General features: G+C 43.6%; 51 protein-coding genes (1 of these 51 running past the window's edge). 20 read left to right on the top strand and 31 right to left on the bottom strand.

The window, feature by feature from the left end:
• The 4 genes from cyoE to AB4513_RS16525 form a co-directional block, all read right to left on the bottom strand.
• Positions 1-701: the 5' portion of a heme o synthase gene (gene cyoE, locus AB4513_RS16540; protein WP_009845656.1), read on the bottom strand. It extends 274 nt beyond the left edge of the window; 701 of the gene's 975 nt are visible here — the first part of the coding sequence; it begins with the start codon at positions 699-701; its stop codon lies beyond the left edge, outside the window.
• The gene (locus AB4513_RS16535) at positions 691-1,746 is read right to left on the bottom strand and encodes a heme A synthase (protein WP_009845657.1); all 1,056 of its coding nucleotides are present in this window, start codon (positions 1,744-1,746) and stop codon (positions 691-693) included. The genes cyoE and AB4513_RS16535 overlap by 11 nt, the downstream gene beginning before the upstream one ends.
• Positions 1,747-1,848: 102 nt before the next feature.
• The gene (locus AB4513_RS16530) at positions 1,849-2,457 is read right to left on the bottom strand and encodes a hypothetical protein (protein WP_009845658.1); all 609 of its coding nucleotides are present in this window, start codon (positions 2,455-2,457) and stop codon (positions 1,849-1,851) included.
• Entirely contained in the window at positions 2,450-3,328 is an 879-nt protein-coding gene (locus AB4513_RS16525; protein ID WP_102257518.1) for an SURF1 family protein, read from the bottom strand. The genes AB4513_RS16530 and AB4513_RS16525 overlap by 8 nt, the downstream gene beginning before the upstream one ends.
• Here AB4513_RS16525 and AB4513_RS16520 point away from each other — a divergent pair.
• Positions 3,267-3,497, top strand: a complete 231-nt coding sequence (locus tag AB4513_RS16520; protein WP_009845660.1) for a DUF2909 family protein — start codon at positions 3,267-3,269, stop codon at positions 3,495-3,497. The two genes, AB4513_RS16525 and AB4513_RS16520, sit on opposite strands and share 62 nt — an antisense overlap.
• Positions 3,498-3,560: 63 nt before the next feature.
• Here AB4513_RS16520 and AB4513_RS16515 read toward each other — a convergent pair whose 3' ends face one another.
• From AB4513_RS16515 to coxB, 4 genes are read right to left on the bottom strand one after another with little or no spacing between them, the layout of a single operon-like run.
• Positions 3,561-4,445 (bottom strand): cytochrome c oxidase subunit 3, encoded by an 885-nt coding sequence (locus tag AB4513_RS16515; RefSeq protein WP_009845661.1) that lies wholly within the window; start codon positions 4,443-4,445, stop codon positions 3,561-3,563.
• Positions 4,446-4,483: 38 nt separating this feature from the next.
• Positions 4,484-5,128 (bottom strand): cytochrome c oxidase assembly protein, encoded by a 645-nt coding sequence (locus tag AB4513_RS16510; protein ID WP_009845662.1) that lies wholly within the window; start codon positions 5,126-5,128, stop codon positions 4,484-4,486.
• Between the two features lie 11 nt (positions 5,129-5,139).
• Complete coding sequence (gene ctaD / locus AB4513_RS16505) at positions 5,140-6,801, bottom strand: cytochrome c oxidase subunit I (RefSeq protein WP_009845663.1); 1,662 nt, start codon at positions 6,799-6,801, stop codon at positions 5,140-5,142.
• Complete coding sequence (gene coxB / locus AB4513_RS16500; RefSeq protein WP_009845664.1) at positions 6,798-8,000, bottom strand: cytochrome c oxidase subunit II; 1,203 nt, start codon at positions 7,998-8,000, stop codon at positions 6,798-6,800. The genes ctaD and coxB overlap by 4 nt, the downstream gene beginning before the upstream one ends.
• Positions 8,001-8,540: 540 nt before the next feature.
• On the opposite strand from coxB, the gene AB4513_RS16495 reads away from it, so the two are divergent.
• Positions 8,541-10,265, top strand: coding sequence for a phospho-sugar mutase (locus AB4513_RS16495; RefSeq protein WP_009845665.1), 1,725 nt, complete (start codon positions 8,541-8,543; stop codon positions 10,263-10,265).
• A 127-nt stretch (positions 10,266-10,392) separates the two neighbouring features.
• Here AB4513_RS16495 and AB4513_RS16490 read toward each other — a convergent pair whose 3' ends face one another.
• From AB4513_RS16490 to yegD, 4 genes are all read right to left on the bottom strand, one after another.
• Entirely contained in the window at positions 10,393-11,025 is a 633-nt protein-coding gene (locus AB4513_RS16490; protein WP_009845666.1) for a LysE family translocator, read from the bottom strand.
• 150 nt (positions 11,026-11,175) lie between these two features.
• Positions 11,176-11,808 (bottom strand): fumarylacetoacetate hydrolase family protein, encoded by a 633-nt coding sequence (locus AB4513_RS16485; protein WP_009845667.1) that lies wholly within the window; start codon positions 11,806-11,808, stop codon positions 11,176-11,178.
• A 390-nt stretch (positions 11,809-12,198) separates the two neighbouring features.
• Positions 12,199-13,254 carry a porin gene (locus AB4513_RS16480; RefSeq protein WP_017097026.1) on the bottom strand — a complete coding sequence of 352 codons (1,056 nt, stop codon included), beginning with the start codon at positions 13,252-13,254 and terminating at the stop codon, positions 12,199-12,201.
• A gap of 510 nt (positions 13,255-13,764) precedes the next feature.
• A complete protein-coding gene (gene yegD / locus AB4513_RS16475) occupies positions 13,765-15,117 on the bottom strand; it encodes a molecular chaperone (RefSeq protein WP_009845669.1) in 1,353 nt (450 codons plus the stop codon).
• Positions 15,118-15,541: 424 nt separating this feature from the next.
• Here yegD and AB4513_RS16470 point away from each other — a divergent pair, with 424 nt between their 5' ends.
• Positions 15,542-15,850: a DUF1289 domain-containing protein gene (locus tag AB4513_RS16470; protein WP_009845670.1), complete on the top strand. Its 309-nt coding sequence runs from the start codon at positions 15,542-15,544 to the stop codon at positions 15,848-15,850.
• Between the two features lie 202 nt (positions 15,851-16,052).
• On the opposite strand, the gene AB4513_RS16465 is transcribed toward AB4513_RS16470, so the two are convergent.
• The 6 genes from AB4513_RS16465 to AB4513_RS16440 form a co-directional block, all read right to left on the bottom strand.
• On the bottom strand, positions 16,053-16,403 hold the full coding sequence (locus AB4513_RS16465) for a HopJ type III effector protein (protein ID WP_009845671.1): 351 nt from the start codon (positions 16,401-16,403) through the stop codon (positions 16,053-16,055).
• A gap of 104 nt (positions 16,404-16,507) precedes the next feature.
• A complete protein-coding gene (gene luxQ, locus AB4513_RS16460; protein WP_009845672.1) occupies positions 16,508-19,081 on the bottom strand; it encodes a quorum-sensing autoinducer 2 sensor kinase/phosphatase LuxQ in 2,574 nt (857 codons plus the stop codon).
• Positions 19,081-20,175 (bottom strand): substrate-binding domain-containing protein, encoded by a 1,095-nt coding sequence (locus tag AB4513_RS16455; RefSeq protein WP_009845673.1) that lies wholly within the window; start codon positions 20,173-20,175, stop codon positions 19,081-19,083. The genes luxQ and AB4513_RS16455 overlap by 1 nt, the downstream gene beginning before the upstream one ends.
• A 306-nt stretch (positions 20,176-20,481) precedes the next feature.
• Positions 20,482-20,796 (bottom strand): GIY-YIG nuclease family protein, encoded by a 315-nt coding sequence (locus AB4513_RS16450; RefSeq protein ID WP_009845674.1) that lies wholly within the window; start codon positions 20,794-20,796, stop codon positions 20,482-20,484.
• Positions 20,797-21,453: a YceH family protein gene (locus AB4513_RS16445; RefSeq protein WP_009845675.1), complete on the bottom strand. Its 657-nt coding sequence runs from the start codon at positions 21,451-21,453 to the stop codon at positions 20,797-20,799. It lies immediately after the preceding gene.
• A 63-nt stretch (positions 21,454-21,516) separates the two neighbouring features.
• Complete coding sequence (locus AB4513_RS16440; RefSeq protein ID WP_009845676.1) at positions 21,517-21,717, bottom strand: hypothetical protein; 201 nt, start codon at positions 21,715-21,717, stop codon at positions 21,517-21,519.
• A gap of 195 nt (positions 21,718-21,912) precedes the next feature.
• Between AB4513_RS16440 and AB4513_RS16435 the strand changes: the two genes are divergently transcribed.
• From AB4513_RS16435 to AB4513_RS16425, 3 genes are all read left to right on the top strand, one after another.
• Entirely contained in the window at positions 21,913-22,227 is a 315-nt protein-coding gene (locus tag AB4513_RS16435) for a DUF496 family protein (protein WP_004730049.1), read from the top strand.
• Positions 22,228-22,663: 436 nt separating this feature from the next.
• Positions 22,664-23,290 (top strand): D-Ala-D-Ala carboxypeptidase family metallohydrolase, encoded by a 627-nt coding sequence (locus AB4513_RS16430; RefSeq protein ID WP_009845677.1) that lies wholly within the window; start codon positions 22,664-22,666, stop codon positions 23,288-23,290.
• 164 nt (positions 23,291-23,454) lie between these two features.
• Positions 23,455-23,691, top strand: a complete 237-nt coding sequence (locus AB4513_RS16425) for a hypothetical protein (protein ID WP_009845678.1) — start codon at positions 23,455-23,457, stop codon at positions 23,689-23,691.
• A 32-nt stretch (positions 23,692-23,723) separates the two neighbouring features.
• On the opposite strand, the gene AB4513_RS16420 is transcribed toward AB4513_RS16425, so the two are convergent.
• Positions 23,724-26,315 carry an ATP-binding protein gene (locus tag AB4513_RS16420; RefSeq protein WP_102257533.1) on the bottom strand — a complete coding sequence of 864 codons (2,592 nt, stop codon included), beginning with the start codon at positions 26,313-26,315 and terminating at the stop codon, positions 23,724-23,726.
• 814 nt (positions 26,316-27,129) lie between these two features.
• Between AB4513_RS16420 and AB4513_RS16415 the strand changes: the two genes are divergently transcribed.
• Complete coding sequence (locus AB4513_RS16415; protein WP_009845680.1) at positions 27,130-28,566, top strand: glyceraldehyde-3-phosphate dehydrogenase; 1,437 nt, start codon at positions 27,130-27,132, stop codon at positions 28,564-28,566.
• Positions 28,567-28,811: 245 nt separating this feature from the next.
• Here AB4513_RS16415 and AB4513_RS16410 read toward each other — a convergent pair whose 3' ends face one another.
• Together AB4513_RS16410 and hcp are read right to left on the bottom strand one after the other, a co-directional pair.
• Positions 28,812-29,891 (bottom strand): hybrid-cluster NAD(P)-dependent oxidoreductase, encoded by a 1,080-nt coding sequence (locus tag AB4513_RS16410; protein ID WP_009845681.1) that lies wholly within the window; start codon positions 29,889-29,891, stop codon positions 28,812-28,814.
• A 103-nt stretch (positions 29,892-29,994) separates the two neighbouring features.
• Positions 29,995-31,656, bottom strand: coding sequence for a hydroxylamine reductase (hcp, locus tag AB4513_RS16405; RefSeq protein WP_009845682.1), 1,662 nt, complete (start codon positions 31,654-31,656; stop codon positions 29,995-29,997).
• A 278-nt stretch (positions 31,657-31,934) separates the two neighbouring features.
• On the opposite strand from hcp, the gene AB4513_RS16400 reads away from it, so the two are divergent.
• The gene (locus AB4513_RS16400) at positions 31,935-32,165 is read left to right on the top strand and encodes a hypothetical protein (RefSeq protein WP_009845683.1); all 231 of its coding nucleotides are present in this window, start codon (positions 31,935-31,937) and stop codon (positions 32,163-32,165) included.
• A 53-nt stretch (positions 32,166-32,218) separates the two neighbouring features.
• Complete coding sequence (locus AB4513_RS16395; protein ID WP_009845684.1) at positions 32,219-33,382, top strand: carboxylesterase; 1,164 nt, start codon at positions 32,219-32,221, stop codon at positions 33,380-33,382.
• Between the two features lie 109 nt (positions 33,383-33,491).
• Here the strand turns inward: AB4513_RS16395 and AB4513_RS16390 are convergent, their stop codons facing one another.
• From AB4513_RS16390 to AB4513_RS16380, 3 genes are all read right to left on the bottom strand, one after another.
• Entirely contained in the window at positions 33,492-34,106 is a 615-nt protein-coding gene (locus AB4513_RS16390) for a LysE family translocator (protein ID WP_009845685.1), read from the bottom strand.
• Between the two features lie 100 nt (positions 34,107-34,206).
• On the bottom strand, positions 34,207-35,154 hold the full coding sequence (locus AB4513_RS16385; RefSeq protein WP_009845686.1) for a LysR family transcriptional regulator: 948 nt from the start codon (positions 35,152-35,154) through the stop codon (positions 34,207-34,209).
• A 93-nt stretch (positions 35,155-35,247) separates the two neighbouring features.
• Complete coding sequence (locus AB4513_RS16380) at positions 35,248-35,709, bottom strand: Lrp/AsnC family transcriptional regulator (protein ID WP_009845687.1); 462 nt, start codon at positions 35,707-35,709, stop codon at positions 35,248-35,250.
• Positions 35,710-35,952: 243 nt separating this feature from the next.
• On the opposite strand from AB4513_RS16380, the gene yjeH reads away from it, so the two are divergent.
• Positions 35,953-37,224, top strand: coding sequence for an L-methionine/branched-chain amino acid transporter (yjeH, locus tag AB4513_RS16375; RefSeq protein WP_009845688.1), 1,272 nt, complete (start codon positions 35,953-35,955; stop codon positions 37,222-37,224).
• A 46-nt stretch (positions 37,225-37,270) separates the two neighbouring features.
• Here yjeH and AB4513_RS16370 read toward each other — a convergent pair whose 3' ends face one another.
• The gene (locus AB4513_RS16370; RefSeq protein ID WP_009845689.1) at positions 37,271-38,728 is read right to left on the bottom strand and encodes a PLP-dependent aminotransferase family protein; all 1,458 of its coding nucleotides are present in this window, start codon (positions 38,726-38,728) and stop codon (positions 37,271-37,273) included.
• Between the two features lie 90 nt (positions 38,729-38,818).
• On the opposite strand from AB4513_RS16370, the gene AB4513_RS16365 reads away from it, so the two are divergent.
• Complete coding sequence (locus tag AB4513_RS16365) at positions 38,819-39,478, top strand: pyridoxamine 5'-phosphate oxidase family protein (RefSeq protein WP_009845690.1); 660 nt, start codon at positions 38,819-38,821, stop codon at positions 39,476-39,478.
• 83 nt (positions 39,479-39,561) lie between these two features.
• Positions 39,562-40,464 carry an urea transporter gene (locus AB4513_RS16360; RefSeq protein WP_009845691.1) on the top strand — a complete coding sequence of 301 codons (903 nt, stop codon included), beginning with the start codon at positions 39,562-39,564 and terminating at the stop codon, positions 40,462-40,464.
• Between the two features lie 6 nt (positions 40,465-40,470).
• On the opposite strand, the gene AB4513_RS16355 is transcribed toward AB4513_RS16360, so the two are convergent.
• Positions 40,471-41,478: an AraC family transcriptional regulator gene (locus AB4513_RS16355; protein WP_009845692.1), complete on the bottom strand. Its 1,008-nt coding sequence runs from the start codon at positions 41,476-41,478 to the stop codon at positions 40,471-40,473.
• A gap of 134 nt (positions 41,479-41,612) precedes the next feature.
• On the opposite strand from AB4513_RS16355, the gene AB4513_RS16350 reads away from it, so the two are divergent.
• The 6 genes from AB4513_RS16350 (at position 41,613) to AB4513_RS16325 (ending at position 48,436) form a co-directional block, all read left to right on the top strand.
• Positions 41,613-41,963 carry a hypothetical protein gene (locus AB4513_RS16350; protein WP_009845693.1) on the top strand — a complete coding sequence of 117 codons (351 nt, stop codon included), beginning with the start codon at positions 41,613-41,615 and terminating at the stop codon, positions 41,961-41,963.
• A complete protein-coding gene (locus tag AB4513_RS16345) occupies positions 41,957-43,180 on the top strand; it encodes an HlyD family secretion protein (protein WP_009845694.1) in 1,224 nt (407 codons plus the stop codon). Before AB4513_RS16350 ends, AB4513_RS16345 begins: the two co-directional genes overlap by 7 nt.
• Before the next feature lie 739 nt (positions 43,181-43,919).
• Positions 43,920-45,158, top strand: a complete 1,239-nt coding sequence (codB, locus tag AB4513_RS16340; protein WP_032499239.1) for a cytosine permease — start codon at positions 43,920-43,922, stop codon at positions 45,156-45,158.
• A gap of 9 nt (positions 45,159-45,167) precedes the next feature.
• Positions 45,168-46,445: a cytosine deaminase gene (locus AB4513_RS16335; protein WP_009845696.1), complete on the top strand. Its 1,278-nt coding sequence runs from the start codon at positions 45,168-45,170 to the stop codon at positions 46,443-46,445.
• Between the two features lie 361 nt (positions 46,446-46,806).
• On the top strand, positions 46,807-47,019 hold the full coding sequence (locus tag AB4513_RS16330) for a cold-shock protein (RefSeq protein WP_004730009.1): 213 nt from the start codon (positions 46,807-46,809) through the stop codon (positions 47,017-47,019).
• A 400-nt stretch (positions 47,020-47,419) separates the two neighbouring features.
• The gene (locus tag AB4513_RS16325) at positions 47,420-48,436 is read left to right on the top strand and encodes a GGDEF domain-containing protein (RefSeq protein ID WP_009845697.1); all 1,017 of its coding nucleotides are present in this window, start codon (positions 47,420-47,422) and stop codon (positions 48,434-48,436) included.
• Positions 48,437-48,672: 236 nt separating this feature from the next.
• Here the strand turns inward: AB4513_RS16325 and AB4513_RS16320 are convergent, their stop codons facing one another.
• Positions 48,673-49,275 (bottom strand): malate synthase, encoded by a 603-nt coding sequence (locus AB4513_RS16320; RefSeq protein ID WP_009845698.1) that lies wholly within the window; start codon positions 49,273-49,275, stop codon positions 48,673-48,675.
• A 170-nt stretch (positions 49,276-49,445) separates the two neighbouring features.
• Between AB4513_RS16320 and AB4513_RS16315 the strand changes: the two genes are divergently transcribed.
• On the top strand, positions 49,446-50,978 hold the full coding sequence (locus tag AB4513_RS16315) for a DUF3612 domain-containing protein (RefSeq protein ID WP_083784035.1): 1,533 nt from the start codon (positions 49,446-49,448) through the stop codon (positions 50,976-50,978).
• A gap of 905 nt (positions 50,979-51,883) precedes the next feature.
• Here the strand turns inward: AB4513_RS16315 and AB4513_RS16310 are convergent.
• A complete protein-coding gene (locus AB4513_RS16310) occupies positions 51,884-53,455 on the bottom strand; it encodes a DEAD/DEAH box helicase (RefSeq protein WP_009845700.1) in 1,572 nt (523 codons plus the stop codon).
• 164 nt (positions 53,456-53,619) lie between these two features.
• Positions 53,620-54,975 (bottom strand): diguanylate cyclase, encoded by a 1,356-nt coding sequence (locus AB4513_RS16305; protein WP_009845701.1) that lies wholly within the window; start codon positions 54,973-54,975, stop codon positions 53,620-53,622.
• A 273-nt stretch (positions 54,976-55,248) separates the two neighbouring features.
• Here AB4513_RS16305 and AB4513_RS16300 point away from each other — a divergent pair, with 273 nt between their 5' ends.
• Complete coding sequence (locus AB4513_RS16300) at positions 55,249-56,457, top strand: DUF3541 domain-containing protein (RefSeq protein ID WP_102257519.1); 1,209 nt, start codon at positions 55,249-55,251, stop codon at positions 56,455-56,457.
• Positions 56,458-56,554: 97 nt separating this feature from the next.
• On the opposite strand, the gene AB4513_RS16295 is transcribed toward AB4513_RS16300, so the two are convergent.
• Both AB4513_RS16295 and AB4513_RS16290 read right to left on the bottom strand, forming a co-directional pair.
• Positions 56,555-57,166 carry a class I SAM-dependent methyltransferase gene (locus AB4513_RS16295; RefSeq protein WP_009845703.1) on the bottom strand — a complete coding sequence of 204 codons (612 nt, stop codon included), beginning with the start codon at positions 57,164-57,166 and terminating at the stop codon, positions 56,555-56,557.
• Between the two features lie 45 nt (positions 57,167-57,211).
• Positions 57,212-57,481 carry a hypothetical protein gene (locus AB4513_RS16290; RefSeq protein WP_009845704.1) on the bottom strand — a complete coding sequence of 90 codons (270 nt, stop codon included), beginning with the start codon at positions 57,479-57,481 and terminating at the stop codon, positions 57,212-57,214.
• Positions 57,482-57,671 lie beyond the last annotated feature (190 nt).

The raw sequence follows: 57,671 nt of genomic DNA, 5'->3' as shown, positions 1-57,671 counted from the left end.
ATGGGAATATTCACTTTGGCATACTCATCACGACGATGAATTGCCAACGCCCAGAAGTGCGGAGGTGTCCAAATAAAGATGATCATCACCAACAACCAAGCATTTGAATGAAGCTCGTTGGTGACTGCCGTCCAGCCCAGTAGAGGTGGCATTGCGCCTGCGATCCCTGCGATCACAATGTTTTGTGGCGTCGCTCGTTTTAAGTACATGGTATAAATCACTGCGTAACCCAACAAGCTTGCAAAGGTTAACCAAGCGGTGAGTTGATTGACCCACACCATTAACGTGGCAAACCCAAGTAAGCCGATACCCGCGGCAAAGCTGAACACACGCACACTACTCAGTTCACCGGATGGTAAAGGACGTCGATTTGTTCGAGTCATCTGGCCGTCGATCTTTTTATCGATCAAATGGTTAAACGCAGCGGCTGAACCTGCCATCAGCCCTATCCCAATCATCCCGAACACAGTTTGCTGTAAAGGTAATCCATTAGGCACAGCCAAACACATTCCAACCAATGCCGTCAGCAACATCAAAGCCACCACTTTAGGCTTGGTCAGCGTTAAATAAATTTTCCAAGTGGCTTTGTTTTTTATAGCAATTTCGTTACTTAAAGCTATGTCATTGTTGACTGCTATCTTATGAGTTAAGGCTGCGTCTTGAGCCACCACTTCATACTGTGTTGACGTTCTACTGACCATGATTACCTCCTTGTAATACACTGTTTTTCACCAAGCTCTCACTCGGTTTGTGTTGCCACACGACAAAATTGGTTACAACCATGCTGATGAGCAACATCGCTGCGACTAGGTTATGCAAAACCGCAACTGAGATTGGCAGATGAAACCATACATTACTGATCCCAAGGCTAATTTGAGTAAACAGGACTATTGCGACAATCACGCTCAGCTTTTGGTGAGGCGCTTGGCCAAATTTCCATAGCTGGTACACGATCATCAGCACCGTTAACGTCGCCACAATAGCCCCGAACCTGTGCATGACATGGATGGTAAGCCTTGCGGGATACTCCAACACGCCAAACTCATAGTTATCATGGCCGTGTTGAGCAAAATCGAAGGCATTCTTGAAATCTAAATAGCTTGTCCAGTTCCCTTCACAGATAGGTAATTGGGTACACACCAGAGCGGCATAATTAGACGATGTCCAGCCACCAAGCAGTATCTGCCCAACCACAATGAGTAATCCGAATAGTGCCGAGACTTTAAGTGGTGAAGAATAGGTAGCCTCACCAAAACGGCTTTGGAATTGAGACAAACGACAGTAGAGCAGACACAGCAGTGACAACAACGTGAAGCCCCCCATCAAATGCGCCATAACCACAACGGGCATCAACTTGAGAGTCACCGTCCACATTCCAAGCAAAGCCTGAAATATCACGGTTGCAGAGATAAGTAACGGAAGACCAGCAGCTGTTATATTCTTTTTAATACACCAAGCAACAACGACAAAGATAAGCAGCCCTAATGTTCCTGCAAAGTAGCGGTGGATCATCTCTATCCAAGCTTTGTCTGCTTCGAGAGCTCGTTCTGGAAATTGTAGATTGGCTTGATTAACGGCTTGGGTATTCGAGGGAACGGTAATCTTTCCATAGCACCCAGGCCAGTCAGGACAGCCAAGGCCAGCATCAGACAAACGGGTATAAGCGCCGAGCACAATCACGGTAAGGGTTAACAAGATAGTTAATCTCATCATGTGCATGAGTAAATCAGGGGCTTTATTCTGCATCGTTTATCTCCCTATACTTATTCCCTTTTCGCTAACAACACTCAGCATTAACGCAATCTGCTAAAGCTCATCAACTCAAGCTTATCAACTTAAGCTGATTAACTACCCAACTCGTGACAGCTTGAGTAGCTTTCTTAAATCATGAATCATGCCTTTAGATTGGCTGACTAGCTGCGAAGGATCAGAAACACTTTTGTATTCCATAACCAATTGCCCGAGTGGGTCAATTATGACAATGGAAGCTGGTGCAAACTCAGTACTTAATTGATCACCACCTGCTAACAAAGATAAATCAGGCTTGTTGAGCGAACCCGACAACGAGTTACCTTCTGAGACGAAAACAACGGCGGTCACTCGCTCTTTGTTTTTCCCTAGCGCCAAGTAACTTTGATTCAAATAATGGAGTTGTTGTTCGCATAAGCTTTCACACTCTGTGGGAGCGATATAACCCACAACCCAACCCTCTCCAGCCATGGGTACCGTTACGCCGAAATCCGCTAGTGTAATTCTTGGTTCTACCAATTCGCCTGAGTTAGTGACACCTGACGTATACCAATTTTGATCCAACACAGTTTTGGCGATAATGGCTGGCAAAGCGAAAATTAAAACGAGTCCGATTAATACCAAGCGTCCTTTAGTACGACGGCTTCTGAGCTCAGCCATGTTTGCCTCGGTACTTTCCCTGTTCACTTGTGCTTGAGACTTATCCATCGTTGTTCTCCGTGATAGGTGTCGCTTTTAGGTACCGATAGCCAATTAACAACATCAAAAACAAAAGTACCGCAGCCATAACAAACCATTGAAATGAGTAACCAAAGTGCTTCTCAGATTTCATCGCCGTTGGACGCCATAACATTTCATAGGGCCATGCATCTAAACTCTGAGGTTGGAAGACAAAGGGCAGCACTTCTTGCCCGGTGTACTGTGATAGCGCTGTTATGTTTAAGTTTTGAATTCTATTCGGTGTCGTATTTTCTAATCCCAACTCATGACTTAGAGGGTTCAACGAACGTGTGTACAAACGCCCTGACATATTGGTTGGTAGTGTGATGCTTCCTAATTGGGGTAGCTCTCTTCTGTCACGGCTCGCTGCAACGAACCCAAGATCGATCAACAGTTGTTTTCTTCCATCTTGTGTTGGAACTTCGCCCAACATGTAGATCACATACCCTACCGTTCCTTGGTTAATCTGGTTGTCTAACAAAACCACTAATCCACTGGGTGCTTCCAGCTCAAGGTCAACTCTCAAACCATTTAAAGACGGCTGTTCAGATGCACCTTGCATTTGTGTACGCGAGCCCTTCCATTCAGAGATAACCGTGTCCAATGACCTAGACGATTGCTGCGCTCTTTCTGATAGCTGCTGTTCATAGCGCAATTTCTCGTTACCTCGATCTAACTGCCACAAACCCAACTTGATTAAAGCGCCGACTGAAACCACAGTTAAAACAACCGCTATCCAAAAACCTTTACTGCGGAACTTGTGTTCATCATCAATCAATCGGTTTGGAGTTATCACTATGGCGTCATCTACCTTTGTGTTGTTGTTTAAAATTGTGTTAGTCGCTTTGCTGTTCTTCATCGCTTTCAATTTGATGAAAGGCCTAATTCAAATCGCCTCTGGTAAACACAATGGCAAAAGACTGAGTCACTTCTTAGGTCGCCGTGTGATGCTGTCTGCCATCGTCGTGCTATTGTTGTTACTTGCCCTAGCCTCAGGCACCATCACTCCAAATCCAAGACCTTACTAAGGCATTCAAGTTTTCAAACTTATTTATTCTTCAATACACGACTTAAAGCAGCCCCGTATATCATCAAAGTACATAGACAAACACGAACAGGCCTAACCAAACCACATCAACAAAGTGCCAATACCAACTGCCCGCTTGGAACGCAAAGTGGTCTTTCGGAGTGAAGTGGTCTTTCGCAACCCTTGCCAGCAACACGATCAAAAAGATAGTTCCTAAACAGACATGCAAACCATGGAACCCAGTCAACAAGAAGAAGGTATTGCCGTAGATACCAGACTGAAGTGTCAGCCCCATCTCTTGATAAGCGTGAAGATACTCTTCAACTTGAAAGAACAGGAAGAAGCCAGCCAGAACAATGGTTATCTCCAACCAGACGATCAAAGCCATACGCTTATTTTGTTCAAGACTGATATGTGCCATGTGCAGCGTCACAGAGGAAAGCAGCAGGATAATGGTGTTCTTAAGCGGGATACCTTGCCAAGGCATGGCTTGTGTCGTTACGCCATCAGGGGTAGTCGTTAGCGGCCATATTGATTGGAACATCGGCCACAATACTTCATGGGTCATTTCATTATTGCCCGCACCACCAATCCAAGGAACAGAAATCATGCGTGCATAGAAAAGCGCGCCAAAAAAAGCGCCGAAGAACATGATTTCGGAGAAAATAAACCAACTCATTCCTTGTCTAAAAGAACGAGAAATCTGCTCAGAATAGAGACCACTCAATGATTCTGTGATCACATTGCTAAACCAACCTGCGAGCATGTAAAGCAGCACTGCAAACCCGACTAACAACACCGCTTTGCCAAATACTCCACCTGCGGCGTCGGTGCCCATGTTTTGCACCGTCAAGCCAGCGCCAACTGCGACCAAAAACAGTGCTACAGCACCCACCAATGGCCAGTGGCTTTGGTGTGGAACGAAATAAACTTCCTTTTTAGAACTCATCGCTCAACTCCTTTTGTTGATTCTGGTTCTGTAAACCCCTAGTTACTTGCGAGTGTGCTCAATGTTGATGTACTCACTTCAGGCTTACTTGCCTCTCCACTCACCTGACTCGTGATGTTAAACAGCGTATATGAGAGCGTGAGTGTATGTATCGATTCTGGAATATCTGGCTCAATGTAAAATATCAAACCCATTTCTGCGCTCTTGTGCCCGTCCAATGGCTGCTGATTAAAGCAAAAGCATTCCATCTTATTGAAGTAAGTTGCTCCCATACCTGGAGAAACCGATGGTACGGCTTGGCCAACCAATGAGGCTCCAGAAAGGTTTTTGGCAATGTAGTTAGTTTGAACCACCTCACCAGGATGAACCTCTAATACTCGAACCTCAGGCGAAAACTGCCACGGCATATCTGGCTTAATGTGCGACATGAATTCAACACGAACAGTACGAGAGTAATCAGGCTGCATTCCCTGAGGTTGAACGGCAGAGACCGTGTTGGTTTTGCCGTTGATCCCCAAGGCTTCACACATTACGTCATACAGAGGAACCAAAGCGAAACCGAAGCCAAACATCGCGACCACGCTCAACACCAAGTAGCCCGTCAGCTTTTTAGTCGAGCGCTTATTAGACAGGCGCTTTGGTTGTTTTTTATCTTGATTGGGATCGCTTTGCTTATCACTCATAGCTAATCCCTCTAGTCTACTTTAGGTGGATGAGTAAAGGTGTGGTGAGGCGCTGGGCTTGGTACTGTCCATTCTAGCCCTTCAGCCCTATCCCAAGGCTTGCTTGGTGCAGGCTCTCCGCCTCTTACGCACTTAATAGCCAGCCATAAGAAAATCAACTGAGACAACCCAAAGGCAAAACCACCAATCGATACCACTTGGTTAACGTCAGCAAATTGAATGGCGTAATCTGGAATACGACGCGGCATGCCCGCTAGCCCTAAAAAGTGCATAGGGAAGAACAGTACATTAACTGAGATTACCGACGTCCAGAAGTGCCACAGACTGAGCTTGTGGTCGTACATATGCCCTGTCCATTTCGGCAGCCAGTAATAAGCTGCGGCCATAATTGAGAACACGGCGCCTGTCACCAGAACATAATGGAAATGAGCCACAACAAAATAGGTATCGTGGTATTGGAAATCCGCAGGCACGATAGCAAGCATCAATCCAGATAACCCACCAATCGTAAACAAAACAATAAAGGCAATCGCAAACAGCATTGGGGTTTCAAAAGTCAAAGCACCCCGCCACATGGTCGCCACCCAGTTGAAGACTTTCACCCCGGTCGGCACCGCAATCAGCATAGTGCAATACATGAAGAACAATTCGGCAAATACTGGCATACCCGTGGTGAACATGTGGTGCGCCCAAACCAAGAATGACAACAATGCGATACTACAAGTCGCGTACACCATAGAGTGGTAGCCAAACAGACGCTTGCCACTGAATGCTGGAATGATGGCTGAGACAATACCAAAAGACGGCAAGATCATGATGTACACTTCAGGGTGCCCAAAGAACCAGAATATGTGCTGGAACATCACCGGGTCCCCACCACCAGCGGCATCAAAGAAGCTAGTACCAAAGTATTTGTCGGTCAGCACCATGGTAACCGCACCCGCGAGCACGGGCATCACGGCTATTAATAAGAAAGCGGTAATTAACCATGTCCATACGAACATCGGTAGCTTGAACCAAGTCATACCCGGCGCGCGCATGTTCACTATGGTTACGATCACGTTAATCGCCCCCATGATCGAACTGATCCCCATAATATGAACTGAGAATACGAATAGCGCGGTGCTGTCTGGGCCATAAGTTGTTGAGAGCGGAGCATAAAATGTCCAACCAAAACTCGGCCCGCCTCCCTCAGTAAACAAAGATCCGATCAAGATTAAAAATGCAAAAGGCAGAATCCAGAAACTGAGGTTGTTCATTCTCGGCAACGCCATATCTGGAGCTCCGATCATCATCGGAATCATCCAGTTAGCCAAGCCCGTAAAAGCGGGCATTACTGCGCCAAACACCATGATCAAGCCATGGACAGTGGTCATCTGATTGAAGAAATCGGGCTCAACGAGTTGTAACCCTGGTTGGAACAGCTCCGCACGGATCACCATTGCCATGGCACCACCCGTTAAGAACATCGCAAAACTGAACCAAAGATATAATGTGCCAATGTCTTTATGATTGGTTGAATACAGCCAACGAGCCCAGCCTTTAGGTGCCGCATGTGAGTCGTGATCATCAACAGGCAAATCATTATTACCCAATGTGCCTTCTACAGAATGGCTCAGTGCTTGATCTTCTGCTGGAGCCGATTTCACCGGCTTATTGATTGGTGAACTCATAACTGATCCTTAGCATCATTTTGTGCATCATCCGTTGAGCTTTCAGAACTGCCTTCTTGCTTCGCCTTATAAGCGTTGATATCTGAAGCCTGAACAATATCGCCGGTGTTATTACCCCAAGCATTTCGTTGATAAGTCACTACCGCTGCGATCTCTTTCTCGGTTAACTGATTATCGAATGCTTGCATCGCCGTTCCGCCACGACCATAAACAATGGTGTCGATATGAACATCCACATCACCAAGGGCAATAGGACTTCCTTTGATAGCAGGGAATGCTCCGGGAATGCCTTCACCGTTTGCTTGGTGACAAACCGCACATCGAGTTTTGTAAACCTCTTCACCGATGGTATTCAACTCTTCCAAAGAAAGTGACGCATCTAATGCATCTTTCGCGGCTTGTTGTTCGGCTATCGCCAACTCTTTCTGTTCTGCTAGCCATGCGTCAAACTCGTCTTCTTCCATGGCATGCACCACTATCGGCATGAAACCATGAGCGCGGCCACACAACTCTGCACACTGCCCGCGGTAGACGCCGGGCTCATCTATCTTTGTCCAAGCCTCATTAATAAAACCTGGAATGGTATCTTTCTTAACGGCGAATGCTGGCACCCACCATGAGTGAATCACATCATCGGAAGTCATCAAAAAGCGGACTTTACGATTGATAGGCAGTACAAGTGGCTTATCAACTTCTAGCAGGTAATGCGCGCCTTTCACTTCGATGCCTTCAATCTCTTTGTCACTGGTTGCTAGGAGGCTGAAAAACTCAACGTCTTCACCAAAATAGCTGTAGTGCCATTTCCATTGTGACCCTGTGATTTTTACGGTCAGATCTGATTGGGAGGTGTCTTCCATCGCTATTAAGGTTTTAGTGGCGGGTATCGCCATAGCGATAAGGATAATAATAGGAATGATGGTCCAAAGAATTTCTACTTTCGTGCTTTCGTGAAAATGGGCAGCAACCGCACCCTTCGACTTTCTGTGCCTCAGAATCGAATAGAACATCACTCCAAAAACAACAAAGGCAATCGCACAGCAGATATAGAAGATCAGCATATGAAGCTCGTATACCTTACCGCTGATCTCAGTGACACCTTGAGTCATGTTGTATTCACTGCTTGCATGCACCAAAGGCGACACCAAAACCACAACAAAACTTTTCAAAAGCCACGCTAGCCTAACCAGTAATCTTTTCAAAAGATCTCTCCTTATCCTTCCTAATTGGATACTTGCGACCTAAATGTCGTTGCGAGCTGTGTTTCGTTACGAGCTATATTCGTTGCGAGCTACGTTTCATTACGAACTACATGTCATTACGAGCTATGTGTCATTCCGAGCCAGACAACATTCATTGTTATTCCAGCTGAACATGAAAAGCTGAATCTCAATCTACAACTCACATGGAGCTAGCCTGTAAACGGGCTGCTGACATCATCTGAACTTAAGAACCGATACGGATCATAAGCGTTGTAAGTTTCCACTAAAGATTCAAAAACGACGAACTTGTTAAGTTTTGTTATATTTATGTAAAAGGCTAGTTAGTGATATCCAATTGTTCAAGGTAAGTTTACTTATTAAACAGTCAATTATTTGAAGTGGCTTTACCCATATGCCTTTCCCTTGCTGTTGGAATTTATTTTAAATCGAGTTTTACGATTGCTTTCATAGAAATGATAATCAGTATCATTTAAATTAAATCAACAGAAAGACACCCCGATATTAAAAGGTTTAGTGATTATGCAAGATGCAATGAACTGGTTAGCGAGAGACCCAGACCCAAGAACTCGTGAAGAGCTTCAATACCTTATCGATGAGGGAATGCACGACGAACTTGAAGACCGCTTTATTCAACGATTAGAATTCGGAACGGCGGGACTGCGCGGCAAAGTCGGATGCGGCCCAAATAGAATGAACCGCTTGGTCATACAAGAAACAGCCACAGGCCTTGGCCACTATTTAATTGAACATGTCGAAAATGCCTCTATGCGTGGTGTAGTGGTTGGCTACGACGGTCGTTTAGATTCAAAGCAATTCGCGATTGATACAGCTTCTGTACTCACCGCTTTAGGTATTAAGGTTTACCTAACTTCGAATGTTGCAGCGACACCTATCGTTGCCTTTGGTATTGAGCACTTCAACGCGGCGGCGGCGGTTGTCGTGACGGCGAGCCACAACCCGCCGGAGTACAATGGCTTCAAAGTGTACTGGGAGAATGGCGCTCAAATCATTCCCCCTCATGATGCAGGCATTGCTGCTGAAATAGATATCGCATCGACCAAGCCCATCCCATTGATGAGCCTTAGTGACGCTGAAACACAAGGTAAGTTGGTATGGTTAACTGAAGGTTACTATCAGACCTATCGTGCTGCTATCAACCAGAGTCCACACGTGAGTAAAGAGATCGAATCGGCGAACACCACCATCACCTATACCGCTATGCATGGTGTCGGCGCACAAATGGCGGAAGATCTACTTCATGATTCTGGTTTCCATAAGGTGTTCAGTGTTGCCGAACAGAGAGAACCAGATGGTCACTTCCCAACCGTAAACTTCCCCAATCCGGAAGAAAAAGGCGCGATGGATCTTGTGGTTAACTTAGCAAAAAGTGTCGATGCCGACATCGCTTGCGCTAATGACCCAGATGCAGACCGATTTGCCGTTGCCGTTCGAACCGATGATAAAGTTAGAACTGAAGATGACTCGTACAAAATGCTCACGGGTGACCAAGTGGGTGTGTTATTCGCGCACTACTTGCTATCAAAGCCACACACTAAAAACCAGTTAGTTGGTAACAGTATCGTATCTTCAACTCTACTTGAGAAAGTGGCTCAATCCCATGGTGCGACTTACTTCCAAACGCTGACTGGCTTTAAATGGTTAGCGAATATTGGCATGCAATTAGAAGATGAGAAAAACGAGTTCTTGTTCGCCTATGAAGAAGCGTTAGGCTACACAATTGGTACTCAGGTACGAGACAAAGATGGGCTGTCTGCTATCGTCGTGTTTGCTCAACTGGTTGAGGAGTTAAAATCTCAAGGGCGAACCGTTTGGGATCTTCTCGCTCAAATTTCATTTGAACATGGGGTTCATACCAACGCGCAACGAAGTATTGCCCTAGACCCAGATTCACCATCGATTGGTTCTAAACTCCGAGCGGCACAACCTAAAGCAATAAACGGTGTCGCTATCTCTGTGATTGAAGATCTGCAGTCTTCTTTGCGCTTTATTGTCGGTGGGGCTACCGAAGCGATTAACCTGCCAGTAAGTGACGTACTCATCTATCATCTCGAGGATGGTTCACGCATTATCGTCCGCCCTTCAGGAACAGAACCAAAAGTTAAGGTTTATTATGAGACGGTAACAAAGTTCGAAGGGACAGAAACCTATGACGATACTCGCAAGCGCGGTGAAGAGTACATGGATAGGCTCATCGAACAACACCAGAAAGAGTTGAACTCTTAGATCATCATTCTTTCAAAACATCAGTTCCATGAAGTGCAATATGTAACTGATAGACATAAAAAATGGACGCTCGAAGCGTCCATTTTTGTATCGGCGGCTAACCCCGATAAACTGTTTGAGTTGCAGTCTACGAGGTAAAGAAGGAAGACAACATCCACACCGCTAACACGATGAAAACTCCGCCCATCACTTTTTGCTGATAGGTACGAAACTTTGCATTTTCTACCAAAGATTTACCAATAGTGCCCACTAACGCCACAAGTAAAAAGTTGAACGTCAAACCTAGCACATTCAGCAATAAACCCAGAACGAGCATCTGCTCGCCCGAAGTCGCTTCAATACTCGTCGATACAAACTGCGGTAAGAACATCACGAAAAAAACCAACGCTTTAGGATTAAGCAGGTTACTAATAAGTGCTCGTTGGTAGTACGCTTTTGCAGCACGGTTATCGCTTAACTCAGGCGCATTGCCCTGTTCTGTTCGAAGACAATCCCACCCCATCTTTAATAAGTATGCACCGCCTAATAGATGAAGAGCTTTTAAAGCCACTGGACTCATCGCAATCAATGCTGAAACGCCCATTGCTGCCAATACTGTCAGGATAATTCCAGAAGTCGCATTACCTAAGCTCGCAAACACACCGACTTTACGGCCATAGCTCATGCTTGAGCTTGCGATGAGTAACATATCAGGGCCTGGTAAAAGGAGAAGAGCTACAACGGCCGTCAGGTAAACAGGTAGGATGGTTAAATCGATCATGGGTTTCAGTATTGATAAAAATGGAGGCGAATTTTATATCAATTACTAACACCCTTCCAGATGCAATCAGTTGCTAGGTGTTAAATCAATCGAATTAAACACCATTAATAAACAGTAAAACCAATTTATTAACTAAATACAAAAGACTAATTAACGTGCTACCCACTCGATCTCAATCACAGTGGTTTCACCACACTTTAGACGACCAAGGAAAATATCACCTTGATGTACCTCTCCAACACCTTTCGGAGTGCCCGTCATCACAACATCACCGTCAAGCAAAGTCGTATAAGAAGATAACTCTTCGAGGATGGTCTGTGGGGAATAAAGCATCTGTTCAACATGCCCTTTTTGAACGCGGACACAGTTAATAAATAACTCTATGTTTAAGTCAGATAGGTCCAAGTTATCTATGGGAACAAAGCGACTAAAAACAGCAGAACCATCAAAAGCTTTAGCACGCTCCCAAGGCAGACCTTTCGCCTTCAAACTACTTTGTAACTCGCGTTTGGTAAGGTCTAAACCTAGCCCCACGGCAGAGTATTCACCGTTTTCAACAATGAAGCAGATTTCAGCTTCATAATGTAACGTTTCTTGATGGAAAGATGATAGAGAAGACGTAACGCTAGTGCTCGGCTTATTAAACACCACCATAGAGTCAGGGATAACATTATTAAGCTCTTCGATGTGATCAACATAATTGCGCCCAATACACAGTACTTTGCTGGGTGTTGCTGTTCGTTTCGAATTCATCAATTGCTCCTGATCTACAACGCTGCTCATAGTTTGTCCCTAAACTGTTTTTTAGAGCGCAGAGTTTACCGCATCATTAAAAGAGAATCTTCGACAAGATGGTTACCAATATCTAAATTCTGATCTTTAGCTCAATTAAATGATTTAAATACTTTTATTCGAAGATCGCGACGTATAAGAACTAATGACAAGAGCCTTAGCTACGTAGATCATCGCTGCGTAGACCATAGCTACGTAGATGAAATAAATGGCTGGGTAACATGAAGGAAAAGCTAAAACAGATGCGTATAGAACGAAAGCAGCCCTCTCAAACCAAAAGGCTTGAGAGGGCTTAGCATGGTGTCTAGGACAGTATCCGAAAAGGTAAATTTAAGGAGTAAACACTATGCATAATAGTGGTCAAACTCAATGAGTCGCGACTTATAGGTAGAAACGAGCACCAATAGTCCACTTGTCGTCAGTTTTTCTGTTGTCAGCATCGTTTAGATCAAACTGATAGCCAGTGTAGCCAACAACATTACTCGTAAAGTTGTATTCAGCTTGTAGAGCTAGCTCTTCACGGTCAGTTTGTGTTGCCGCGCCTTTCGTCGCTTCGCCTTCAACAACTTCGTAGTTAACGCTTAAGTTTAAGCTGTTCGCTAAAGCGTAAGCCGCTAGCAATTCATATGCATCACTTTCTTCAAGGCCTACGTTCATGTTTTCGTTTGAAGCGTAGATACCTGCTAGGTATAAACCTGAGCCGTAAGAACCGTATGCAGCAGAAACTAGGTGAGATTCAGCCGTCTTAGAAACACCACCCTCTTTGAAGTCACCAGTGTTGAAGGCATAACCCAATTTAACACCAGCGATTGAGTAACCAAGAGTCGCTTGAATACGGTCATCGTAAGACACCGTTGAACGAGTAGTAACAACAACACCACCAAGAACGTTTTCAGTGTCAGTCGTTACGTCATTGCTGCCCTGCCAACCTAGACCAAAGCTAAGCTCACCCGCTTCACCAAAATCAAATCCGTTGCGGTAACTTGCCATTTTGTCTGCACGACCAGTACCTAGAGCACCGTGGTTGTCGTATAAGAAATCGTTCGCGAAAGCGATCGGCATATCAGTAGCTGAAGCTACATCGTAGTATGGCGCCCACTGCGTACCTGCAACAGCACGACCTAGCTCATCATGAGTTAAACCTACGTAACCAAGACGAGTAGTAAACGATTCGTCACCACCGTTTAGGTAATTAAGCGCCCATTCGCCTTTAGCGTCAGCTGTGAAGCCATTGCCTAATTCTTGCGTAGCATTAAAGTTGATGCGTGGTGAGTTTGTACCAACATCCGTATCGCCTTTCTCTGAACCATTCAGGTTTACAGAAACGTGACCACCAACAGAGAAGGCTGTACCGTCTTCGTTATAAAGCTCTACCGCAACTGCCTGTGTACCAAATACTGCACCAGAAATTGCTAGCGCTAAAAGTTTCTTATTCATTGTCATATCCATTTGTAACTGGGAGAGTGATTCCATAACAACCTCGTACTTACGAAGAGGTTGTTACCTGCATTTAACAAGTGGGAAAACACTAATATACGACTGCCAAAAAAGTTGCATTAAAATATATAAAATAAAAAAAATCGCGCTATAAAAACAAAAAACATCATTAAAAACAAAGTATTAAAAACAAACCTCAAGCTAATTTTTGGTATTCTTTGATATAAAAACCTTTGATTTTTTGATTTTCCAATCATAAAAACAGCATTAGACACTTAAGCTACAAACGACTTTCCAGACCATTCTGCGACATACCATTAACCTAGAAACATCCTGTAACATAATGAGCCGTACTGAAATATTTAGCCTTGTGAAACAATTCCCAATTTGAACTAGGATAAGTTGCTTTATTAATTATTGGCTATTGCTTTATTGAAAGTTCACTAGAGAAAATACAAAAAAAGGGCAACCAATCCGTGACTGGTTGCCCTAATACAAGTTAGTACATTCTTATTTGAAGCAAACCTCAGCCCAACGTGCTAGGCCTGAAGTTACGGAACCAAAATAGTTACCACTCACAATTGGCACATTCGGTACGGCTTGTTGTACTGCTTCTCGAAGAATAGGAGAACGGGCAGAACCACCCGTCATGTAGATGACATCTGGCTTTTTCTGACCTTGTTGAATCGCTTCTTTAACCAATTCAATCATCTTAGATTTTGGCGTTTCAATCGCTTCAATCATCTGCTCAACGGAGATATCCACTTCAATCAGCTCTGATGCAACATTGATTGCTGTTCGATATTGGGAGGATTCTGCCAATGCAATCTTGGCTTCTTCCGCCCGACGCACAATGCTGTAACCTAAAGTATCGTGATAGACCTTCATTAAACGGTCTAACTTTTGAGGCTCTGAAGCTTCTTTACGAAGTAACTTTAACGCGGCTAGGTTTTCCCTTGAATAGAAGTTTTTTTGAGCTTCTACATTGTTTATCGCAATTGGATTCCAGAATTGAGTCAACGGCATATCGATACCCGAAATACCCTTACTACCCATACCGAAAGGTGACATCAATTGTTTGAAGGCAAGGTAAATATCAAGATCATTACCCCCTACCCTTTGTCCACTGTGTGCTAACAAGCTTTGGGTGCGGTTCGCTTTACCAGACCAACTTGGCCCCATTTCTAACAATGAGCAATCGGTGGTACCACCACCAATATCGACAACCAATACCGTTTGGTTCTCAGTCAGAGTACTTTCGTAATCAAGGCCTGCAGCGACCGGTTCAAACTGAAAAGCGATATCAAGGAAACCTGCACGTTTGGCTGCACGTGAGAGTATATCTTCGGCTTGTCGGTTTGCTTCTTCACCACCACGACCGTGGAAGTTAATTGGTCGCCCAATAACAGCTTGTTTGATCGGCTCTTGAGTCGTGATTTCAGCTTGATGCTTGATATTCGCCATCATGGCGCACACTAAATCTTCGAAGAAACTCACCTGAACATCATGCAATCCACTGGCACCAAGGAAAGACTTAGGGGACTTAACGTAATAAACGTCACGAGGGTCTTCCAAATAAAGGTCCAATGCAGCCTGACCAAATGCCATGTCTTCTGGCACTAGGTCGATACTCTCTTCTCGGTTCAGAGCGATAGCACGTCGCAACACCTGCTCACCAATCGCATCACTCGGTTTGATATTCAAATGGCGAAATAGGTGCTCAGAAACGCTCTCACGAGTAGGTGCAAATACCGTTGAGGGAATATAATGGTTGCTACCTTCTAATGGTAACAGGCTTGGTTCTCCATCAACCATCGCCGCGACAGAACAGTTCGCTGTTCCATAATCAAACCCAATAAACATAATATCCCCCACTCAACAAAAGGGGCGAGATGCTACATGAAAAGCCTTTAAATTACGAGGTCATTTGTCGATTTTACTTAGGGTCTGTTGACCTTTCGTGGTTAAATTTTTGTTCGAGATAGAATCGTTTTAGGCGCGGCAAGATGTATGTAGCCTAGTCATTCTAAGTAAATACATCTTAACAAAGTATAAAACGATTCTAACCGAACCCTTCGGGCAGCCTTTGTGGTTCATTTCTACTGTGTTATCGGCTTCTCATGTAGGCTAGCTACACTTCAAAGCCTCTGCCTTGTAGAAATTTCCCACAAAGTGCTGCAAAAATCAGCTCGAAAGATCAACAGACCCTTGTGTTTTTGGTTTGATGACTCTTAAAAAGGAAACAAATATGCTACATTTCAGCCCAAATGAATCATGGGTTAGATAGATGAAAACACCTTGCCGAGCGGCTTGTAAAAATAATGGCGGAATGTGCAGTGGCTGCTTTCGAACAATGGATGAAATTATAGGTTGGAAAGGCTTATCTGAAGACGAACGAACGTCAGTCATGGATAACCTTAGTGGCGAGAGTTCGACTCACCAATGTCCGCAGTGTCATGAGCCAGCTCAATGCGATATTAGTGCGGGTAAAGAGACGTGTTGGTGTTTTGAGTTAGAGAAGCGTGATACTAGCAACATTCCAAAAACTGGTGCGTGCATGTGCCGTAAATGCCTGTCTGCCTTGCCTATTCAGTAGCTTACGAACCTAGTCAATAGTTTTCATACATAATCAAAAGCTTGCAAACATAATCAATAGCTTACAAAGCTACTCAGCAGCTTACGAGCCTGTTCATCATATACAAAAAAGCGAGAGGTTGTTCTCTCGCTTCAAGATACGACATTAAGTTTCGACCTACTACTTACTACTTACTACTTACTAATAGTTATCTAGTTAGTGGTTACTTCGATTTTGCAATCAGCGCAGGCTGAGAAAACTGTACTCCGCTCCAGCCATGAGTCATGAAGTTACGAATATTTTGATGGTCAGTGTTCTCGGGAAAACCTAATACGTCATTACGATAAAATTGACCAAAACAAGCAAGTATTTGCTCTGCAGATAGACCTTGCTCTAAACCAAAAGCAAAAATCTTACACGAACCATTATTCTGCCCAGCGGCATTCACTACATCGCCATTACGAAATTCACTCTCAGCAAAATCATAATGAGCTTCTATCACTTTTATTGTGTCTTCAAATTGCACGCTTTCTGGGGTATCAGCCAGAGTATTCAATAAGGTTTGCAGTTCCATTTAATATTTCTCCATCAAGTACATATCTGAAGCAGTGTATCTTGTTTTTCAGCAAGAGTAAGCCGTTGTTTCCTTGAATCAGTGACTCACTTTCTAGCTTCGACTTAATGCTGAGTATCATCCCAGTACAGTTGTTTGAAATGAACAAAAGCTTTGTGCAACGACGCTTCTTTTATCGGTTTTACGATCACATAATTTGCTCCAGCAGCCATGAACCTTTCTCTTGTTGACTCTTGAGCATCGGCAGTACACGCATAAATCGGAGCTGTTACGCCAATTTGCTCTCTTAGTTGCTGAGTGGTTTCAATTCCACCCAGATTAGGGAGTTGATTATCCATTAAGATAAGATCGTAAACCGTGCTTTTTGCTAGCTCTATCGCTTCCAAGCCACCTTTTGCCCAAGTAACCACCATCCCATACTTTTTGCAAAATGCCTGTGCGATAAAGGCGTTGGTGTGATTATCTTCCACTAGCAGCACTTTCAACGAACGATTAAACAACGCCTCAGGCTCCATGTCGGCTTGTTTCTTAACGTCGGCTAACAGAGGCTTGGAGTGTAACTCCACTGGGATTTCTACAATGAACTCAGACCCCTGATCTTTAACGCTTCGGACTTGAATGTCTCCCTCCAGCATATCGACAAGATTCTTTACAATCGTAAGCCCAAGTCCTGAACCGCCATACTCCCGAGTCGTCGTTTCTTCTGCTTGAACAAAAGGTTCAAAAATAGCATCGATCTTACTCTCATCAATACCGATGCCACTGTCTTTTACTCGAACAATCAAGCTAGCGTAATCAGTATTCAAGATACTTTCGATTTCAAAACTGACGGAAATACTGCCTTGATGAGTGAACTTAAGGGCGTTGCTCAGTAAATTAAACATGATCTGGTTCAAGCGAACCTGGTCGGTGTGTATTTTGATGTCATCAACCAAGTGATTCACAATGGTGAACTCGACGGATTTATCCTCACAAAGTGGGCGATAGATGCTATCTAAGGTGTTAACTAACTCTCCTAAGAGGAAATCTTTCTTCTGAATATTAAATTGTCCCTGCTCTATCTTAGAGAAGTCCAAAATATCGTTTAGTACCGCCAGTAGATGTTCTGCACTATGGCAAAGTACATCAACCTGATCACGGTTATCTTCATCGTGTATTGAACGTTTAAGCAACTGAGAGACACCGAGGATACCATTCAATGGCGTACGAATTTCGTGACTCATTTTAGCGAGGAAGTCTGCACGCACACTGGCAAGATGCTCTGCCTCTTCACGCGCTCGATCTGCCTGTCTTTCTGCTTCTATAAGTTTAGTAATATCTTGACCTTGCACCACCACACCGGTAATGCCGTGTTCAACTCGGATTGCAGACATGTTCCAGCGAAAAACCTTCTCGCCGATTGGCACGTTAATGCCCGTTAGTTTAGAGCCTTGAACCACCATCTGGATATTCGGCAACATACGGAGCTCAAACTCTCGAGCCATTGCACCATAGTTATCATCTTCATCAAATAGCGCCATACGAGCCGCTGGGTTCATCTGAATTAAGTCACCTTTTTCGGACCAAACCAAAATTGGAGAATGCGCAAAATTAAACAGATCTTGAAATTTTTGGTGTTGCTCAGATAAGCGCTCAAAAGTATCTTCCAACGTGCAGCCAATGTGGTGAAATTCGAAAATATTTGAACCATCAAACTTGCTGAACTCTTCATTACCACTTGCAGAACGAGTGAATTCCATTAACTTATCAAGTTCTGCCGCGACTCTTCTTTGAATCCAAGATCGCGCAAGGAAAGACATGATGATGATCACCACAATCATAACAATGATGGTACGTTCATAATTATCTTCGAGTGCAATGAGGTTAGTGTTTTTCTGGATCGCGCGAATGGTTAGGGGGGTTTCAACAGCATTGATCTTAATGGTTGCAATAGTGACGAAATGACGAGGTAGCTGCTCGTACATTTCATAGCTGAGGACGTCTTTTATCGTATAGCTTTCATCGCCACTGAATGTCGATGTCACCGGAGTACCATGCGCTTCAATAACGATATTTTCGCAATTGCTGCCTTGCTGGATAGATTCAGCCAATGAAAAATTGTTGTCGAGCACAATAGCGACATAAAGCTGCCCTAGAACTTCACCGGTTTTGTTATCAACAATAGGGGTTCGACGAGCCAACAAATGACGCTTACCGATATCCGTAGTCAGCTGAATGAAGTGCCAGTTACTGCTAAAAGCGACCTCATCAGATATATGTTTTAAACTAGATTCATCCAAACCATAGAACTGCCCATTGCCATCTTCCCAAGCTAAACCATTATAAGTTGAAACAAAACGCAAATCAGGAGCATAATCAGGCTCACGTTGGTCAACACCATAAAAAAAGTAGCTCAGAGCCTCTTCATTGTTGGTATCAAAATACTCCCTTAAAGTTTCACTGTGTGAGCTACTGTCTTGATGGATTTGCAGCACTGACAATCGATAATCGAACATGTTTTGGATCAAGCTAGAAGTTTGCTTAACCGTTCTATTCGTCTCTTGCTTAACGATCCTACTGCTTGTTTCATAGTTATGAATAAGCACGCCAAGCGCCATCACGCCAATCACTAAAATAATGATACGCGTAATTAATTTGGCTAAAGTGTTCTTTGGTGTAATGGCGTAGCTTTTTTTCATTATTGGTCTGAGTACCTAAATGCTCGCTGCTTAAGTTCTAAAATACGATCTGGAGAATCCTCTTTAGTCACAATTTCAAACTCACCTGAATAAACGGTAGGAACTTCCAACCCGGTAAGATCCCATTTAATTGCCTCTGCCATCGCAATACCCGTATCATCATTCATGCGCATGACCGTAACATCTAAGTCGCCCCTTGCTATAGCTTCCAATTCTGCAGAGCCGCCTCCCCAGCCATTAACTAAGACATCTCGACCAGATTCTCGAATAGCTTCTGCTGCGCCCAGAGCAACATCCGTTGAGCATGCATAAATAAAGTTTAGATCCTTATCGTTAGCTAGGCTGATTTTAGCTGCTTGGTAACCGCTCTCTTTACTTGATTTTGTGTAAAACGACGACTTAAGAGCAAAGTTAGTATCAGAATTCACATCATGGATAAAGGTATCTCCACGAGCATCACTAATATAACCTTCAGAACGATATAACACAGAATACTTGCTGTCCGGTTCACTCACTTGTTTGAAGTAATCCGCTAGCTTTAAACTCCCCGTCATATGGTCGAAACCCACGTACATGAACGGCTGCCTATCGGCCCATGCACGTACTGGTGTGGTAATATTTTGCAAAATCAACTTGGTGTCCGTTGAGCTCAACACATGTTCAATAAACTTACGGTGTCGCGTCGTCTCTAACGTGAAAATCAAATAATCCGTTTTATTTTCAATCGCTTCTTGCAAAGAGATACTCTGCTGAGAGGGGTTAGCATTATCACGAGTAAAAACCTGATTTATTTGATAATTGATCCTCAATTTATCTAGGCGTTTCTCAAAGGCTTGGATATTACGAACCCAATAATCAGAGATCTGTTGCCCCGGGTACACAACTGAAATCGTGATAGGTTCATCCTGAACTTGCCTCAATGGCACAGGGGGATTTTGCACAGCTTCAACCATTTTATCGGTCAATGCTTTTTGCTCTGGAAATTTAGTGAGGTAATCCTGATATTCCCAATAGCCATTCAGGACGTGGGTACCGTGGGAGAGAGCAGACGCAGAAAACACGGCAACTCCCAATAATATAAGTAAACGTTTCATATTTTTCTCGTTTTATATGAGCTACTTTGGCTCATTTTTTTAACCTAGCATGACACCATCTCTTTGTATGGCTGAAAGATATTATGTAGGACAACGAGGATAAATGATAGCGTCTAATACTAATTGGAATGTCATTCTAAATGTGCAGTGTGTAAATTTGGAATAGAGACTAAGATTAATGAGTCCTAAGATAAAACAACTCAATTGAAAGTAAAAACATTACCATTTAATCAATAACTTAAGTGGTAACCTTGCAACAATTAACGTGACTAACATTCAGCCGAGAATAAGAACTCTAACGATAAGTTACGATACTGGAATATACTGAATTTTGTCTTGTTGCCACTCAATGATTAGTTTGAGTGATACTAATTTTTCTTTACGAGATTTAGGTAATTGTTTGATCGCGTATTCGGTCTTTAACGCCTCACTTTTTGACCCAACACCAATACTCCAAACCAGCTTAAGTGGGCCTTTACCTTTTAAGGCTTTTGCACCTTTGCCCGTTTGATGTTGTTCGAATCGACGTTCTAAGTTATTCGTCACTCCACAATAAAGGGCATTGTGTCGATTGCGGATCAAATACACGACCCAATCCGCATTTTTGTCAGATTCCGACATTTAAAGCAGTGATTCAACCAGAGCCTTAAGCTCTGCCACTTCTTCACGTAAGCTCGCGACTTCTGATTCAAGTTCTTCAAACTTTTCACTGGTTGCAGATGATGAAACAGCGCTTACCGATGCCGTCGCAAACGCTTCAATGTCTACTTCGCCGCTCAGTAAGTGTTGGTAGCGTGATTCTCGTTTACCCGCTTCTCGTGGTAACTTCACGACTAACACACCCGCTTCTCTTGCCGCGAGTTTTTCGAGTATTGATTCAACTTCTTTCACATCGCTAAAGTTTGCAAGACGACCAGTTCGAGTACGAAGCTCACCCGGGGTTTGGGCCCCACGAAGCAGCATGCAGCAGATGATTGCACGCTCTTGCTCTGTAAATTGCAGATCACCAAATTCAGTGTTGCAGAAACGGTGCTGATACTTATTAACTCGGCTGTTGAAGCTGCTTTCATCGCTCACCATACGACGTCCTATCAAACCATCAACCGCATCTAAAACGTCTGACTCAGACAGAGAGAGCACTGGTTCACGGTTACTCTTTTGATTACAAGCCGTTGTTAAGCTATTTAGTGTCAGTGGGTAATGATCTGGAGTAGTCACTTCTTTCTCGATCAAACAACCGATAATTCTCGCTTCAATTGGGGAAAGTACTGTGTTCATCGTTTTTCCTTTTTATTATTTTGATAATTCCATCTCAACATTTAACAATGCAGCCAGTCATGGCTAATGCTCAGACAAAATCGGTACTCGTTTCTTTCTGCCTTGTTCATCAATCATTATGATCTTAGAACGATTTAGCTCTATTTCCACGACTTCCAAATTAGTGCGCTCTTGTACATACGCATCACGAAGCTTATTTTGTTCTGCCGAAGATTCAACGACATCGTCGCCCAAATCTTCTGTTTCCAATTGTTGTTGATTCATTTCACATGTCGTATCAATGCAGTATCTAGATGGGATACTAACTTGAACGGTAAGATAAAAACAATCACACGTTAGAGAGAGTGACGAATAATTAAACAACCTTACTTTTGCTTTGATCTAAATACTGTTACATCATCAATTGATGTGCTTTAATCAGAACCAGACAACGTATTTGACGATTAGGAAAAGGAATCTATGAGCAGCGTATTTGAAATTGTTAACCAAGCACGACGTAAGAACAAACTTAAGCGTGAACTTTTAGACAACGAAAAGAAAGTTCGTGACAACCGCAAGCGTGTCGACCTTCTTGATAACCTACTTGATTACATCAAGCCAGAGATGACTCACGACGAGATCCTAGGCATTATCAAAAACATGAAAGCTGACTACGAAGACCGCGTTGATGATCACATCATCAAGAGTGCAGAGATCTCTAAAGCTCGTCGCGACATCAGCCGTCGTATTCGTGAACTAACAGAAGAAGACAAGCAAACTCAAGGTAAGAAGTAATCTAACCTAGCGAATTTACTTGCAACAATGTTAGGGCGTGTTGACCTTTCGAGGTTAAATTTTGTTCGAGATAAAAGCGTTTTAATCGCGGCGAGGGGGAAGTAGCCTAGTCATTCTAAGCAAATCTCCCTCAACAAAGAGTAAAGCGCTTTTAGCCGAACCCTTCGGGCAGCGTTTGCTGGTCATTTCTACTGCGTTATCGGCTTCTCATGTAGGCTAGCTACACATCGACGCCTCTGTCTTGTATAAATACCCAGCAATTCGCTGCAAAAACCAGCTCGAAAGGTCAACACGCCCTCATAACCCACTCTTTGTAGTGGGTTTTTTTGTGCCTAAATTCCGGCGTCTATACTTAATCGAACGTAATATCCTTAGTGTACGTAAGTAACTAGGTGAACGTTAATAACTAGGCGAACCTAAGCGATGGAGAGACTTTATGTACGGAAGTATTCTGATTACCTTGGCACTATCAACAACGCAACCTTACCCTGAAAAATTTGAGAAACTTTATACCGAAGAAACCGAAATCACTTATGACGACCTCGTAGTCGATGTTCATGGCTACAAAGTTCCCACGAGATCAGCATTTCGAGGTTGGATGCTCCTTAACCACGCCCAAGATCAAGTCAAGGCGATCGGACAGCAACTCAAAGATAACGGCATCACCCAAAGCATGCCTCTGCACTTAGTCTTGTTGCAAGGCACCGACTGGGCAATGAGCAACACCACTCTGTTTACCCTACCCAATAAAAAGCATGTACCAAAAATGATTAATACCCTTAAGTACATTCAACAATATATTGAGCCTGAGATTGGCGTTGTAATTCCTGTGTCTGGAGAAAGAACCGATATCTACAATAAGCAAGCGGGTGGCGCACTGCGAAGTAAACACTTAGAGTTCTGCGCTTTAGACTTAGTGCCTGCTAATGATATTACTCGCGAAAATCTACACGTGAAGCTTAAAAAGATTCATGCGGAATTTGGGCAAAAGAATAACGTTGGACTGGGTTTGTATTCTGGTGTTCGATTCCACATCGATACTTGTGGATTCAGACAGTGGTAAGAACACGGATGGGTCATTAAGACACACAAAGAAACAGAGTCATTACGACTTAAAAATAGAAACAATAAAATTAAACCATTGATTTAATGATAAAAATATAACTGGAACGCTAATTGCTATTGATAACAAGTATCATAATTATTAATAGCAATTAGGAATTCAATATGAAGACGATGACTCAACGCTTTCAAACTCTACTTTCTGTTTCAAATTTCAGTTTAGCTATCACCGCCTTGCTAATGCTACTCAGTATTATTGTTGCTTATCCGATGGCCGATTACTTCTCACTACCCATTCAAATTTTCGCACACATCAGCACCATATTAGTGGCCGGGTTACTAAAAATCAGCTACGTAGGCCGCTGTGTTGCACAATACAGCCTTGGGCAAGAAGTACGCTAAATCACACAGCGCTAGCCTTGATACTGGAACCATTAGACAATATCAAGGCTACTGAAAAGATCATACAGTTGGTGGGATTTATAAGGTTTCGGCAAGTAGGCGTTCATACCTGCTTCAAAGCAATTTTTGATGTCCTCTTCTAAGACACTAGCGGTTAAAGCAATAATGGGTAGTGGTGGGGTTTGTTGATCTGTCTCCCACTCTCGAATCACACGAGTCGCCGTTATACCATCCATAACTGGCATCATGCAGTCCATTAGAATGGCATCAAACTGAGCGCCCTGGGTGATGACATCGACCGCCTCTTGGCCATTGCTGGCAATCAAATATTCATAGCCCGCTTGCTCAAGGAAGAAGCTCGCTATCTTCTGATTCATCAGGTTGTCTTCAACAATCAGAATACGTCGATTCAGAGAACGAACTTCTTCATCTTTTACTTCCACAGTCGGTGTTTGTACTTCACCAGCATCAAGCGATCGTAGGCTGTTTAAGAAGCGTCTACCCAAAAATGGTAATGTATGAGTCGAGTGAACCGTTTCTGTGATTAGATTGGTTTTAAATAGGTGATGCTGGCACACAATAACGCGAGTCAGCGGATACAACGCCTTTAACGCCTCAAGATCTTTCCTCATAGAGTGATGCAGCGTGTGACAATAAAGCACCAAGTCACTTTCTTTCAGGCTCTCACCAAGATCCGAAATGGATGACACAACATTAGGTCGAACATTTAAGCGCTCGCACTCTTTGACCAATTGATCGAGGTAATTGAAAGAATTAGAAATAATTGTCGCACGGCTTAGGTTATCGAACGTTTGAGCGTGAGCCTCGACCGTGTCTACGTACAAACAAAAGGTGAATGTAGAGCCTCCTCCTTTCACTGAGCGTGCGGTAATATAGCCGCCCATCAAGTCAACAAGCTGCCGACAAATCGCAAGCCCTAGCCCTGTACCGCCGAATTGGCGAGTAATACTGCCATCTTCTTGAGTGAAAGGTTCAAAAATGGACTCTAGCTTCTCTGGCTCAATCCCAATCCCGGTATCAGACACACTGCATTCAAGCTTACCTCGCCCCAAAGACATCGGTGTATAAGCAATATCCGTTGTAATCGTGCCTTTTGAGGTAAATTTAATAGCATTAGACAGCAAATTGGTTAGCACTTGTCGAACACGATACTCATCGAAAAACAGCTGTGTTGGGGTTTGAGCATCAATGTTGATATCGAGTTCAATGTCTTTACTGATCGCTTTCGACAAAATTACGCTCACAGAGTCGTAAACCGCTTCTCGCAAATCGGCATTATGCGGCGACAACATTAAGTTACCCGACTCTATCTTAGAAAGATCGAGAATGTCATTGAGTAACACCAACAACGAATGTGAAGACGACTCGATATCCTCAAGTACCTCTTGTTGGTTAGCACTCAGTTGACTCTGAGATAAAATTTCCGCCATACCTATAATTCCATTAAGCGGCGTACGTATTTCATGAGACATGTTTGCTAAAAATGCACTCTTGGCCTTGTTAGCCGAAATTGCATCTTCTTTTGCTATTATCAGCTCTTTGTTGTGATGATAGTTACGTTCCATCACTCGATTGAGGGTTTCAGTAAACTCGGCAAGTTCATCGTTACCTTGAATATGAATCACCTTAGGCTTGCCGTAACTATCCGCGTATTCAGACACCCCTTTCACGATAATCGATAAGTTTCTATTTAAGCGCAAAGATGTCGCGACACCAAGCCATAACAAAGCACCTGAAACAACAAGGATAAGCAATGTCATAACCGCCGTTTGCCTTTTCTGTAGCGCTATATTTTTTGTCAAATCAAACTTTAATTGATCGGTATAAGCACCAACCGCCTTTGAGATCGCCAGCTTCTTTCGCTCTAAACTTTCCACATGTTCATATATTTCAGGTGTCGAGAAGTCACCTTTGAGAAGCCGCGCCGTAAATCGGTCTTGAAATTCATCTTGGGAGAACATGTTTAACAGTTTGCTAATTTCCAGCGAGTGGCTGTCTGATCGTAAAAACGTATCTAACAGCTGTTGTTGCCTTTCTAAAGCACCAACATAGCTCAATAAATATTGATCAATCAGCTCTGGAGAACGATACAAGCGGTAACTCAGCCACGCTTCTCGCTGAGTCCAGAACACGTAGTGAGTAAGATTGATAAACATCGTATCTGTTTGGCTGATCTTTTCGTCCACTATATTGGCACGATATTCAGACAGCTCCATTAACACGCCTTTTAACAGGTCAAAGGCTCGTTCTGTTTGCTGTGCGTTGCTGACAGTAATCTGTGATGCGTCGCTGTCAATACTAGTGGTTACCCGCGCGAGCTTCTTTAACACACTCTTTAACTCAATCAACTGCGGCTCGACAGTCCAACTGTTGTCGAACTGTTGAAGTTGTATTTCGTAATGAGCAAGCCTATCCACTTCCACTTGCAGCTCTAAAAACAACGGACCTTTCTCTGGCGAGTCTTTAGACAGCACTAACCATTGATAAGCACCACTTGAAACAGCATTAAAAGATTGAAGTGCTTCCACCTTAATTCGCGTTACTTCAAGGTGATTCATCTTCTTATCGTTCTTGAGCACTTCATTGACTGTAAACCCAAACATGATGAATACAGAAACTGTTGAAAGAAAAATAAGACGCCATCTAATTGACATATTTATCATTTTTATAACGACTCCTTTCCCGATAGTATTTTTACCTAGCTCAATATAAGAATAGGACATTAACAGGAGTTATTGATCAAATTGAATATGAACAAATGACATTATGAGCTAATCATAGGGAATTGGCGTCAGTCGTTATCCACATACAGGATTTAAAGAGGAAGGTCTATTTTAAACAAGTGAAAGGATAAGGTTATGCCTCTAGATGACCGCAAGTCACTGCTCTAGAAACCAATAAACACCAAAGTTAAGTCAAATTTGTGAGATCTAATCGTTTGCGTCACTAACTTTCTGTACTCAAACTCAGCTTATTCAAAAGTCGAACAAGAAAACTCGCTGAATACCTTATCTGTCGTTTACTTTTTAAGTGTAACTAGTGCTAATGATCACATCTTTAATGATCGCAATTCCCTTTATTACACATTATGTTTTGATCTGAGTATTTTTTGGCGAAAATTAAGTACTACAGACTGTTAAAGTCAATAGCCTTTCTTGACACTAAAATCTTGATTTATGACCAATTAAAAGCCAATTTTCAGACAATTAATCTGCATTTATTTTTCCTAGCAGAATAACTCGTCGTACCTTACAATCCTGCCACATAAAAATTACAAATTACACACAAGGCATATCAAGCAAATTTAAGTGGCGTTAAAGACCACCAAAGCTTAGATAGCTCAACTCCCCCATGCACTCATGGCTACCCTACATTCGCTATGATTGCAGACATTAACGTGAAAGGTCCCGAGTAAAGATGAGTCCCGAAAAGCACCTCCTAGACTGGCAAACTAGTCAAACTATTGCTGAATCAATCGCTCCTACTTTAGGTCAGTTGTATCGCCAAAAAGGCGTTGAAGTTATCCTCTTCGGTAAAACACTGGTTAACGCAACAACTATCGACATCATCAAAGCTCACCGCATCGCAAAACGTTACACAGGTTCTCCGCTTACCGCAGAACAGACTCAACCCATCATTCAACACCTTCTCTCTATGGACTTATCTCCATGTCGTATCGATGTTGGTCGCCTTGCTCATACATTCTGGCAAGATCGCGAAGACACACACGGGTTGGATGATTTCCTACAAACTGCACTTTTAGAATCGCTTGAAGGCGAGGCGATGACAGAACCTCGCGATGTTGTATTGTACGGTTTTGGTCGTATTGGCCGCTTGCTTACTCGTCTATTGATCGAGAAAAGTGGCCCAGGTTACCCACTGCGTTTACGTGCAATTGTTGTTCGTGGCGGCAAAGATGGTGACTTAGAAAAACGTGCAAGCTTGCTACGTCGTGACTCTGTTCATGGCCAATTCAACGGCAGCATTGTTGTAGACCAAGAACGTAAAGCGATCATCGTTAACGGTAACTTCATCCAAGTTATCTACGCAAACAAGCCAGCAGAAGTGGATTACACATCTTACGGTATCGAGAATGCACTTGTGGTTGATAACACAGGTGTGTGGCGTGACGCTGAAGGCCTAAGCCAACACGTTGCGTGTAATGGCGCAAAGAAGGTTCTACTGACTGCGCCAGGCAAAGGTGAAATCAAGAACGTTGTATTTGGTGTAAACCAAAATGACATTCAACCAGAAGACACAATCATCTCTGCTGCAAGCTGTACAACCAACGCGATTACGCCAGTATTAAAAGCGGTTCACGACAAGTTTGGTGTCCTATCAGGTCACATCGAAACGGTTCACTCATTTACCAATGACCAAAACCTAATCGATAACTTCCACTCAGGTGATCGTCGTGGTCGTGCTGCTTCATTGAATATGGTACTGACATCGACTGGTGCTGCTAAAGCGGTATCAAAAGCGATGCCAGAAATGGAAGGTAAGCTAACAGGTAATGCGATTCGCGTACCTACGCCAAACGTTTCAATGGCAGTAGCAAACCTAAACCTTGAGAAAGGCACAAACAAAGAAGAGTTGAACGAATACCTGCGTGAAATGGCGCTATCTTCAACTTTATCTGCACAGATTGATTACACCGACTCAACCGAGATTGTATCTACCGATTTGGTTGGTTCTCGCCACCCAGGTGTGGTTGACGGTGTTGCAACTATCGCGCAAGACAACCGCGCTGTTCTTTACATTTGGTACGACAACGAGTTTGGCTACAGCTGCCAAGTTGTTCACTGTATGGAACAGATGATGGGTGTTCGTTACAAGACATACCCTGAAGTTTAAACGACTTCGATCTTGTAACTAACTCAGCGCAAACGGCTCCACAACATAATAATTATATCTGCGAAGTCTATTATGGGCTTCGCAACCCTTCTTGTTTTACTCCCCCGTATAAACAGGAAGGTTGCCACTTAGATCTGCTCTCTCTATCTGATCTAAGTGGCCTTTTTACATCTGGTACTTTAATTTTGGTCTCTATTATGCCAACTTTGTTTTTACCGTTCTAACAAAGCTCGACTTCACATCTGCTACAGCTCAACCTCAACATCTGACTGAATCGTACTCGAACACGCAAGGACATAACCTTGCTCAATCTGTTCTGGCGTCAATGTTTCTTGGCTGCTTGATTCCACTGAACCTTTGGTTACTTTGCACTTGCAAGAACCACAAATCCCACTGCGACAAGCAATAATAATCGGAACTCCAGCTTTCTCTAATGAATCAGCCAGTGGTGTACCCGCTTCCGCTTCTACTTCTGCGCCAAATGCAGGAACAAACACCTTAACGGCACCATTTGAATCTGCAGACGCTTCCGCTTGTGACTCTTCTGAAGCTGTATTGCTATTGGCTAGTGAATCCGTGTTTGGGTTCGCTGGCGTGAAACTTTCTTGATAGAAATTTTCCATGTTGAATTCTAGTTCTTTCAGGTAGCTTTCTATGTTTTGCATAAAGCCAACTGGGCCGCACAGATAAACAGTTCGGTCTAAAATATCTGGGCTTAGTTTTACTAACCAATTCTTATCTAATCGACCTTGAGGAGCTAATGTTCCTTCACTGTCTTTTAGCAGCAATTTAAGATTGAAGTTGCTGTGCGCCTCATCTAATTGATGCAGTTCTTGAAAGTAAATGGTCTCACGCTTATTGCGTGCCATGTGGACGAAGTCGATCTCAATATCACTGCCTTGAGCCAACCAATACTTTGCCATCGCCATCACAGGAGTGATACCGCAACCCGCACTCACTAGCGTCACTTTTTTGGTCGTCGTTGGCATGCAATCAATACAGTTAAACGCACCAGCAGGCTTCAATACAGAAACCTCATCACCTTCATCAAGTTCATCAACAATAAAGTTCGAAACCAAACCACCTTCCACACGCTTTACCGTCAGTTTCAGGCGGTTATCTTCAGGACAAGACGCTACAGAATAAGCACGGTAATCGGTTTTCGCCGGCATATACAAACCCAGAGTAATAAATTGCCCTGGCTTAAAGTTGAAATGTAAGTCTTGTGGAACGCTGCCAAGCTCAAAGCTGACCGTATCTGGCGTCTCGTGCCATTTCTTTAAACACACTAAATTGATTGAATCGCTATCCGACCATGCATACATAGTTCGTGTACCTTGCTAATGACTAAAGATTTAAATCGAAAAAGCCCCGCCGTTGTCTGTTTTAGAAAAACGTCACAACAACGGGGCTTAGAGTTGGCTTAAATTAAGCCGCTAAGATTGTTTTAAGATCTTGCTCTGGCGTTGAGATAGAACGCATATCGAACTCGTCTTGCATAATCTTTAATAGGTTTTCTGTTAGGAAAGCTGGCGCTGTTGGGCCCGTGTAAATACCTTTCACACCAAGAGCGAACAGGGTAAGCAGGATAACGATCGCTTTTTGCTCGAACCAAGATAGAACCAGCGTTAACGGAAGTTCGTTGATACCACAATCAAACTCTTGAGACAGTGCGATAGCAAGCTGAATCGCTGAGTAAGCATCGTTACATTGGCCAACATCTAACAGACGTGGGATACCGTTAATGTCGCCGAATTGGTTTTTGTTGAAACGGAATTTACCACATGCCAATGTCAGGATTACTGAATCTTCTGGCGCTTGAGCTGTGAAGTCTGTGTAGTAGCTACGTTCAGATTTGTCACCGTCACAACCACCCACTAGGAAGAAGTGTTTGATGTTGCCTTCTTTCACTTGCTCAACAACCGCAGGTGCCGCTTCCATCAGTGCGTTACGACCAAAGCCGACAGTGATCATCTGCTCGATCTCGTCGTGTTTGAAACCTTCTTGCGCCAGTGCACAGTCAATTACTGCGCTGAAATCATCGCCTTCAAGGTGATCAACACCCGGCCAGCCCACGATGCTGCGTGTAAATAGACGGTCTGCGTAAGAACCTACATCAGGGTTAAGCAGGCAGTTAGACGTCATTACAATTGCGCCAGGGAAGTTAGCGAATTCTTTTTGCTGGTTCTGCCAAGCGCTACCGTAGTTACCCGCAAGGTGTGGGTACTTGTTTAGCTCTGGGTAACCGTGTGCTGGTAGCATCTCACCGTTAGTGTAAACGTTGATGCCCTTGCCTTCGGTTTGTTGAAGGATCTTTTCTAGATCATGCAAGTCGTGACCAGAAACAAGAATACAGTGTCCTTTCTTAGTTTTCACGTTCACGGTTGTTGGTTGAGGGTGACCAAATGTATCTGTCTCACCTTTATCCAGCATTTCCATGACTTTGTAGTTCATCAAGCCAATCTGCATAGACGTATCTAGCAGTTGTTTTAGGTCAGATGGATCTGTACCTAAGAACGCCATGATTTCGTGGTACTCAGCAAAAATAGCATTGTCAGTTTGACCAAGAACACGAGCGTGCTCCATGTAGGCTGCCGCACCTTTTAAGCCGTATAGGCAAAGAAGACGAAGGCCAATCACATCTTCGTGTTGAGAGTCGTGACCACGGTTTACAGCAGCTTGAGGCGCAAGTGCCAATAGCTCTGAAGAATCTGTTGGAAGATCGAACTGTGCTGCTGCAGAAAGTTCTGGAATTTCAAAACCAATCAATGTTGCTGCTGCACGAACTTTTTGCTCTAAACGCTGCTTGAATTCATGAGACTGTTGTGCGAATTCGATAATACGAGCAGGGTCGAAGTTAACGTTAGTCAGTGTTGCGAAGAACGCTTTTGGCGCCCACTCATCAACTTCTGTATCAATAACATCGCAAGCGCGACCTAGGCTTGCCCAAAAAGAAACGCCTTGAAGAGAATGCACCAACACGTCTTGAAGGTCGGATACTTCCGAGGTTTTTCCACACATGCCTTGTGCGAAAGAACAGCCTTTTACGGTTGGGGTTTGAATTGTTTGTTCACATTGAATACAAAACATATAAGGGGCTCCAGTAATTTTTTATTAGCTGTAAGTACTTTGCTTACAGTGACTTATTCCACCCCCCCTATAGAGCATCAAGCGTGCCAACTTTTAAGTCGTTGATTTTATGGAACTTACTGTTATCCCATGATTTTAGTGCGTGATTATGACTACATATAAACTCTAAATCCACACACGACTGTGTCATAGTGACTCTCTGGTATTTATTAACGGTGTTCATGTTTCGTTCAGAATAGAAGCGATATAGTAACAACATAGAGAAAAGAGGAATGAATATGAAAAATATATTAGTTACGATTGTTGCGTTGTTTACTGGCCTATTGGCGTTATTCACGAGCTTGATTCTTGCTATCCCTTTAGCTATTGCAGCTTTAATCACTGGCAAGCGCATTCAGAATCAAATGAAAAAACAGGGTTTCGCAGCTCACATGAACACACGTCAATCATCTACCAGTGATGCCGGTGTTATTGAAGGTGAATACGAAGACCTTTCAAGCAGAAAGTAATCTAAACTTCAGTTTCAGACATAGTAAAAGAACAACAGAGACAACATCAAAAAATGCATAGAAATACTATTCTAACGCTGCTCGCCTTAACGACTTTAAGTCTCGTTGGTTGTTCCAACGAGACATCGATACCTGCTTACGAAACATCTCCAAACTTGCCTGAATATCAGCAAGACAGCTTTGATGCCTACGTCAATGAAACTCAAGATTGGTTATTGAAAAACCGTGTATTCATGACCAAAGACAAGCAGCTAGAGATTCGACTCAATTCACCCACCGAATACAAACCTGCGGCACCTAACGGTAAGGCAGTTTTATTGGTACATGGTTTAGGTGATTCTCCGTACTCATTTAAAGACATCGCAACGCACTTAGCAGAACAAGGCTACCTAGTGAGAACGGTATTGCTACCGGGCCACGGCAGTCGTGTCGGTGACTTAATGCAACCAAGCTTAGAAGATTGGCAAGGTGTTGTAGCTCATCATACGAAGCTATTGGAGCAAGAGTATGATTCTGTGTGGCTTGGCGGTTATTCAACAGGTGCGAACCTTGTGACTTCACAGGCGATGAACGATCCTAAGATCTCTGGGTTACTGTTGTTCTCTCCTGCGTTTCAACCGAGCTCTTCTGCAGTTCAATATGCGGAGCTAGCAAGCTATTTTGTCACTTGGGCGGATCAAGATCCTGAAGACAATGTACTTCGCTATAACTCACTGCCAATGAATGGTGCTTCGGTTTACTACCAAACCTCAGAAGTGGTTCGTGAGGGCCTTCAAGACAAACACTTTGATAAGCCCGTGTTTATTATGATGAGTGAAGGCGACAGTGTCATTGATACCCACTTCGTTCAGCAGGCATTTACGGAATCCATGCCAAACCCAAATAACGTGTTGATTTGGCAAGGGGAAACCACACTTGACGATCCTCGCGCTGTTCAATACAGCATGAAGATCCCAGAGCAACGTATTTCGAACGGCTCTCATATGGGTTTACTGTTCTCGCCAAGCAATCCTTACTACGGGATCAATGGTAGCGAGAAGATCTGCTCCAATGGTCAAGAGGAAGGTTTTGAAGCACAGTGCAACGCGACAAGTGAAGTGTGGTACTCAGCGTGGGGATATCGTGAAGAAGGTAAAAACCATGCGCGTTTGACCTACAACCCGTACTTTTCAGATTCCATGGAAAAGCTCGATGCGGTGCTGAATTCAGAAGGCTAACAAGCTCAAGTCTTTCGAAACCAATCCATAGAAGTCAAAAAGGCTCACTAGATAACGTCTAGTGAGCCTTTTTAATGGATATCGTTTCTTACCAATATATGGACTACCGCTATATCGTCCACACCACGCGCACAGCGAGCAGAATCAACACCACGCCTGATAATCGATCGATCAACTGCGCTTTTGCTCGAATGCGCTCTACGATCAACGGGCTAGAGAGCACCAAAGTGATAAAGGTATACCAAAGGCCATCAACAATCAGCGGCGTTGAGACAATAATCACTTGATTGCTCAGTTCATTACCTAACGCCACAAATTGGCTAAATAGAGCGATAAAGAACAGAGCGATCTTAGGGCTCAAGATAGAGATCAAGAAAGCTTCGCGAGCAGACTGCATGTAGCTCATCTGTTCACCCGCTTCCAATTTCGCGGCAACTCCACCTTTCGAACGCAACGCGTTTACACCGAGATAGAGCAGATACGCGGCACCCGCTAAACTGATCCCTTTGAACAACATTGGTGATTGCTCAAGCACAACGGCTAAACCGACAATGGTTGCGAACGCGTAGATACCTATACCCGCAGCGTGTGACCAAGCTGCGATAAGTCCGTTCATACGGCCACCAGCCAAACTGTGCTTAGCGATCATCGCCAAGCTTGGGCCCGGAGACATTGCACCCAATAAGCAAATCGCTAATAAAGAAAACCAAATTGTTACTGTCATCATTCCATTCCTAGTAAAACAAAGCGTTCCAGCTGAACACTCTACAATTAATACTCAATACTTAGCGCTTACAATAAGCCGCAGTAGGTATTATTTGAAATCAAAGATTATCATCACTGGTATGATTTGAAATCATACTTATATTGTAACTCGACTTTTGGATGGCTTTAAACGCTTTCTCTCGAGCCCATTTATGGGCAGAGTCGTTGTCATACTTAGGATGCCACATCAGCCAATAGGTATGCATTTCTGTCTCAAACGGCAGCGAAAAGTAAGCGACATCGAGATGTCGACCCAAGTTGTAAGCAATATGCTCCGGCACAATCATCAAGTAGTCGTCTTGCATTAACACGTTTCCCGCCGATGAAAAGAACGGTACCTGCAATGCGATTCTGCGTTTATGTCCCTGTTTCTTTAACGCAATATCCGAATAGCTGTCTTTGTCTCCCCCACCCGTGACTTTGATATGTGAGTAATTCACGATGTCTTCCGAGCTTATGGCTGATTGCTTAGCCAGCGGATGAGAGGCTCTCATCAAACACACGGACTTATCCTCTCCGAGCTTGATACTTGAGACATGATCTGGCTTTTTGGGGAACATACTCGACGCCAAGTGAATACCTGATTCATTAAGCGTTTCAAGGAAGTTAGGCTGCCACAAACGATAAGCCAAGTTGATATGGGGCGCGTCCTTCGACACCTCGGACACAATAATGGGCAAGATATACTGAGCAACATAATCACTCGAAGCCAACACCAATTCACCTTGCCAGTCTTGTGGATCAAATGGCTTATCATCTAAGAGGTGGTCAAACTCGCCCAGCAAGTCATCGAGCTTGCCTTTAAGCAACAAAGCACGGTTGGTTGGCACCAGTTTGTTCCCATCACGAACCAGAAGAGGATCACCACATAGATCTCTAAGCTGAGCCAGTTGACGGCTAACCGCCGACTGCGTGATGTGCAGACGCTGAGCGGCTCGGCTTACATGGCACTCTTCAAGAAGCACATGCAGCGACCGCAGTAAATTTAAATTGATATTACCTAACATCAGCAACCTTAGAGTGAATAAGAATAGAGCGAGTAAGAATAAGTTGAGTAAGTACGGAAAAATGACGACACAGTGAAGGTAAGCAGCACTCACTCAAGACATATTAAAAGACGAAGTTTGCTTGTTGAAGAATTCCGTTAAGACAGTATGAGTCATAAGATGTCGAAGTTCAGGATAGCCTTGCAGCTGGTCACGAATTTGGTTCAAACGCTCCATGCTTTCAACTTCAACATAAAGCATCATGTCGGTCTCACCGCTAATAGAGTGACACCACTGCACACCATTAATGGCGTAGATATTTTTAGCGTAAGACTCACAATTATGGTTACTGCTCGACATGTCAAACTTCAAAGAGATATAAGCGCCAACGTTCTTCGGTAAATCAGGCTCGGTCACCTGTGCACAATATCCTGTGATGATCTTATCGTTTTCCAGCTTCTTGATTCTGGCGTTCACTGCAGAGCGAGACAGGCTGACATCTCTTGCGATATCGCTCACTGAGCATCGAGCGTTAATTTTTAGAATATCTAAAATTTGGCGATCAAATTTATCCATGCTTCTGATTCTTTCCATTTATTGTTCTATTTATAACGCCTAATTTGACACAACTTTCTAACTTATAACAGCCATTATGACAGCCGACACTTTCACGCTTAATCAAATTAATACCGTTAAATTGACGGTGTCTTAAGACGTTTCGCTAGCTGTATTATTGATGTCGACAATGTATGCTTTCAATCTCAGCCTCACAAGACTGCACCATAAAACCGATATCAAAGCCAATAGCAAGGACAGCGAATGACGCAACTCAAACAAGAAATCACGCTTATTTCAGGAATTGGACAACTCTCTACGACCTTGCTTGGCACAGGATTGTTTATGATCCCAGCTATCGCGGCAGGCATTGCAGGGCAGTTATCGCTACTAGCATGGTTAATCCTGTTTATCGCTATTTGCCCGATTGCACTAACCTTCGCAGCATTAGGGAAACGCTACCCCAATGCAGGAGGCACGGCCTATTTTGTACGCCAAGCATTCAGCGAGCGATTAGAAACCAGTGTGGCTTGGTTGTTTGTGAGTGTTATTCCTGTCGGTATTCCAGCGGCGATTGCATTGGCAGGTGGCTTTGCTCAACAGCTGTTACCAGCACCACTCGACACACCATTAGGTGCTCAATCCTTTACCGTCGCTTTGCTTATTGCCGTCAATTTGATGGGCAGTAAATCTTCAGGCCGCTTGCAAACCGTAATTGCCTTATCGATTTTTGCTTTAGTCAGCGCCTTTGTTTGGAAAGCCGACATCACTGCTGCTGACATCGCAGTTCCGACTATGACATCCGATTCAATGTGGTCTATTGGTGCTGCACTGGCGGTTATGTTTTGGTGCTTTGTAGGAATCGAAGCCTTTGCTCACATGGGAGAGGAATTTAAGAATCCACAGCGTGACTTCCCCATCGCCATCATTGCCGGGTGTTTCGTCGCAGGCTTAGTGTACTGGGCTTGTTCAGTGGTTATTATCAAGCTAGGCGCTTATGGTTCACCAGAATTTGATGCTGCCTCTATCCCATGGGTGACAGAGCAATTGTTTGGCAATGGCTTTAAAGCCGTTATCAGTGTACTTGGCTTCTTTGCTTGTTTTGCTAGCCTAAACCTTTACACCCAAAGCTTGTCTCGCATGATTTGGGCTCAAGCTCGCCAACACACTCCGACCAGTAAAATGGCGCAGCTCAACAGCCGTGGCGTACCACTTTATCCAACCTTAGCAATTGGCTTTATTGCGCTTATCTCGTGTGTAATCGGCGAGCTGTCTAATTTGGATCTCGAATTCTTTCTTAAACTCGCCAACGGTATTTTCGTACTGGTTTATCTGCTTGCGATGTTAGCGGCTTGCCGATTATTGACTGGCGCATCTAGATACATTGCCATGCTCTCACTGGTGATCTGTACCTTGGTGTTTATCTGCCTAAGCTGGTCGATGCTCTATGCTGTGACTGTTTTTGTGACATTGTCACTCCCTTGGCGGAAGTGGCTAGGCAAAGGTAAACCCACTGTCTCTATCGACAAGTTGTAACTCGATTAGTGATGAATCAGAAAATTGTAAACAAGCCCTACCAATATTACTGATAAAAAAGCCGAGCGATCTGTTTGATCTTCGGCTTTATGTCAGCCAGTCGGATATTACCAAACCCCAGCACTGCACCACTCCAATCACGAGCATCACTTGATCCATATTCATAAAAGTCAAAAGGACGAATGATGATATTTTCAAACTCTGCTCTACGGCTCCACTCATGTTCAGATATCCCTTGATACCACTTCACTGTCACATGTAGCCCAGCAGCCTGACTGATCACTTCAAGATCGCCATGAAACTCACTTTTAATCGCTTCTATCATCGCTTCATGCTTGAGTTTGTATGAACGACGCATCTTTCTAATATGGCGCAATAAATCGCCTTCACGTACAAAGTCCGCCAGCGCTTCTTGTGTATGTGAGGCCGTGTCTCCAGTGAGCGCATCTTTAATCTCAAGACACTTCGCCACCAGACTTTCTGGCACCACCAAATAACCTAGTCGCAAGCCATTGAACATCACCTTACTCAGGGATCCGACATAGATGATGCGATCATCGAACCCTAACTTTCCCGCTAACCCTTGCATGCTGGTATAAGGGCGATGAGCAAACTGAAACTCACTGTCGTAATCATCCTCAATGATCCATGACTGATGTTGATTGGCCCAATCGATCAGTTTAAGTCGTTGCTCGGTATTCAAGGTCGTGCCCATTGGGTATTGGTTACTCGGCGTGACATACAGAGCCTTGGCGTTACTGGACAGCACTTTTTCAATATCTAACCCAACCTTTTCACGCACACTCACACCGTCTAGCTCTAGCCTCAACAGATCGATGATTTTATGCACTTGTCGATAGCCGGGCTCTTCCACAAGGATTTTGTCCCCCATAGCTAACGTCGCCATCAAACCAATTGAGATGGCTTGCTGCGCACCTGCGGTGATGATGATTCTATCGGTACTGCAGTGAACCGAGCGACTACTCGCAAGATACCCGCTCAATGCTTCCCTCAAGGCCAAGCTTCCCTGAACCTCTTGATTTCCCGCTATGTTCTGACGTGTAGAGTGACGTTGCAGCAGCCTCTGCCATTTCGCAAAAGGGAACGCATCTAAGTCAGGAACTCCGGGGGCAAAGCTGCGGTTAATGTCGTTAGGTGTCGCTATGTTTGCAGCCGGTTTACTGACTGTTTGTTTAACCTTCGGATCCTGAACACTGTTTGGCTGAGACAAACTTAGAAAGTGCTCTGGTTGTTCAACCGAGACATAAAACCCTGAGCCTTGCTTACTCTCGATATAGCCTTCGGTGACCAGTTGTTCGTACGCATAAATCACCGTATTTCGACTTACCGACAGTTCTACGGCCAACTTACGCGTTGAGGGTAACTTACTGCCCTTACTCCATAAATCTTGAACAATCTTTTCTCTGATCGCATGAAACAAGGCGGTTTGACGCGTGTCATGTTGCTCGTCTAACTGTAGGTCACCGACATCAATAGGCTGCATAACTGGATCCAAATAGTGTTTAAAAGTGGCTCTATTTAATAAACCAGTTAATCGCTACATTAATCAAAAGGCAATGATTAAGGAGCGATTATGTTATCTAGCACGAAAAGAACCACGATTAAAAAAGGGGCTCACAAAGCCGTATTTGAACAAGAGAAACTTCATCAAATCATAGATGAGAGCTTAATCGCACACATTGCATTGCAAGGCGAACATGGACCAATGGTTATTCCAATGCTCGCGTGGCGAGTGGATGATATGGTCTACATCCATGGTGCTAAAAACAGCCGCTTGTTGAAAGGCTTAAAAAAAGGAGAGCCAACCTGTTTAACGTTCACTTTGTTCGATGGTTGGGTGTTAGCTCGTTCGGCATTTCACCACAGTGCGCATTATCGTTCTGCAGTGGTGTTGGGGTCATTTTCAATCATCGATGACAACCAAGAAAAAGATCGCTTATTGAACATCTTCATTGAGCAAATCGCGCCGGGAAGAACCGACGAAGTCAGGCTCAGTAATGAGAAAGAGCTCACCGCCACCGAGCTATTGGCGATCCCTTTAACAGAAGCCTCCGTGAAGATAGGTAAACATGGAGTGAATGATGATAAAGCTGATATGGATATCCCGGTATGGGCTGGCGTATTACCTTATCGAACGGTCGTTGGGCCATTAGAAACCGTTCCAGAGCAAGAAGGCATCATTGAAACACCAGATTACCAACAAGCCTATGGTGAGCGCTGGTATCAGAATTGATACGCAAAGATGGTCAACTTAATAAAATTGCATACAATCTGAGCTACAAAAGATTCAACATAGCAAAAGAATGTAATCAGACGATGAGAACGAATAAGGATATTCTACCATTTGAAGGCTTGCTCAATGGCATTGGGCAAGTCTATTTCACACCGTCTGTTATGACGTCGCTTCTGCTATTGTTTGCCATTTCTATTGAGTCACTTGCGCTGGCTTTTCTTACCTTGTTTGGCGCCAGTTGCAGCTATGGATTTGCCTTACTGACCAATAAACCGTCTCATGATATTGAGAATGGCATGTATGCACTAAATGGCGCACTGATTGCTTTGTTCATCGGGAATTTTTTTGAAGTAAATGGGTGGCTGATTTTAGTAGTAGCCCTCGGCTCGCTCATTACCGTACCCATCGCCAAGATCGTGTTTAGCTTTAAGAAGTATCGCGGTTACACAAGTGCCTTTATCCTCACCTCTTGGCTGATTTATACTATCCAATCAACCTTGGGGCTATCGGCGTTTTCGGCACCTGACTCCGCACTGAGGCCACTAATCAGTCTTGAGGTAGACTCGTGGTTCAGCTTACCAACACCGGTGCTACCGTTATTGAAAGGGATCAGCCAAGTCAGCTTTATCGATAATGCACTATCGGGTCTAGTCATCTTGGTTGCCATCGCACTCAACAATATCAAGCATGCGCTATGGGTAGTACTCGCAGTGTTAATCAGCACTGTTTTTAGCCACATGATTGGCGCTTCTGGCGCGCTAATTGAGCAAGGTCTTTACGGGTACAACGCCACTCTTGCCACTCTAGCACTTGTGTTCTATCCGCGAATTCCTTGGCCGTTGATCCTATTAGGCATGCTGTTGAGCTGTCTAATCACACTTGGTTTTCATGAACTGTCACTGCTACCACTCACCGCGCCTTTTGTCCTTAGTACTTGGATAACCGTTTACCTATCCACTCATTTTAAAAAGCTAGATGAAGACTAATGACGATCAGTATTGACTCTCAAAACGCTCAATATACTGCTTAGGCGTCAAACCTCGATGTTTCTTAAACATCCGATTAAAGCTCGCGACGTTGGTATAACCTAACCTCTTTGAGACCTCTTCCACTGGCACTGAATACATCAACAACTCCACGGCCACGTTACTTAATGCATACCCCATAATGGTAGAAAAATTGATGCCCGATTTATGCAAACGGCGTTGAAACTGCTGCTCAGAGAGCCCTAATAAACTGGAAACCTTGTGAAGGGTTGGTAAACCAAAGTGGCGACTGTAGTTGATCATCTCATAGGTGACCTTATGTTCATCACCAGCATCTGGCATGTTTAGATAGTTATCCAAGTCATGAAAGTTCATCGCCAGATTTGCTTTACTGTTCGATAGTGATTGATTGATTGATAACCTCGATTCACTCGGGATCCAAACCTCTGTGCGAGGCTGTCCCCATTGAATCGTACAGCCGAAATATTCATGGTAGAGGTCAACATTCTCTCGACGACCTGCTATTGAAACCGCAACGGGTTTAAAGTCATCACCCAAATATCGACGTAAAATCTTCATAATGAAAACCGCGACTCTTATTGAGTCATGCACTTTACCCGTTTCTGAGTAAGCAGGATTGTCGTAGCACCATTTAATCATTGTCCCTACCTGTGCACCGTATAAGAACGCACCAGACTGTAAACAGTGCAGGCCAATGTTCACTCGGCGGATCGTAGAAGCAAGATCATGTCCAGAAAAAAACCAGTTGGTTAACGGGCCTAATTTTTCAATATCCACTCGGTCAGACAGTTTCAGAATAATATCTGGATCATTAGTTTGCTGTTCAAGAAACCCATACCATTTATCGACTTCATTGACCGGAATAAGATTCATTGAGTTAGTAAATACAGACTTCGGAATACCTAAACGCTCCGTATTAACCACAGGGTTTGTGACAGCGTGTTGATAAATACCCAAAATCCCTAACGCTCTTAAGAAGTTACAATTGTTCATTAGTCGCTAACCCTTAGAAAGGAGATCACAGATAAAATCATATAATTGCCATTATCGAAGTAATTAGTAAATTTACAACCTGTAAATCCAACTTCCATCACACTCGGCGTTCAAATTTTACTTAGGGTTGATCAATGAGTTTACTAAGTGTCCCATTTGTTGGAACAGGCGCAGACACCGCATTACACGTCGTAGCTGGCGTTGTGTTGGTCGCAACAATCGCAGCTGCATGTTACGGCTTTTGGCGTGTTCATGAATTACCAATCAATAAAGCCCACAGTAAAGAGCATCACCAGCTCGGTTTAATCACAGCTTTAACTTGGATTGGCTTCATATGGCACTGGGTATGGGTACTTGCCGTCATTTTAGCGTTTGTTGATATGGAAAAAGCCATCATAAACCTGAGAGACACATGGAAAGCACCTGCGGAACCAACAGGACAACAAGTTAAGAATGATCAAGATGGGGAGAGCCAAACATGTTAGAAGGCTTAGCTCTGTGGGCACTGTTCATCTATCTACTTAGGCTTATTGGTATGCCATGGAACAAGGGCACCAAAGCATTTTCTTATCTAGGTGGTACATCATGGTTATTGTTTGTTTGGGTTGGACTCATTAACTACACGCCGATGGATCTCTCTGGAGGTTCAGTCGTTCAATCACCACACATTCAGCTACGTCCAGATTCAACCAATGTGTCAGGCAAAACAACCAAGGTTCACATTAGACCGAACCAAGACGTGATTGAAGGTCAGCTCATTTACGAAATTGATGACACCAAATATGTTATTGCAAGAGATAAGGCTAACGTGCAACTTGAATCGGCGAACGTTGCTTTGGATACCGCTCACCAAGAAGTGAGCATCGCTAAAGTAAGCTATCAGTCAGCGCTTGAAGATATCAAAGCCTCTGTCGCTCAGATAGAATCAGCAAAAACAGATCTTGTTCTGCAATCTAAAACACTTGACCGTTACCAAAAGCAAAACAAAGTTGTAGAACATACGATTACTGAGACTGACATCGACCAACAAACGGCAAAGGTAGACTTGGCAACGTATAACGTCACCACATTGGAATCTCAACTAAGTAAGAAAGAAGTTGATGCTGAGAACGCGAAGTTAAACATCCACAAAGCAGAAACCAACGTCAGTAAGAAACAAACTGAGGTAGATTCGGCAAAAGCAACATTGGCTCAAGCTCAATGGGATTTGAACAGTACCAAAGTAACTGCGCCGACTGACGGCTTTGTAACTAATTTCATTCTTCGTGAAGGACAGCGAGTATCAATGATGCCTCGTATCCAAATGTACACTGAAGAAAAATACGTGTTAATGCGAGTGAATCACCAAGCTATTCGTAACGTAAAAGTGGGCCAACCTGCTGAGTTTGCAACGGCGGTATACCCAGGCAAGATATTCTCCGCAACCGTAGAAGGCATTGTTGAAGCGACGGGTGAAGCACAAGCTAGCCTATTAGGTATTGATGAACAAGTTCGTGTCACCACAGGTCGAAACCTTCAGAACAAGCACCACTTTGTCCGCTTAAAAATTGACGAGGCGGAAGGTTACGATATTCCAGTCGGCTCTGTAGGGTTAGCTTGGGTAAGCGGTGAGAAGCCGATCAGCTTTATGGCGTTCCTAGACGTAATACGCGGGATCATCATTAGAATGAAGTCCCAGTTATATTTCTTCTACTCGATCTAATACTTGTTTTAGATAAAACGATACAAAGCCCGTGAGATCTGAGATCGCACGGGCTTTTATCTATTTTACCGTTAGTTGCAGACAGAGCAGCAAAAATCAAAAAACTAAGCAGTATTCAGTATTCAGTATTCAGTATTCAGTATTCACTTTTATCGTTTATTCCTTAATGACAAGCAATACAAATCGCAAAATGCAATTGCAAAACGCAACTGCCAACTTCCAAAATGCAAGCAAACCGTTTAAATACGCACCAAATTGCTATAAAATACCCATTTTACGTTGCTTTAAAAGTTGGCACACTAACTGCAATGTACATATTGACCCTTCTTAAGCCGAGGGTCACCTAGCCAACTGACGTTGTTAGTGAACCTTTCTTGTTCACGATATATATAGGCCAATTGCGAGTATTGCGATTGGCCATTTTTTTGCCTGCAATTTAAGAAACATCGCCCATCCAATATACAGACACCCATTCATAGTCATAATCGCTAGCATTCATAGTGAAGTTCAATTCTGGCTCATCACCTACGCCATAGAAAACGTTTTCTAATTATTTTTTAAGAATAAATATGAAAAGTAACCTTATGTTTTAAATGTCTATTTTTAACATAACCGCCTTAATAGATGGCTTATTGATAAAACTAGCATTGACTATGTTATTTATATCACGATAATGCGCACGTTTGCCTGCAATACGGCGACCGTTAATTTTAATTTTGAACAATTGCGGAGGTAAAAAATGGCTGCGGATAATAACTACAGTCTTGGGCCGGTTCCAACATCGGCTAGGAAAGGAGTTGCTTCACTCACCATGGTAATGCTTGGACTCACTTTCTTCTCTGCAAGTATGTGGACAGGTGGTTCACTCGGGACAGGTCTTTCTTTCAACGATTTCTTCCTCGCCGTTCTCATCGGTAACCTAATTCTTGGTATTTACACTTCTTTTCTTGGCTACATCGGCTCATCTACTGGCCTCTCTACTCATCTCCTTGCTCGTTTCTCTTTTGGTACTAAAGGCTCATGGCTTCCTTCTGCTCTACTTGGTGGTACACAAGTCGGCTGGTTTGGTGTAGGCGTTGCCATGTTCGCAATTCCGGTACAGAAAGCCACAGGCATTGATACCAACACCTTGATTATTGTGTCAGGCCTTTTGATGACAGGTACGGTGTACTTCGGTATTAAAGCGCTAATGGTGCTTTCAGCAATTGCGGTGCCCGCGATTGCAATTTTGGGTGGTTACTCAGTACTAACAGCCGTAGACAGTGTTGGTGGACTAGAGCAACTGCAGCTGATTAAGCCAGAGACGCCAATGGACTTCTCAATGGCACTAGCAATGGTTGTAGGTTCGTTTGTAAGTGCAGGTACGTTGACTGCCGATTTCGTTCGCTTCGGTAAAAAGCCAGCAAGCGCCGTGTTAATTACAATGGTCGCGTTCTTCATCGGTAACTCGCTGATGTTTATCTTCGGCGCAGCAGGCGCAGCAGCAACCGGTCAGGCTGATATTTCAGATGTGATGATCGCGCAAGGTCTACTGCTTCCAGCCATCATCGTGCTTGGCTTGAATATCTGGACAACCAATGAAAATGCACTTTATGCGTCAGGTCTGGGTTTATCTAACATCACAGGTCGCTCAAGTACTACAATGTCTATCATTAACGGCATTATCGGTACGATTTTCGCGCTTTGGTTATACAACAACTTCGTTGGTTGGTTAACCTTCCTTTCGTTAGCGATTCCACCCATTGGTGGCGTAATCATCGCCGACTTCTTCGCGAACCGTAAACGTTACAAAGATTTTGCAAATGCAGAGTTCCAAACCGTTAACTGGGCTGGCATTATCGCGGTAGCAACAGGCGTAGCCGCTGGTCACTTCCTACCTGGCATCGTTCCTTTGAATGCCGTGTTTGGTGGTGCAATCAGTTACCTCGTGCTAAATCCTCTATTGAACAAAAAAGCTCTGAAATCTCAGGCCGCTTAAGGACACACTATGACAACCTTATTAATCAAGAACGCGAAACTTCAAGACCAAGAGGGCTTGAAACAAATTCTGATTGAAAATGGTCAATTTTCTCGCATTCTCGATAATGACGCGCAAATCAACCATCAGGGCGAAACTCTTGATGCAGAAGGCGGCATTGTTGTTTCTCCTTTCTGTGAACCGCACATTCACCTAGACACGACTCAGACAGCTGGTGAGCCTAACTGGAATATCTCTGGTACCTTGTTTGAAGGTATTGAGCGTTGGGCTGAGCGTAAAGAATTATTATCAATCGAAGACGTAAAGTCTCGTGCCAAGCAAACACTGAAATGGCAGATAGCTAACGGGGTTCAACACGTGCGTACACACGTTGATGTGTCAGACCCAACGTTAGTGGCGTTAAGAGCGATGGTTGAAGTCCGCGAAGAGATGAAAGAGTGGGTCGACATCCAAATCGTTGCATTCCCTCAAGAAGGCATTCTTTCATACCCTAACGGCAAAGAGTTGCTTGAAGAAGCCGTGAAGATCGGCGCTGACGTTATCGGTGCTATCCCTCACTTTGAATTCACTCGTGAATACGGGGTTGAATCTCTGCATTACGTGTTCGAGCTTGCACGCAAGTACGACTGCCTGATCGACGTTCACTGTGATGAGATTGACGATGAGCAATCTCGCTTCGTTGAAACGCTGGCAGCCCTTGCGCACAAATTCGAAATGGGTGAGAAGGTAACGGCAAGCCATACCACAGCGATGGGGTCCTATAACGGTGCTTACGCATCTCGCTTGTTCCGTCTATTGAAGATGTCTGGTATCAACTTCGTGGCTAACCCGTTAGTGAACATTCACTTACAGGGTCGCTTCGACGACTACCCGAAACGTCGTGGCGTAACGCGTGTTAAAGAGATGCTCGCAGCAAATATCAATGTGTGTTTCGGCCACGATGATGTGTTTGACCCATGGTACCCACTGGGTACAGCGAATATGCTTCAAGTTCTGCACATGGGACTGCACGTAACGCAAGTGATGGGCTACGACCAAATCAACACCTCACTTGATTTGATCAGCAAGAACTCAGCACGCACACTGCATATCCAAGACAACTACGGCATTGAAGAAGGTAAGCCAGGAAGCTTACTAATTCTTCCTGCAGATAACGGTTTTGATGCAGTACGTCGCCAAGTTCCAGTGCAGTACTCTATTCGCCACGGAAAAATAATCGCAGAGACTCAACCAGCTAAGACTAAAATTAACTTAGATAAGACTGAAGATATCAACTTCAAACGATAATATCGTCTATACTAACGAAGAAAAGGAGGCTTAGGCTTCCTTTTTACTTTGTCATGGCGTGTAACTTTATAAACCTATCAGCTGTTGTAGGTAGTTTTTGTTAACAAGCGCAACATGACAAAAAAACTCGCTGATTTATCAATCAATGAGTGTACAACCCGAAAGACTGTGTTAACATGCACTCGCTCTGTTAGCCGGAGTTATTTAAGTTAGATGAATAGTAAAAAATGACATGTAAAATCGTTACCCGTTTTTGTAAGTAGTTTTTCCTTATTTCTTAGCAATATTAAATAATTCAATTATCAGCGCATTGCAGTAATGCAATCAACAATTTAGAAAATTTATGAATAAGGGACAAATTATGTCTAACACAAATACTGGCACTGTAAAATGGTTTAACGAAGAGAAAGGTTTCGGTTTCATTTCTCAAGACAACGGCGGCGCTGACGTATTCGTACACTTCCGTGCTATCGCTTCTGAAGGTTTCAAAACTCTGAAAGAAGGCCAAAAGGTTTCTTTCGAAGTTGAAAACGGTCAAAAAGGCCTACAAGCAGCAAACGTTGTTGCTCAATAATTAGCTTTTAGCTAAAAAGAATTTTAAAGCGCTGATTTTTATCGGCGCTTTTTTATGCCTGAAATAAACTTCCACTGAGTTACTACCTCTTCCACACTCACCCGTATTACCCATTTTTCGGCAGAGTGTTTGAACAAGCTTGGCTAACCCATTATTGACCGCGATTGGTATTACAGCCCCCCTCACCAACAGCCGCCCCCACCCAACCGGACCACTCCTCTTTGGTCAAATAACACCCTATTTATTATTCGATATAAATATGCAATCGATTTCCATAATGAAAATGAGTTGTTTACCCAATCCTCATCCATTAATTATATAATTTTTAAAGCAAAGATCGGTAAAATCCGCTAATCTTGGTCGCAGTGGCTTAGTTAGTTTGGTATCTGCAGTAAAAATCATGAAAAAAGACGAATTTCAAAAATCCACCGCAAATCTAAAAAAAGCGGTGCCTCTTATGATGAAGAACCGGGTGTCTACTACACCTGCAAATTACGCACTTTGGTACACCTATGTTGACAATGCTATCCCACAGCTGACTAAAGACATGGATGGTATCTTGGAATACTATGGCATTTGTCCTCCAGCCGTTGGTGAGCAGCTTTACAATAATTATGTTGCTAGCAAGTCTGAAACGAATATCAATGACCTCCGCGCTAATTTAGAGTTGTTGGTCTCGGAAGTTTCGAATTCGATGAATGACACACTGACCGATACCTCTGCTTTTTCTGAGATGATTGATAAAAGCTTCGAGGATTTGGCCCGCGTTGACAATGAAAGTTTATCGATCGATGAAGTCATGTCTTTAGTTCGTCAGTTAGTTTCTGAATCTCGTCATATTCGTCACTCTACTCAATTTTTAAATTCTCAGTTGAATTCTGCAACATCAGAAATCACTAAGCTAAAATCTCAGCTGGTAGAAGTGCAGAAAGATGCACTCTTTGACAGCACAACGACACTCTATAACCGTCGCTCTTTCGACCGTGATATAGAAACCCTGTGTGAAGCGAAACAACCTCTGTGTTTGATTCTTCTCGATATCGATCATTTTAAAAACTTCAACGACACTTATGGCCACCTATTTGGTGACATGGTTCTTAAAGGCATTGCGCGCAAATTAAAACAAATGTGCCGTGAAGGTATTTCTGCTTACCGATTTGGTGGTGAAGAGTTCGCGATAATCGTGCCAAACAAATCATTACGCATTGCACGCCAGCTTGCTGACACCAACCGCCGCTCTCTAGAAAAGCTATCGATTAAAGATCGTCGTAGCGGGCAACAGGTAGGTAGTATCACCGCATCGTTTGGTGTTGCTGAACTTGAACCCGGTGAATCGGCACAATCACTGATCGAACGCGCTGATAAGCTACTTTACGAAGCGAAGTCACTTGGTCGAAATAGAGTGATGCCGCTGTAATCTGCAATCATCTAAAAAAATTACAGTTAAACGGCGTACTTACTAAGCTCTAGACTCAAAAATAGACTCGCAATTAACATCGAAAGCAAAAAGCCCCAATCAATAACCAGTAGGTTAATCGTTGGGGCTTTGTCGTTTATGCATAGTCGTCAGTGTTTAATGCTAAATACATTCAGAGTGTTTAGCACTACACTGGCTCTACATCTTTCATAAAAACCAAAGATGTAGCTGTGACATTAAAGGGCGTAGCAATAGTTAAGACAGTAATCTTCACCACTCTTAGCTCGGAACTCTTTGTCTTCGCTGCATGCTTTTGGTTTGCCCTTCTCATCACCTTGAACTAAGCTGATCCAGTGACGTATTGCTGTAGTGATGCCTTGACGCTCAGTATTCGTTTGTACCGCTTCCATTGGCGACTGGCCAAACGTGGTGCACGACTCTAACTGAATATCATCGATATCGACCAATTCAATACACCCCGTCCCTTTATGACAACCAAACATCACTTCTAAATGGCTTCCACTGCTATCTCGGAACAAGATTGAGTCTGGGTCACACTTCTCACCCATGTAAGCTACAAACTGCTTAGGGTGCTTTAGACCGCTGTGTTGGCCATCTTTGAAATAAGCCATGATATGACGGTAATCAACTACATAGCTCGTTACATCTTGATGTGAGCCGTTCTCTAATGGGAACAATCTGTCTAGCAGTTGCTTCGCTTTGAGTTGCTTCTCAGTTTGCTGTTTGGCACTGATAGTCTCCACGGCAAAGACAGCTTCAGCGATAAATGGTTTTGTTTGTTTTTGGATTTCTGTTTTATCGAATGTCAGCATATTCATAGTCTTTCCCTCTTGACCAACCCGGTGAACATTCACCGATTTTTATAGCAAAAATGTGTCCTAGAGCAATTATTCCAAACTAACGTTTAACTTATTTGTCATTTTGTGAATTGCTTAGTTTGTAGACTAGCGCTTTTTTGCCTACAATTTCACAACAAAAATTTTACAATGTGAATTTTACAAATATGGCCTTGTCAAAAAGTTTAGTTCGTCAGTCTCATTTCCTAGGTACGAAAATACGTAACCTAAGAAAACGTAACCATTTAACGATGGAAGATCTGTCTGCGCGTTGTATTAGAATCAACCCAGAATACGCACCTTCCGTTTCTTACCTTTCAATGATTGAACGTGGAAAGCGCGTCCCAAGCATCGATATGCTAGAAGTAATCGCGCAGGTCTTTCAGAAGAACCCAACCTGGTTCCTTGACGACGAATCTGAACAACAAGCCATTGCTCCTGATAAAGGGAATCGTGGTGGGATAAGTGGCATGGCACTCGAGCCTAGCTTTCTTTTCTCCAACGACATCCTGCAAATTGCAATTCCAGAGATGCTATCTCAAACGGGGATCTCAGGCCGCCAGTTTGCACACCTCTTAATTCGAGCACACCAAGAAAGCAATCAGAACCACTTCCCTGACCTTGAGCGCGCAGCGGAAGAAGTTGGCTTAAAACGTCTTAACCTCAGCGTAGAAGATCTGATAGACATCGCTAGAAGCCTAGAAATTAACATCCGTTGGGTAACACGCACACCGAAAGACGTTGTTGATGAACTCGGAATTAATGCCAAACAGCTAGTCACTTCGTTCTTTGAACCTCCTAGCACAATCTTCTTAAACGAAATCCTGAAAGAGTACCCCACTCGTCTGAAATACGATTTATCGGTCTATATTGGCCATTGTATTCTGCATAGCAAAGAAGGCTTAAAGAGTGTGTTGTCGGTCGGCAACAACAACACATGGGACGACAACCAGGTTTCAGGCTCTTCGCAACTTAATTCTCAAGATATTCTTCAAGCATGGCGAGACTTTGAATCTAGCTTCTTTGCTGGCGCACTTCTTTGCCCCAAAGTTCCATTTAGACAGTTGCTTGACCGCACTGGTTACGAAATCGACGTTCACAAAAGAGCGGGGGTTTCCCCCTCTGTTGCTATGCGTCGAATGACGGTAGTATCGCCCTACCCTCACTGGCACTACTTTGATGCTTATGGGCCAGGGAAACTCAAGGCGGTGTACCGCGGGAACGGGATTCCACTGCCTTGGGGAAATATGAGAACTGTTGCCGACCCATGTCAACATTGGGCTGTGTTTCGTCGATTGTCAGAACCTCGCGCAGGGAGTTCGGCTCAAATATCTATTTTAAATGTGGGTGATGAACCAAGAATCTACTGTTGTGAATCCATCAATATGACGGATCCTGCAGGTAACAATCGCGTATTGTGTGCTGGCATAGACCTTAACCCTGCAATTGATGCACAAGGCGGTAATTCAAGAGACATTGCAGAGCAACTTAAAGCATCATGCGTTAACAATGGTGGCTCTGTGGTAATCCCGCGTAACATCAAGAAAGACCTCACGACAATAGCCAAGATTCTAAATATAAATTGGATTGAACGTGGGATTGAGACAGAGGCTAGGCTTATCTGCTCCCGAGGTGGAGAATGCCCGCGCCAACCAAGCTGTTACTCAAAGTGTGGTGAGTGTTAGCGCAAGAATGGTATGAGCATGATTAGTAAATTGTCGTGCTCTGCTTGTTTTGCTTTAGCTAACTGCACTTAATAATAAGTGTAGTAATAACAATTAATAAAAAGTAATACCAACAAGTAGAACTCAAAATTCAGGCAAAAAAAAACCAATCACAAAAGGGTGATTGGTCATATATTTTGTGTGAACAATATGGGTTCACTAACAACGTCAGTTGGCTAGGTGACCCTCGGCTTAAGAAGGGTCACTATTACTAATGCACTATGCGTGCCAACTTTAAATATACGTATTTACTACGCATCTGAACACGTATTCGACATAAATGCCTGTTTGTTTTGCAAACTGAAATTGCAAATTGCAAAACCCAACAAATCGCTAGTGATTATGTTGTTATTAATAGATCATTAAAGATTAATTTCTCTTCCTATAAATACCTACTTTTCAATAAATTCGATAGCTTCAACTCTGAAGAAACCTCTTCTTGTTTGCTTAGGGCGTGTTGATCTTTCGAGCTGATTTTTGCAGCGAGTTGCTGGGTATTTATACAAGGCAGAGGTTTCGATGTGTAGCTAGCCTACATGAGAAGCCGATAACGTAGTAGAAATGACCAGCAAACGCTGCCCAAAGGGTTCAGCTAAAAGCGTTTTAATCTTTGTTGAGGGAGATTTGCTTAGAATGACTAGGCGACTTCCCCCTCGCCGCGATTAAAACACTTTTAGCTCGAACAAAATTTAACCGCGAAAGGTCAACACGCCCTAATTACACCCATAAAAAAACGCGAACATTGAAATTCAATATTCGCGCTTGTTCGAGTTCGATAGCAGGAAGTCGTCAATGAACGAGAACCCTCCTACGAAGCGATCTCGTTACATAATCTTTGTAAAGCTACGTGACAAACGTTCTGTCTACTATTTCTGAGATGCAGGCTTAGAACGGCTTCTAGATGGTGAAGGTTTGTTACCTGTAGGCTTGTTACCTGATGACTTGTTAGACGGTTTGCTCGAACCATTACTTCCACCGAAACCAGACTTTTTAGGTTTACCTGCACCACCTGGCTTGCCAGAACTATTCGTAGAAGGCTTATTACCGCGCTTATAGTTGCTGCCATTATTTCTTAAAGACTTATCATCACCAGCAGCTGCAGAGTTGCTGTCTGAAGCTTTGTTGCCTGAGTTAGGCTTACGCTTTGGAGCAGATCCATTACCTGCTACATGACGCTTGTTCTTGCCTGCTGGCTTATGGCCGCGAGCATTCTCACCAGAACGTTGGCCATCCGAGTGTTCGCGTGTCTTTTTCGGTTTCTTAGGCTTAATCGGACGCGAATCCAAGCGAGATTCTGGTAATTTGTTTACGGGTGCAAAACCTTCCAGTTCACGACGCTCCAGTACTTGTTGAATAAGGCGTTCAATACCGAATAGCTCACCCACTTCATCTGCACAAACCAATGAAATTGCTTTACCAACTTCACCAGCACGGCCAGTACGACCAATACGGTGAACGTAATCTTCTGATACGTTTGGAAGGTCGAAGTTAACCACTTGAGGAAGTTGTGGGATATCAATACCACGAGCAGCGATATCGGTCGCTACGAGTACTCGTACCTTACCGGTTTTAAAGTTCTCTAAGGCTTTAGTACGCGCGCCCTGGCTCTTGTTACCATGGATAGGAGCAGAAGTGATGTCTTGTTCTTCAAGGAAACGAGCAAGCTTATTTGCACCGTGTTTTGTTTTGCTGAACACCAACACTTGTCGCCAATCATTATCTTTGATCAGCTTAGCTAGCATTGGCGCTTTTTTCTTTTTATCTACTGGATAAATACTTTGTTCAACAGTTGGTGCTGTTGAGTTTGCAGGGCTTACCGAGATTTCAACTGGGTTATTTACTAAGCCTTTAGCCAAGCTACGAATATCATCAGAGAACGTTGCAGAGAACAGTAAGTTCTGACGCTTCTTCGGTAGGAAAGCCAAGATCTTACGGATGTCGCGGATGAAACCCATGTCTAACATGCGATCAGCTTCATCTAATACTAGAATCTCTAGCTGATCAAAACGCACTGCATTTTGGTTGTATAGGTCAAGTAGACGACCCGGTGTTGCCACCAACACATCACTACCTTTACGAAGTTTTTGCATCTGAGGGTTAATTTTCACGCCACCAAACACGACCGTAGAAGTAAGCGGTAAGTTAATACCGTATTTAACTACGCTGCCATTCACTTGCGCAGCAAGTTCACGGGTAGGTGTTAGCACTAGTGCACGAACTTGGTTCTGACGTACGCGAGGGCCTTTTGATAACATTTCAAGAATAGGTAGCGTGAAGCCAGCAGTTTTACCTGTACCTGTTTGAGCAGCGGCCATTACATCTTTGCCCGTTAGGACAGCTGGTACGGCTTTCTCTTGGATTGGTGATGGCTTATCGTAACCTTGTGCTTCAATAGCTTTAAGGATCGGTTCAGAAAGGCCAAGGGAGGTAAAACTCATAGATTATTTTCTCAGTTGAATAACATTTAGTATGAGCAACGCGCAGAAATAAGTCGTTGCTACAGCTTTCGCTCATCAATAGGATTGATAAGGAGCAAAGCGCGGTATTCTGAGGCTTTTCCCCACATTCAGCAACTAAATTCTAATAGCAGATCCAATCCAACCTATAAAATTTGTCGTTTCTGTTCGTACATTTTTTCATCAGCCGCTTTGAGTAGTGCATCGACACCAGTGTAGTTATTGTTGTGAATTACCCAACCAACGCTGATTCGAAGATAAATCGAGTGCGTATCATAAACAACAGGTGTGCTACATATCGCTCTTCGAAGTTTAGCTACAATCGAAGAGACATGTTGATCATCAATGATGCGTGGTAACAAAACTAAGAACTCATCACCACCGATTCTCGCAACGATATCTGAACCACGTAGTTCACTCTTAATGCGATTAGCACACTCAATAAGCACTTGATCGCCAGCCGCATGACCAAAAGTGTCATTGATCGCTTTAAAGCCATCCAGATCGATATTTACCACAGCAAAGGTTCTTGCTCTCTGCTTTTGGGTGACTTTGAACGCCTGCTTTAGGCTGTACATAAAGTATCGACGATTAGGTAACATGGTGAGTTCATCATGCATAGAGCGGCTATCTGCAATTCGGTACAGGCGATAAATAGTAAAGAAGGCAAACGCCAGCACTACCATTATGGAGTAACCCACCAGCCTTACCGCTTGAATTCGATACCAAGGTTCATCCATCAATACATGTTCGTTACCAGAAAGAGCAAGGTACCAACCACCATGTGGGAAACTCACCTGTTCAGTGGCAAACGCATTGTCGAACACACCTTGAGTGCCATAAAAGACTGCACCATCTTTACCTGAACTGTTTGCACCACGAATCGCGAGTTCATACTTGTTCTCGATCTTGCCGATTCCGACATCGTCAAACAGCTCATCTAAACTAATAACGGCACTGGATACACCCCAATAGTCTTCGTTAAAAGGCGGGTCTCGAAAGATCGGAGTGCGCGTAATGAGGGCTTGCCCGCCTTGAAACAACTCAAAAGGGCCGGCAATAAAGGTGTTGCCAAGATTACGGGCTATCTCAACAGACTCCCATTGGTCTGGATAATCACGATAATTAATACCGAGAATCTGCTCATTGCCTTCCATAGGGTAAACAAAGTTTAGAATGTCGTCTTTGGCTAGCCCAATAAGACGAATATGGAAACCATCTTTAATAATACTTTCAGCAATCTTGTCCCAATTTTTCACCTCACCATCAGGGTTTATGGTCACTAAGGTCGAAAAATTATTGAGGATATACATATCTGACACGATCGCGGCTTCTATTCGAGAACGAATGATCGATAGCTGCTTTTTTGCCTCAGAGTAGGATTCATCTTTCAGGTAGGATAACTCTTTAGAGTGAAAAAACTCGATAGCACTCATTACCACTAAAAAAAACAGTAAAGATAATAATTTGGCAGGCCATTGCTTGCTAGAACCACTTGGCATTCAGACCCCCTAAACCTTTTTGTTCTTAAATTTGCTCATATCAGACTAACTCTTTAAGTATGCCGTTAAGCTATTTAAATACATACACTTAGCCTAGTGCTCATTTCATTATTGAGTCATTCATCACTTAAAGTCCATTAGACACATTGATTACTGAACCAAATATCGAATCAATCTTATTAAAGATTACAATGTATTGACCAAAACCTTACATTGAAAGATTCATGAGTGTTATTTTATATTCACAATTAATCAGCTTGGTACCTTACGAACATGAAGCTAAAAACGCTAACTCTGTGCACATTGTTATCAATCTCAGTTGCGGTTGCTGTTCACGCACAAGCTACTTCAGATACGCTAACGGCTTTTGACACACAACAGACTGTTACTATACAAGAGCCCGTTAACATACACGCAACAATCGTACCAAATGTTCAATCACAAGCTGGTGTTCTCGACTCTCGAGAGCAATCTTTTAAACAATCCGCCGATCTGATTCGCACAACCTACGAAAGCCAACTTTACACTCTGCCTGCATTCAAAGAGGGTCACTATGGTTTGCGTATGTATCGACAAACATTAGACGACAAATATTCTGCCGCGGTATGGAGTGACATGGCACGTGTCGCAAGTAAGCTCAGCCGCTTGTCGAATGATGTTCACACCATGGAACAAATCGTACTGTACTCAGAAAAGCGTGTTGCTTCCTATGTTGGCGATAGCGATGAACGCAGTGTTCGACGCTACAACATCACCAAGCACATGCCAGAATATCTATATCTTGGTGTTGACCTTCTCGGCTCTATGGCGCGCGCCAATGAGTACGGTTTAGAACACAAGAACGATGTCAAACTGCGCGAGATTATTCGTCGTTATGACTTTTCACGATACGTGACCAATGAAGATATGGTGAAAGCGTGGGCAGCCCAACTCGCTAATCAAGTTTACTGGCTACGCCAATTAGGTGAACAAGATGTCGTTGATGAATTTGTCGATACCTTCAAAAAAGCCTACCCAGACGATAACGACAAGAAGCTTTCAAGCCAGCAATACGGCAATAAGATCTATGGTATGACACATGTGATCTTTGGAGATTCTGAGTATTACCAGCACCAAGTAAGCGAGCAAGAACACCAATGGGTCTACGATTACTTCAGAGAAAACATCGATACGATCCTGCTACGAGCTAAAGAGGATGTGATTGCTGAGGTTGGGTTGACTTTCTTACTAGCCGGTCTAGAGAATGACCCGGTTGTAGAGAAAACTAGGCTTGCAATCCAGGCATCTATCGATAAGACAAAAGGCATGATCCCTTCGGTCACCGGTGATTTTGATCTCAAGTATGGAGAGCACCGCAACGTACTCGCTATCATGCTACTCGATTGGCAGCAAGTGAACGAAGCACCGACTTATGAAGGTAACCCTAAAGTATTTACTAACATCCCTTACGGACTAGTTGAAAATCAACCGCTGAAGCACTAGCCATAATACTTAAGTTGATTTTAGAACCCAAAAAGCCGCAAACCTCTCAAGGTCTGCGGCTTTTTTAACTCTTACCACACCAACACTTCATTCAGGCTCAGGATACGACTTTGTTCATCACTATCGTGAAATCCCCTTCAGCGTAACCTTCTATCAAGGAAACATCATCACAGAGTGTTTTACAGAATCGATATACGCCTTGAGGGTGATAACTCATCAAGGTATTACGTGAAGGATATTGGCTTGAATTGAGCAGATTAAAAATCACCGTCTGATTCGCTAGTCCAAACATACGAGTAATCATGTTAGTCAGATAATCCGAGTCGCGAGAGATGTAATTCAATGAGCCACTGGCGATAACTACATCGTGTACCTCAAGGCTCATTTGGCTCATATCACCCGACAAAAACCGACAACGATCTTCTGTATAGCTCTGTTTCGCCTTCTTTAAAAAGCCTGCGTGTTGGTCAACGCCGGTGTAAGATTGAATGCGATAGATGCTGGCGAGCAACTCAAACAGCTCGCCATAGCCACAACCCAAATCTAAAATACTCTTCTTTTCAAAGTCAGCCGAACGAGCAATCACTTCAAAGCGACATAATTGGCTCTCTTCGCTAGTCCACCCTAAAGCTTTAGCCTTATCGCCATTCGCTCGGTTAGCCTGTTTGCGATGATAGCGATACACTTTCCAACGATCGAGCCAGTGCATTCAAACAAATCTCACTTCAATGAACATAAGTACGCCTCAATAAACTTAGACGTCGGAATTTGAAGAAAAGAGCCCACCGCTTTTATAACCGATCGCATAGCAAACCACGGCGACAGTCACAAACACCAAAGCTGAGAAGACATAAGCCACCGATGCAGCGACGCCAGTGCCCCATACTACGCTAAACACCAAACCGAGATACGCTTCTTGCGGCCACTGATAGATAGGAAACTGAGTACCACCAGCAATAAGATAAATCATCGCAAACAAGCCAATGAAGGTAGCAATAAGACCGATGAGAACGCGCATGTTCATAGAGAGACCCTTGATAAATTTGAGCTTGGTTGCCGTATTCTTAGTCGGAACGGAATATTCTTATTCGGAGCCGAGTGTTCTTAATAGAAACCGGATTTTCTTAATTGAAGCCGAATGCTATTAATCGCAACCTAATGATATTCAAGTATATCGGATAAAACAGGCCTGCTCTATTACTCTTCCGAGTGAG

Origin of the sequence: Vibrio sp. 10N.222.54.E6, from assembly GCF_041473955.1 — a bacterium.
In the GTDB taxonomy this organism is placed as follows: Bacteria; Pseudomonadota; Gammaproteobacteria; order Enterobacterales; family Vibrionaceae; genus Vibrio; species Vibrio tasmaniensis_A.
The sequence above is the reverse complement of the archived record's forward strand: the minus strand, read 5'-3'. Positions and strand labels throughout refer to the sequence as shown.

Excerpts from the sequence above, each read along its gene's own strand:
- AB4513_RS16535 (WP_009845657.1), bottom strand. The coding sequence starts at position 1,746 with ATGCAGAATAAAGCCCCTGATTTACTCATGCACATGATGAGATTAACT.
- AB4513_RS16530 (WP_009845658.1), bottom strand. The coding sequence starts at position 2,457 with ATGGATAAGTCTCAAGCACAAGTGAACAGGGAAAGTACCGAGGCAAAC.
- AB4513_RS16520 (WP_009845660.1), top strand. The coding sequence starts at position 3,267 with ATGGCGTCATCTACCTTTGTGTTGTTGTTTAAAATTGTGTTAGTCGCT.
- AB4513_RS16525 (WP_102257518.1), bottom strand. The coding sequence starts at position 3,328 with ATGAAGAACAGCAAAGCGACTAACACAATTTTAAACAACAACACAAAG.
- AB4513_RS16515 (WP_009845661.1), bottom strand. The coding sequence starts at position 4,445 with ATGAGTTCTAAAAAGGAAGTTTATTTCGTTCCACACCAAAGCCACTGG.
- AB4513_RS16510 (WP_009845662.1), bottom strand. The coding sequence starts at position 5,128 with ATGAGTGATAAGCAAAGCGATCCCAATCAAGATAAAAAACAACCAAAG.
- ctaD (WP_009845663.1), bottom strand. The coding sequence starts at position 6,801 with ATGAGTTCACCAATCAATAAGCCGGTGAAATCGGCTCCAGCAGAAGAT.
- AB4513_RS16495 (WP_009845665.1), top strand. The coding sequence starts at position 8,541 with ATGCAAGATGCAATGAACTGGTTAGCGAGAGACCCAGACCCAAGAACT.
- AB4513_RS16490 (WP_009845666.1), bottom strand. The coding sequence starts at position 11,025 with ATGATCGATTTAACCATCCTACCTGTTTACCTGACGGCCGTTGTAGCT.
- AB4513_RS16485 (WP_009845667.1), bottom strand. The coding sequence starts at position 11,808 with ATGAGCAGCGTTGTAGATCAGGAGCAATTGATGAATTCGAAACGAACA.
- AB4513_RS16480 (WP_017097026.1), bottom strand. The coding sequence starts at position 13,254 with ATGAATAAGAAACTTTTAGCGCTAGCAATTTCTGGTGCAGTATTTGGT.
- yegD (WP_009845669.1), bottom strand. The coding sequence starts at position 15,117 with ATGTTTATTGGGTTTGATTATGGAACAGCGAACTGTTCTGTCGCGGCG.
- AB4513_RS16470 (WP_009845670.1), top strand. The coding sequence starts at position 15,542 with ATGAAAACACCTTGCCGAGCGGCTTGTAAAAATAATGGCGGAATGTGC.
- AB4513_RS16465 (WP_009845671.1), bottom strand. The coding sequence starts at position 16,403 with ATGGAACTGCAAACCTTATTGAATACTCTGGCTGATACCCCAGAAAGC.
- luxQ (WP_009845672.1), bottom strand. The coding sequence starts at position 19,081 with ATGAAAAAAAGCTACGCCATTACACCAAAGAACACTTTAGCCAAATTA.
- AB4513_RS16455 (WP_009845673.1), bottom strand. The coding sequence starts at position 20,175 with ATGAAACGTTTACTTATATTATTGGGAGTTGCCGTGTTTTCTGCGTCT.
- AB4513_RS16450 (WP_009845674.1), bottom strand. The coding sequence starts at position 20,796 with ATGTCGGAATCTGACAAAAATGCGGATTGGGTCGTGTATTTGATCCGC.
- AB4513_RS16445 (WP_009845675.1), bottom strand. The coding sequence starts at position 21,453 with ATGAACACAGTACTTTCCCCAATTGAAGCGAGAATTATCGGTTGTTTG.
- AB4513_RS16440 (WP_009845676.1), bottom strand. The coding sequence starts at position 21,717 with ATGAATCAACAACAATTGGAAACAGAAGATTTGGGCGACGATGTCGTT.
- AB4513_RS16435 (WP_004730049.1), top strand. The coding sequence starts at position 21,913 with ATGAGCAGCGTATTTGAAATTGTTAACCAAGCACGACGTAAGAACAAA.
- AB4513_RS16430 (WP_009845677.1), top strand. The coding sequence starts at position 22,664 with ATGTACGGAAGTATTCTGATTACCTTGGCACTATCAACAACGCAACCT.
- AB4513_RS16425 (WP_009845678.1), top strand. The coding sequence starts at position 23,455 with ATGAAGACGATGACTCAACGCTTTCAAACTCTACTTTCTGTTTCAAAT.
- AB4513_RS16420 (WP_102257533.1), bottom strand. The coding sequence starts at position 26,315 with ATGTTTGGGTTTACAGTCAATGAAGTGCTCAAGAACGATAAGAAGATG.
- AB4513_RS16415 (WP_009845680.1), top strand. The coding sequence starts at position 27,130 with ATGAGTCCCGAAAAGCACCTCCTAGACTGGCAAACTAGTCAAACTATT.
- AB4513_RS16410 (WP_009845681.1), bottom strand. The coding sequence starts at position 29,891 with ATGTATGCATGGTCGGATAGCGATTCAATCAATTTAGTGTGTTTAAAG.
- hcp (WP_009845682.1), bottom strand. The coding sequence starts at position 31,656 with ATGTTTTGTATTCAATGTGAACAAACAATTCAAACCCCAACCGTAAAA.
- AB4513_RS16400 (WP_009845683.1), top strand. The coding sequence starts at position 31,935 with ATGAAAAATATATTAGTTACGATTGTTGCGTTGTTTACTGGCCTATTG.
- AB4513_RS16395 (WP_009845684.1), top strand. The coding sequence starts at position 32,219 with ATGCATAGAAATACTATTCTAACGCTGCTCGCCTTAACGACTTTAAGT.
- AB4513_RS16390 (WP_009845685.1), bottom strand. The coding sequence starts at position 34,106 with ATGACAGTAACAATTTGGTTTTCTTTATTAGCGATTTGCTTATTGGGT.
- AB4513_RS16385 (WP_009845686.1), bottom strand. The coding sequence starts at position 35,154 with ATGTTAGGTAATATCAATTTAAATTTACTGCGGTCGCTGCATGTGCTT.
- AB4513_RS16380 (WP_009845687.1), bottom strand. The coding sequence starts at position 35,709 with ATGGATAAATTTGATCGCCAAATTTTAGATATTCTAAAAATTAACGCT.
- yjeH (WP_009845688.1), top strand. The coding sequence starts at position 35,953 with ATGACGCAACTCAAACAAGAAATCACGCTTATTTCAGGAATTGGACAA.
- AB4513_RS16370 (WP_009845689.1), bottom strand. The coding sequence starts at position 38,728 with ATGCAGCCTATTGATGTCGGTGACCTACAGTTAGACGAGCAACATGAC.
- AB4513_RS16365 (WP_009845690.1), top strand. The coding sequence starts at position 38,819 with ATGTTATCTAGCACGAAAAGAACCACGATTAAAAAAGGGGCTCACAAA.
- AB4513_RS16360 (WP_009845691.1), top strand. The coding sequence starts at position 39,562 with ATGAGAACGAATAAGGATATTCTACCATTTGAAGGCTTGCTCAATGGC.
- AB4513_RS16355 (WP_009845692.1), bottom strand. The coding sequence starts at position 41,478 with ATGAACAATTGTAACTTCTTAAGAGCGTTAGGGATTTTGGGTATTTAT.
- AB4513_RS16350 (WP_009845693.1), top strand. The coding sequence starts at position 41,613 with ATGAGTTTACTAAGTGTCCCATTTGTTGGAACAGGCGCAGACACCGCA.
- AB4513_RS16345 (WP_009845694.1), top strand. The coding sequence starts at position 41,957 with ATGTTAGAAGGCTTAGCTCTGTGGGCACTGTTCATCTATCTACTTAGG.
- codB (WP_032499239.1), top strand. The coding sequence starts at position 43,920 with ATGGCTGCGGATAATAACTACAGTCTTGGGCCGGTTCCAACATCGGCT.
- AB4513_RS16335 (WP_009845696.1), top strand. The coding sequence starts at position 45,168 with ATGACAACCTTATTAATCAAGAACGCGAAACTTCAAGACCAAGAGGGC.
- AB4513_RS16330 (WP_004730009.1), top strand. The coding sequence starts at position 46,807 with ATGTCTAACACAAATACTGGCACTGTAAAATGGTTTAACGAAGAGAAA.
- AB4513_RS16325 (WP_009845697.1), top strand. The coding sequence starts at position 47,420 with ATGAAAAAAGACGAATTTCAAAAATCCACCGCAAATCTAAAAAAAGCG.
- AB4513_RS16320 (WP_009845698.1), bottom strand. The coding sequence starts at position 49,275 with ATGAATATGCTGACATTCGATAAAACAGAAATCCAAAAACAAACAAAA.
- AB4513_RS16310 (WP_009845700.1), bottom strand. The coding sequence starts at position 53,455 with ATGAGTTTTACCTCCCTTGGCCTTTCTGAACCGATCCTTAAAGCTATT.
- AB4513_RS16305 (WP_009845701.1), bottom strand. The coding sequence starts at position 54,975 with ATGCCAAGTGGTTCTAGCAAGCAATGGCCTGCCAAATTATTATCTTTA.
- AB4513_RS16300 (WP_102257519.1), top strand. The coding sequence starts at position 55,249 with ATGAAGCTAAAAACGCTAACTCTGTGCACATTGTTATCAATCTCAGTT.
- AB4513_RS16295 (WP_009845703.1), bottom strand. The coding sequence starts at position 57,166 with ATGCACTGGCTCGATCGTTGGAAAGTGTATCGCTATCATCGCAAACAG.
- AB4513_RS16290 (WP_009845704.1), bottom strand. The coding sequence starts at position 57,481 with ATGAACATGCGCGTTCTCATCGGTCTTATTGCTACCTTCATTGGCTTG.